General features: G+C 72.4%; 53 protein-coding genes (1 of these 53 cut by a window edge). 21 read left to right on the top strand and 32 right to left on the bottom strand.

The genetic code is table 11. The features are described 5' to 3' along the window. From C7C45_RS12135 to C7C45_RS12110, 6 genes are all read right to left on the bottom strand, one after another. A protein-coding gene (locus C7C45_RS12135) for an L-aspartate oxidase (RefSeq protein ID WP_110563726.1) crosses the window boundary here: on the bottom strand, positions 1–544 show its 5' portion. 1,154 nt of this gene lie to the left of the window's left edge; 544 of the gene's 1,698 nt are visible here — the first part of the coding sequence; the start codon lies at positions 542–544; the stop codon falls past the left edge of the window. A gap of 108 nt (positions 545–652) precedes the next feature. Further along, the gene (locus tag C7C45_RS12130; RefSeq protein ID WP_110563725.1) at positions 653–1,549 is read right to left on the bottom strand and encodes a septum formation family protein; all 897 of its coding nucleotides are present in this window, start codon (positions 1,547–1,549) and stop codon (positions 653–655) included. Between the two features lie 95 nt (positions 1,550–1,644). Beyond that, positions 1,645–2,073: an aspartate 1-decarboxylase gene (gene panD, locus C7C45_RS12125; protein ID WP_110563724.1), complete on the bottom strand. Its 429-nt coding sequence runs from the start codon at positions 2,071–2,073 to the stop codon at positions 1,645–1,647. A 44-nt stretch (positions 2,074–2,117) separates the two neighbouring features. Further along, positions 2,118–2,966, bottom strand: a complete 849-nt coding sequence (gene panC / locus C7C45_RS12120; protein WP_110563723.1) for a pantoate--beta-alanine ligase — start codon at positions 2,964–2,966, stop codon at positions 2,118–2,120. A 114-nt stretch (positions 2,967–3,080) separates the two neighbouring features. Beyond that, the gene (locus tag C7C45_RS12115; RefSeq protein ID WP_110563722.1) at positions 3,081–4,037 is read right to left on the bottom strand and encodes a Rossmann-like and DUF2520 domain-containing protein; all 957 of its coding nucleotides are present in this window, start codon (positions 4,035–4,037) and stop codon (positions 3,081–3,083) included. Positions 4,038–4,149: 112 nt separating this feature from the next. Beyond that, complete coding sequence (locus C7C45_RS12110; RefSeq protein WP_110563721.1) at positions 4,150–4,722, bottom strand: TetR family transcriptional regulator; 573 nt, start codon at positions 4,720–4,722, stop codon at positions 4,150–4,152. Between the two features lie 120 nt (positions 4,723–4,842). On the opposite strand from C7C45_RS12110, the gene C7C45_RS12105 reads away from it, so the two are divergent. From C7C45_RS12105 to C7C45_RS12095, 3 genes are all read left to right on the top strand, one after another. Beyond that, a complete protein-coding gene (locus tag C7C45_RS12105) occupies positions 4,843–5,751 on the top strand; it encodes an SDR family oxidoreductase (RefSeq protein WP_110563720.1) in 909 nt (302 codons plus the stop codon). A 155-nt stretch (positions 5,752–5,906) separates the two neighbouring features. Beyond that, on the top strand, positions 5,907–6,938 hold the full coding sequence (locus C7C45_RS12100; RefSeq protein WP_110563719.1) for an SAM-dependent methyltransferase: 1,032 nt from the start codon (positions 5,907–5,909) through the stop codon (positions 6,936–6,938). After that, entirely contained in the window at positions 6,935–8,122 is a 1,188-nt protein-coding gene (locus tag C7C45_RS12095) for an NADH-quinone oxidoreductase subunit D (protein WP_208641139.1), read from the top strand. Before C7C45_RS12100 ends, C7C45_RS12095 begins: the two co-directional genes overlap by 4 nt. Positions 8,123–8,140: 18 nt before the next feature. Here the strand turns inward: C7C45_RS12095 and C7C45_RS12090 are convergent, their stop codons facing one another. The 4 genes from C7C45_RS12090 to C7C45_RS12075 all read right to left on the bottom strand — a co-directional run bounded on the left by C7C45_RS12090 (position 8,141) and on the right by C7C45_RS12075 (position 12,565). Further along, on the bottom strand, positions 8,141–9,829 hold the full coding sequence (locus tag C7C45_RS12090) for a hypothetical protein (RefSeq protein WP_110563717.1): 1,689 nt from the start codon (positions 9,827–9,829) through the stop codon (positions 8,141–8,143). A 106-nt stretch (positions 9,830–9,935) separates the two neighbouring features. Beyond that, positions 9,936–10,940 carry a glycine betaine ABC transporter substrate-binding protein gene (locus C7C45_RS12085; protein WP_110563716.1) on the bottom strand — a complete coding sequence of 335 codons (1,005 nt, stop codon included), beginning with the start codon at positions 10,938–10,940 and terminating at the stop codon, positions 9,936–9,938. Between the two features lie 201 nt (positions 10,941–11,141). After that, positions 11,142–11,882: an ABC transporter permease gene (locus tag C7C45_RS12080; protein WP_110563715.1), complete on the bottom strand. Its 741-nt coding sequence runs from the start codon at positions 11,880–11,882 to the stop codon at positions 11,142–11,144. After that, positions 11,879–12,565, bottom strand: coding sequence for an ABC transporter permease (locus C7C45_RS12075; protein ID WP_110563714.1), 687 nt, complete (start codon positions 12,563–12,565; stop codon positions 11,879–11,881). The genes C7C45_RS12080 and C7C45_RS12075 overlap by 4 nt, the downstream gene beginning before the upstream one ends. Before the next feature lie 2 nt (positions 12,566–12,567). Here C7C45_RS12075 and C7C45_RS12070 point away from each other — a divergent pair, with 2 nt between their 5' ends. Then, positions 12,568–13,572 carry an ABC transporter ATP-binding protein gene (locus tag C7C45_RS12070; protein ID WP_110563713.1) on the top strand — a complete coding sequence of 335 codons (1,005 nt, stop codon included), beginning with the start codon at positions 12,568–12,570 and terminating at the stop codon, positions 13,570–13,572. A gap of 15 nt (positions 13,573–13,587) precedes the next feature. Here C7C45_RS12070 and C7C45_RS12065 read toward each other — a convergent pair whose 3' ends face one another. The 7 genes from C7C45_RS12065 to folP form a co-directional block, all read right to left on the bottom strand. Next, positions 13,588–14,079, bottom strand: a complete 492-nt coding sequence (locus C7C45_RS12065) for a hypothetical protein (protein ID WP_110563712.1) — start codon at positions 14,077–14,079, stop codon at positions 13,588–13,590. Positions 14,080–14,144: 65 nt separating this feature from the next. Beyond that, complete coding sequence (locus tag C7C45_RS12060) at positions 14,145–14,453, bottom strand: hypothetical protein (protein ID WP_110563840.1); 309 nt, start codon at positions 14,451–14,453, stop codon at positions 14,145–14,147. A gap of 53 nt (positions 14,454–14,506) precedes the next feature. After that, positions 14,507–15,721, bottom strand: a complete 1,215-nt coding sequence (locus C7C45_RS12055) for an ABC transporter permease (RefSeq protein ID WP_110563711.1) — start codon at positions 15,719–15,721, stop codon at positions 14,507–14,509. A gap of 119 nt (positions 15,722–15,840) precedes the next feature. Beyond that, a complete protein-coding gene (locus C7C45_RS12050) occupies positions 15,841–16,380 on the bottom strand; it encodes a DUF3180 domain-containing protein (protein ID WP_110563710.1) in 540 nt (179 codons plus the stop codon). Positions 16,381–16,399: 19 nt separating this feature from the next. After that, positions 16,400–16,927, bottom strand: coding sequence for a 2-amino-4-hydroxy-6-hydroxymethyldihydropteridine diphosphokinase (gene folK / locus C7C45_RS12045; RefSeq protein WP_110563709.1), 528 nt, complete (start codon positions 16,925–16,927; stop codon positions 16,400–16,402). After that, a complete protein-coding gene (gene folB / locus C7C45_RS12040) occupies positions 16,924–17,292 on the bottom strand; it encodes a dihydroneopterin aldolase (protein ID WP_110563708.1) in 369 nt (122 codons plus the stop codon). Before folB ends, folK begins: the two co-directional genes overlap by 4 nt. Next, positions 17,289–18,167: a dihydropteroate synthase gene (gene folP, locus C7C45_RS12035; protein ID WP_110563707.1), complete on the bottom strand. Its 879-nt coding sequence runs from the start codon at positions 18,165–18,167 to the stop codon at positions 17,289–17,291. The genes folB and folP overlap by 4 nt, the downstream gene beginning before the upstream one ends. A 356-nt stretch (positions 18,168–18,523) precedes the next feature. Between folP and C7C45_RS12030 the strand changes: the two genes are divergently transcribed. From C7C45_RS12030 to C7C45_RS12000, 7 genes are all read left to right on the top strand, one after another. Next, complete coding sequence (locus C7C45_RS12030; protein ID WP_074315118.1) at positions 18,524–18,838, top strand: hypothetical protein; 315 nt, start codon at positions 18,524–18,526, stop codon at positions 18,836–18,838. 13 nt (positions 18,839–18,851) lie between these two features. Continuing rightward, positions 18,852–19,214 carry a hypothetical protein gene (locus C7C45_RS12025; RefSeq protein ID WP_007466101.1) on the top strand — a complete coding sequence of 121 codons (363 nt, stop codon included), beginning with the start codon at positions 18,852–18,854 and terminating at the stop codon, positions 19,212–19,214. Between the two features lie 139 nt (positions 19,215–19,353). Then, positions 19,354–22,794 (top strand): ATP-binding protein, encoded by a 3,441-nt coding sequence (locus C7C45_RS12020; protein WP_110563706.1) that lies wholly within the window; start codon positions 19,354–19,356, stop codon positions 22,792–22,794. 1 nt (position 22,795) lies between these two features. Next, the gene (locus C7C45_RS12015; protein WP_244200338.1) at positions 22,796–24,832 is read left to right on the top strand and encodes an MFS transporter; all 2,037 of its coding nucleotides are present in this window, start codon (positions 22,796–22,798) and stop codon (positions 24,830–24,832) included. Further along, positions 24,829–25,386 (top strand): hypothetical protein, encoded by a 558-nt coding sequence (locus tag C7C45_RS12010; RefSeq protein WP_110563705.1) that lies wholly within the window; start codon positions 24,829–24,831, stop codon positions 25,384–25,386. Before C7C45_RS12015 ends, C7C45_RS12010 begins: the two co-directional genes overlap by 4 nt. After that, positions 25,383–26,558 (top strand): M23 family metallopeptidase, encoded by a 1,176-nt coding sequence (locus C7C45_RS12005; RefSeq protein ID WP_110563704.1) that lies wholly within the window; start codon positions 25,383–25,385, stop codon positions 26,556–26,558. The genes C7C45_RS12010 and C7C45_RS12005 overlap by 4 nt, the downstream gene beginning before the upstream one ends. 13 nt (positions 26,559–26,571) lie before the next feature. Further along, positions 26,572–27,171: a hypothetical protein gene (locus tag C7C45_RS12000; protein ID WP_110563703.1), complete on the top strand. Its 600-nt coding sequence runs from the start codon at positions 26,572–26,574 to the stop codon at positions 27,169–27,171. A gap of 3 nt (positions 27,172–27,174) precedes the next feature. On the opposite strand, the gene C7C45_RS11995 is transcribed toward C7C45_RS12000, so the two are convergent. Beyond that, complete coding sequence (locus C7C45_RS11995) at positions 27,175–27,732, bottom strand: hypothetical protein (protein ID WP_110563702.1); 558 nt, start codon at positions 27,730–27,732, stop codon at positions 27,175–27,177. Between the two features lie 194 nt (positions 27,733–27,926). On the opposite strand from C7C45_RS11995, the gene C7C45_RS11990 reads away from it, so the two are divergent. Both C7C45_RS11990 and C7C45_RS11985 read left to right on the top strand, forming a co-directional pair. After that, entirely contained in the window at positions 27,927–30,488 is a 2,562-nt protein-coding gene (locus C7C45_RS11990) for an FtsK/SpoIIIE domain-containing protein (protein ID WP_110563701.1), read from the top strand. A 28-nt stretch (positions 30,489–30,516) separates the two neighbouring features. Continuing rightward, positions 30,517–31,236 carry a hypothetical protein gene (locus C7C45_RS11985; RefSeq protein ID WP_110563838.1) on the top strand — a complete coding sequence of 240 codons (720 nt, stop codon included), beginning with the start codon at positions 30,517–30,519 and terminating at the stop codon, positions 31,234–31,236. Between the two features lie 80 nt (positions 31,237–31,316). On the opposite strand, the gene folE is transcribed toward C7C45_RS11985, so the two are convergent. From folE to C7C45_RS33605, 4 genes are all read right to left on the bottom strand, one after another. Further along, positions 31,317–31,982: a GTP cyclohydrolase I FolE gene (gene folE, locus C7C45_RS11980; protein ID WP_110563700.1), complete on the bottom strand. Its 666-nt coding sequence runs from the start codon at positions 31,980–31,982 to the stop codon at positions 31,317–31,319. A gap of 35 nt (positions 31,983–32,017) precedes the next feature. Beyond that, positions 32,018–34,033: an ATP-dependent zinc metalloprotease FtsH gene (gene ftsH, locus C7C45_RS11975; protein WP_110563699.1), complete on the bottom strand. Its 2,016-nt coding sequence runs from the start codon at positions 34,031–34,033 to the stop codon at positions 32,018–32,020. A gap of 530 nt (positions 34,034–34,563) precedes the next feature. Further along, on the bottom strand, positions 34,564–35,139 hold the full coding sequence (gene hpt / locus C7C45_RS11970) for a hypoxanthine phosphoribosyltransferase (protein WP_030328005.1): 576 nt from the start codon (positions 35,137–35,139) through the stop codon (positions 34,564–34,566). A gap of 100 nt (positions 35,140–35,239) precedes the next feature. Further along, positions 35,240–35,485, bottom strand: coding sequence for a hypothetical protein (locus C7C45_RS33605; RefSeq protein ID WP_146247311.1), 246 nt, complete (start codon positions 35,483–35,485; stop codon positions 35,240–35,242). Between the two features lie 42 nt (positions 35,486–35,527). On the opposite strand from C7C45_RS33605, the gene C7C45_RS11965 reads away from it, so the two are divergent. Then, positions 35,528–36,490 carry a GlxA family transcriptional regulator gene (locus C7C45_RS11965; RefSeq protein ID WP_110563698.1) on the top strand — a complete coding sequence of 321 codons (963 nt, stop codon included), beginning with the start codon at positions 35,528–35,530 and terminating at the stop codon, positions 36,488–36,490. A 5-nt stretch (positions 36,491–36,495) separates the two neighbouring features. Here C7C45_RS11965 and tilS read toward each other — a convergent pair whose 3' ends face one another. The 3 genes from tilS to dacB all read right to left on the bottom strand — a co-directional run bounded on the left by tilS (position 36,496) and on the right by dacB (position 40,167). Next, complete coding sequence (gene tilS, locus C7C45_RS11960; RefSeq protein WP_110563837.1) at positions 36,496–37,488, bottom strand: tRNA lysidine(34) synthetase TilS; 993 nt, start codon at positions 37,486–37,488, stop codon at positions 36,496–36,498. Between the two features lie 10 nt (positions 37,489–37,498). After that, a complete protein-coding gene (locus tag C7C45_RS11955) occupies positions 37,499–38,569 on the bottom strand; it encodes a zinc-dependent metalloprotease (RefSeq protein WP_110563836.1) in 1,071 nt (356 codons plus the stop codon). Positions 38,570–38,661: 92 nt separating this feature from the next. Continuing rightward, positions 38,662–40,167 carry a D-alanyl-D-alanine carboxypeptidase/D-alanyl-D-alanine endopeptidase gene (gene dacB, locus C7C45_RS11950; RefSeq protein ID WP_425271133.1) on the bottom strand — a complete coding sequence of 502 codons (1,506 nt, stop codon included), beginning with the start codon at positions 40,165–40,167 and terminating at the stop codon, positions 38,662–38,664. A gap of 546 nt (positions 40,168–40,713) precedes the next feature. Here dacB and C7C45_RS11945 point away from each other — a divergent pair. Then, the gene (locus C7C45_RS11945; protein ID WP_109816465.1) at positions 40,714–41,220 is read left to right on the top strand and encodes an inorganic diphosphatase; all 507 of its coding nucleotides are present in this window, start codon (positions 40,714–40,716) and stop codon (positions 41,218–41,220) included. A 32-nt stretch (positions 41,221–41,252) separates the two neighbouring features. Here C7C45_RS11945 and eccD read toward each other — a convergent pair whose 3' ends face one another. Beyond that, a complete protein-coding gene (gene eccD / locus C7C45_RS11940) occupies positions 41,253–42,656 on the bottom strand; it encodes a type VII secretion integral membrane protein EccD (RefSeq protein ID WP_110563696.1) in 1,404 nt (467 codons plus the stop codon). 101 nt (positions 42,657–42,757) lie between these two features. Between eccD and eccCa the strand changes: the two genes are divergently transcribed. The 4 genes from eccCa (at position 42,758) to C7C45_RS11920 (ending at position 49,735) form a co-directional block, all read left to right on the top strand. Further along, positions 42,758–46,741, top strand: coding sequence for a type VII secretion protein EccCa (eccCa, locus tag C7C45_RS11935; RefSeq protein ID WP_110563695.1), 3,984 nt, complete (start codon positions 42,758–42,760; stop codon positions 46,739–46,741). A 74-nt stretch (positions 46,742–46,815) separates the two neighbouring features. After that, positions 46,816–48,156 (top strand): type VII secretion-associated serine protease mycosin, encoded by a 1,341-nt coding sequence (gene mycP / locus C7C45_RS11930; RefSeq protein ID WP_208641138.1) that lies wholly within the window; start codon positions 46,816–46,818, stop codon positions 48,154–48,156. 52 nt (positions 48,157–48,208) lie between these two features. Continuing rightward, positions 48,209–49,000 (top strand): phosphatase PAP2 family protein, encoded by a 792-nt coding sequence (locus C7C45_RS11925; RefSeq protein ID WP_110563694.1) that lies wholly within the window; start codon positions 48,209–48,211, stop codon positions 48,998–49,000. 30 nt (positions 49,001–49,030) lie between these two features. Next, the gene (locus C7C45_RS11920) at positions 49,031–49,735 is read left to right on the top strand and encodes a phosphatase PAP2 family protein (protein ID WP_110563693.1); all 705 of its coding nucleotides are present in this window, start codon (positions 49,031–49,033) and stop codon (positions 49,733–49,735) included. Between the two features lie 12 nt (positions 49,736–49,747). Here C7C45_RS11920 and C7C45_RS11915 read toward each other — a convergent pair whose 3' ends face one another. The 6 genes from C7C45_RS11915 to C7C45_RS11890 form a co-directional block, all read right to left on the bottom strand. Beyond that, positions 49,748–50,926, bottom strand: a complete 1,179-nt coding sequence (locus C7C45_RS11915; protein WP_110563692.1) for a MarP family serine protease — start codon at positions 50,924–50,926, stop codon at positions 49,748–49,750. A 63-nt stretch (positions 50,927–50,989) separates the two neighbouring features. Then, the gene (locus C7C45_RS11910; RefSeq protein ID WP_110563691.1) at positions 50,990–51,682 is read right to left on the bottom strand and encodes an NUDIX hydrolase; all 693 of its coding nucleotides are present in this window, start codon (positions 51,680–51,682) and stop codon (positions 50,990–50,992) included. Then, positions 51,679–52,323 (bottom strand): TlpA family protein disulfide reductase, encoded by a 645-nt coding sequence (locus tag C7C45_RS11905; RefSeq protein ID WP_110563690.1) that lies wholly within the window; start codon positions 52,321–52,323, stop codon positions 51,679–51,681. Before C7C45_RS11905 ends, C7C45_RS11910 begins: the two co-directional genes overlap by 4 nt. Continuing rightward, positions 52,320–53,108, bottom strand: a complete 789-nt coding sequence (gene nth / locus C7C45_RS11900; RefSeq protein WP_341866489.1) for an endonuclease III — start codon at positions 53,106–53,108, stop codon at positions 52,320–52,322. The genes C7C45_RS11905 and nth overlap by 4 nt, the downstream gene beginning before the upstream one ends. A gap of 41 nt (positions 53,109–53,149) precedes the next feature. Next, positions 53,150–54,319, bottom strand: coding sequence for a CapA family protein (locus tag C7C45_RS11895; protein WP_110563688.1), 1,170 nt, complete (start codon positions 54,317–54,319; stop codon positions 53,150–53,152). Positions 54,320–54,375: 56 nt separating this feature from the next. After that, the gene (locus tag C7C45_RS11890) at positions 54,376–55,038 is read right to left on the bottom strand and encodes an adenosylcobinamide amidohydrolase (protein ID WP_110563687.1); all 663 of its coding nucleotides are present in this window, start codon (positions 55,036–55,038) and stop codon (positions 54,376–54,378) included. Between the two features lie 143 nt (positions 55,039–55,181). Here C7C45_RS11890 and C7C45_RS11885 point away from each other — a divergent pair, with 143 nt between their 5' ends. Next, positions 55,182–55,859, top strand: a complete 678-nt coding sequence (locus tag C7C45_RS11885) for a Crp/Fnr family transcriptional regulator (protein ID WP_110563686.1) — start codon at positions 55,182–55,184, stop codon at positions 55,857–55,859. A gap of 110 nt (positions 55,860–55,969) precedes the next feature. Next, positions 55,970–56,713 carry a metallophosphoesterase family protein gene (locus C7C45_RS11880; RefSeq protein ID WP_110563685.1) on the top strand — a complete coding sequence of 248 codons (744 nt, stop codon included), beginning with the start codon at positions 55,970–55,972 and terminating at the stop codon, positions 56,711–56,713. Positions 56,714–56,966: the final 253 nt, after the last annotated feature.

The following is a 56,966-nucleotide window of genomic DNA, read 5'->3' as shown; positions in this document are numbered from 1 at the left end:
GCAGCAGGTCGAGCACCAGGGCGTGCTCGACCAGTCGGATCCACGGGTCGCGCTGCACCGCGGCGTGCAGGGCCCGCTGCACCTCCGCGCCCGTGGCGTCCCCGCCCGCGTGCACGATCCGGTCCGCCCGGTGCCCACCCTCGCGGGTCAGCATCAGGGAGCCGTCCGGATGACGATCGAACTCCGCCCCGATACGCATCAGCTCCCGCAGCCGGGTCGGCCCCTCCTCGACCAGCACCCGGACCGCCGCCGGATCGCAGAGCCCGACCCCGGCGACCTCGGTGTCACGAGCATGCGCCGCCGGGGTGTCCGAGGGGTCGAGCACAGCGGCGATGCCGCCCTGCGCCCATCGGGTCGAACCATCATCGATGTTGACCTTGGTGACCACCGTGACGTGCAGACCCGCCTCACGCAGGTGCAGCGCCGCGGTCAACCCGGCCACCCCGGAACCCACCACGATCACGTCGGTGGTCTCCACCCAGCCGGGCGCGGGCGCGGCCAGCAACGCGGGCAGGGCCGGCAGGTCGACGGTGGGAAGGTCCATCCCCCCAGTCAACCCGAACCGTCCTCGCCTGGGGCGGCGGGGGCGGGACGAGTGTTTTCGGCGACCCTGTCCGGCGTCGCCCGCGCGGTGCCGACCGTCGGGCCGTGGTCACTTCGTCGGGACCGGTAGACCAGCCGGGCCCGCGCCCTTCAGCGAGACAGTCACCGTGCGGTCGCTGAGCCACAGGTAGCAGCGGACGCCCCGGTCACCGACCCGCCAGCGGCCCGCACCCGGCGGGCGGACCACCACACCGCTGCGAAAGCTCAGCCTGGCGTCGTCCGGCACGCCCACGAACCGGGCGATGGCGCTCCGACAGCCGGTGTAGAGCGGAGCCCAGTCGGAGTCGCGGCTCGGGTACGCCATCTCCGGTGCGCGCCACACCCCGACGAACTCGGCGTCGTGCTGCTGTGCGCACTCCACCGGGACCAGCGTCTGCACGGCCCGACCGGCCGCCCTCCGGGTCTGCTGACAGCCGAGCCGCAACCCGGCGGCCCCCTTCAACGCGTCCCGCAGGCTGCCCGATCGAACCACCACCGTGGCCCCAGCCTCGACGGTGCTCAGCTCGGTCAGATCGCATCGGAAGAAGCGGGAACCCGCCGCCCAGCCCGGCCCGGAGGGCAGCGCCACCGACAGCCGCAGCCGGCCGGCCCGCCAGTCGTCGCCCACGTAGCCGGTCGCCCGGGTGTCGCACTCGGCGAACGCGCCCCGCAACTCCGCCGAGCCACCCGCCGGTGCGCTCGCCCGCTCGGCCGGGAACGCCCCCACATGCACGGTCTCCACCCGGTGCGGGCCGGCGCAGTCCACCGGCTCGTAGCTGGCCAGGGTGAGCACATCGATGAAATCGGCGGCCTGGCACACACCGGCGGCCGGGGTGAACGCCGACGGCGGCGGCAGCGCCGCCCAGTCATCGGTCAGGTCACCGTCCAGGTCACCGGAGCCGGCGCAGGCCACCAACAGCGCTGCCGTCACGGCAGCGGCGAACAGGGTCGTCGTGGCACTGCGCATCGCGGCCTCCCCCAGCCACCGCCGGCTTCCACCAGCGCGCCAAGGGTAACCGGAAATGACCTTCCGGTAACAGACCGGAATCGCGTCGCGCGAGATCAGACTCCGGACACGGCCAGCGGGCTGGGCACCGGGCCACCGACCATGCCGGACGCCACCGCAGCCGGGTCGACGCCCAACTCGATCACCCGGTTGTCGGCGTTCACGTGAACCACCCGCGGCCGGTACGACCGGGCCTCGGCGTCGTCCATCTGCCCGTACGAGATCAGGATGACCAGATCACCGGGGTGCACCAGGTGCGCGGCGGCACCGTTGATGCCGATCACACCGCTGCCCCGCTCGCCCGGGATCACGTACGTCTCCAGCCGGGCACCGTTGGTGATGTCCACGATCGCGACCTGCTCGCCGGGGAGCAGGTCGGCGGCGTCGAGCAGGTCCTCGTCCACCGTCACCGAACCGACGTAGTGCAGGTCGGCCTGGGTCACCGTGGCCCGGTGGATCTTCGACTTGAGCATGGTGCGCAGCATTGGGGTGGCCTTTCGCGGGAGTGGTGGAGGGTGGTGCGGCCCGGTCAGGGGCGAGGGGCGAGGTGGACCGCCGCGTTGTCGATCAACCGGGTGGCGCCCACCCACGCGGCAATCACCAGCCGGCCCGGCCCGGACACCAGCCCCGGCTCCAACTCGGGATCGGTGAGCACCAGGTAGTCGAGGCGGGCACCGGGCGTACCGGCGCCGAACGCGGCGTGCGCGGCGGTCAGCACCGCCCCCGCGTCCAGCCCCTCGTCGGCGGCCTGCCCACCGGCCCGCAGCGCGGCGGACAGACTCAGCGCGGCGGCCCGCTCCGGCTCGCTCAGGTAGCGGTTGCGGCTGGACAGCGCCAACCCGTCCGGCTCCCGAACGGTCGGTACGCCGACCACCTCGACCGGCACGTCCAGATCCCGGGTCATCCGCCGGACCAGGGTGAGCTGCTGGTAGTCCTTCTCGCCGAAGAACGCCAGGTCCGGCTGGGTGAGTTGGAGCAACTTCAGCACCACGGTGAGCACACCGTGGAAGAAGCCGGGGCGGCTCGCGCCCTCCAACTCCGCGCCGAGCGGCCCCGGATCGAGGCGTACGCGGGGCTGGCCGTCCGGGTACATGTCGGCCACCGACGGGGCGAAGACAAGATCAGCGCCCGCCCGCCGGCACACCTCCAGGTCCGCGTCGAGGGTGCGCGGATAGCGGTCGAAGTCCTCGTTCGGCCCGAACTGCAGCGGATTCACGAAGATCGTCACCAGTACGTGGTCGGCCTGCTCCCGGGCCGCACGCAACAACGTCTCGTGCCCGGAGTGCAACGCACCCATGGTCATCACCACGCCGACCGTGCCCGTCAGCCCGGCCCGGGCCGCGGCCAACTCGGCACGCGTGTGCACAACCTGCGTCACAGCGCCACCTCGGTTCGCGACTGCGGGGCTCGCAAGATCGACTCACTCCTCACGCTCACAGCGCCACCTCGGTTCGCGACTGCGGGGCTCGCAAGATCGGCTCACTCCTCACGCTCACAGCGCCACCTCCCGATTGCTGTCGGCGAGCACGCCGAGCAGCGACTGTGCGTCGACCGGCCGCAGCCGGCCGGCGGCGATCGCCCGGTCGGCGGTGCGCCGGGCCAACGCACGGTACGCGGGCACGGACTCCGGAGCGGTGGCGGCCAGCCGGTCCAGGTGCCGCTGGACGGTGCCCGCGTCACCACGGGAGACCGGGCCGGTCAGCGCGTCGTCACCGAGGCGCAGCGCGTTCTCCAGGGCGGCCCGCAGCAGCGGGGCGAGCACCTTCTCCGGCCGGGCCACCCCGGCGTCACGCAGCCGGTCGGTCGCCTCGTTGACCAGGGTCACCAGGTGGTTCGCGCCGTGGGCCAGCGCGGCGTGGTACAGCGGGCGGTCCGACTCGGCCACCCACTCGGGCACGCCGCCCAGGTCGGCGACCAGCCGGGCGGCAAGCGGGCGCAACTCCGCCGGGGCGGTCACCCCGTACGAGATGCCGGCCAACCGGGCCAGGTCGTCCGGCGTACCGGTGAAGGTCATCGCGGGGTGCAGGGCGAGCGGCCGGGCACCGACCTCGGCGGCCGGTGCGAGCACGGCCAGACCATGCGCGCCTGAGGTGTGCGCGACCACCTGGCCGGGACGTAGCGCCCCGTGCGCGGCCAGGTCGGCCACCACACCGGCCAGGGCGTCGTCCGGCACCGCGATCAGCAGCAGGTCGGCGGCGGCGTGGGCCACGGCGGCGACCGGGCGGCGGGGCACCTCGGGCAGGAGCAGGGCGAGTCGGGCGCGGCTGGCCCCGGAGCCGCCGGCGACGGCGACCACCCGATGCCCGGCGGCGACGAGTGCGGCACCCAGGACCGCTCCGACCCGACCGGCGCCAACGACACCGACGGTGAGCAGACGGGAGGTGGCGGGGGTGCCGAGAACGGCGGGCCCGTGCGGGGCGGCCGGACGCGGGCGCAACGGTGCGCTCATGACGACGATCCAGTCCTCGAGAAGGGGTACCGGTCGATCGCAAGTATGCGCCCGGCCTGCCGAACCAGGACAAGCATGTGTGAAAACGTTCACCGCCGAAGGAAGGGCCTCGTCAACGCTCCCTCGGGGCCGACGTGACGGTGCGCAGCTCGGCGGCCACCTCGTCGATCAGGTCGGCGAGCGTGGCATCGCTGTCGGGCGCGATCCAGCGCGCGTACGCGACGCGGAAGACCGTGGCGCCGGACTCGGTGGCCAGGATGGCCGTGCTCTCGTCGAGACCATTGGCGCGCAGGGCGACGGTGACAGCAGCCGCCAGCGCGCCCGTCTTGCGCAGCTCGCGCTCCTGCAGCTCGGGGCTGCTCGCAATGATGGAGTGACGCATCCGGACCAGCTCAAGGCGGTCGGCGAAGAGGTCCTCCGCCACCCGGCGGAAGGCGGCGACGACCGCCTCGAAGGGGGCAGCGTCCGTCTCGGCCACCGCCTTGACCAGGATCTCCTCTAGGCGCCCACTGCCGCTGAAGAGCGCCTCGCGCTTGTCGCCGAAGAGCCGGTAGAAGGTGCGCTTGTCCAGGCCGGCTCGGGTGGCGATGTCGGCGACGGTGGTCTCCTCGAAGCCGCGCTCACGGAACAGCTCGAGGGCGGCCGCCTCCAGGCGGCCGCGCGCGTCCGGTTGCCAGCGGGCCATCCGGCCATGGTATCTGATGTCACACTGCGACATTCTTTTCGTCCGAGCCATGTCATCTTGCGACATCACGGGATACGGTCATGTCGCAAGGTGACATCACCCTCCCGCGAAGGAATGACCATGCGTGTATTCGTCACAGGTGCCTCCGGCCATCTCGGCTCCGCGGTCGTGCCGGCACTGCTCTCCGCCGGACACGACGTCGTCGGCCTGGCCCGCTCCGACACGTCCGCCGCCGCGATCGAGAAGCTCGGCGCCGAGGCACGCCGTGGCGACCTGTCCGACCTCGACGTGCTTTCTGCGGAAGCAGCTGCGTCCGACGGGATCATCCACCTGGCGTTCCGGCACGACCTCATGCTCAACGGCGACATGGCCGGTGCGGCCGAGGCTGACCTGGATGCCCTCAAGGCACTCGCCGCCGGCCTGGACGGCTCCGGCAAACCCCTGGTCGGCACGAGCGGGACGGCCATGCTCGCGATGGGCGGCATCGTCGGCCGCCCCGGCACCGAACACGATGCCTTCCCAGGCGGCTACCGGATCGACGCGGAGAACTTCGTAGTCGACCTCGCCTCGCGCGGTGTGCGCGGCTCGGTCGTCCGGCTCGCACCCACCGTGCACAGTTCGCTCGACCACTACGGCTTCATCACTCTCCTCGTCGCTGCCGCCCGGCAGCACGGGTACGCCGCATACGTCGGCGAGGGTGCCAACCGGTGGCCAGCAGTGCACACGCTCGACGCGGCTCAGCTCTACCGCCTCGCGCTGGAAAAGGCCCCGCCCGGTGCGCGCCTGCACGCGGCAGCCGACGAAGGAGTCCCCTTCCGGCAGATCGCCGCTACCATCGGCGGCAACCTCGACATCCCGGTCCGAAGCATCAGCGCCGACGAGGCGAACGACTACTTCGGCTTCCTCGGGGCGTTCGCCCAGCTGGATAACCTGACGTCGTCCGCGATCACACGCGAACTGCTGGGCTGGTCCCCCACCCACCCCGGCCTGATCGCCGACCTGAACGACGGTCACTACTTCCGGGCCTGAACAAGTTTCCGGGAACCCATCTTGATCAAATGATGAAAAGTAGGTGCTGGGAGCTTTCCTGACCTACTTTTCAGCAACTGATCACCGCGCGCCCCTCCGCTGTCGAGCGGGACGGTGCGGATGATCGTGACGTGGGCAGGAATCGGAGGGCGCGGATGTCGATCGCCTGGCGGGACGCCATGAGCAGAGCCCTCTACGGGCCGGATGGCTTCTTCGTCGCCGGCACCGGGCCCGCCGACCACTTCCGCACCAGCGTGCACGCCTCACCCGCGTTCACGAGCGCCCTGCTGCGCCTGCTCACCGACGTCGACTCGACCCTCGGCCACCCGGACCGGCTCGACGTGATCGACGTCGGAGCCGGGCGCGGAGAACTCCTGCGCGGCCTGCTGCGATCGATCGAGGGCTCCCCCGAGCTCGCGGAACGGGTACGTCTCACCGCCGTCGAGCTGGCGCCCCGCCCCGAACACCTGCCGGACCGGATCGAGTGGGTACCCGAGATCCCCGCGGGGATCAACGGGCTGTTGATCGCCACCGAATGGTTGGACAACGTCCCGCTGGACGTGGCGGTACACACGGCAGACGGCTGGCGATACGTACTTGTCGATCCCGAGATCGGCGCGGAGACGCTTGGGGAGCCGGTGAGTCCCGCTGATCTTGACTGGCTCAACACATGGTGGCCACACCCCGCGACCCCTCGCTCTGCGGAAACTTCCAGCGGTGACTACCTACGAGCCGAGATCGGCCGAAGCAGAGATGAGGCGTGGGCCAACGCGGTGCGGAGGATCGAGCGGGGCCTGGCGGTCGCTGTCGACTACGGACACCTGCGGGAAAGCAGGCCGGTGAACGGGACCTTGACGGGTTACCGGGCTGGGCGGCAGGTGCCTCCGGTGCCGGACGGGTCGAGCGACGTGACCGCGCACGTCGCCATGGACTCGGTCGCCTCCGCTGGTGCGGCGGTCGCCCGGTGTGCGTACTCCCTGGTCCTGCAGCGGGAGGCGCTGCGCGCGCTCGGGGCCGACGGCGGCCGACCGCCGCTGAGCATGGCCGGCACCGACCCGGCGGGGTACGTGCGGGCGCTGGCCGCCGCGTCGCAGGTGGCCGAGCTGACCGACCCGGCTGGGCTCGGTGGCCACTGGTGGCTGCGCCAACCGGTCGGCATCCCGCTCGACCCGGCCGTGGCACGATGACGGGCATGACCACCGACGCCGGGGACCTCCGTGAACTGACCGTCGGCACCGGGGCCGGCTTGGTCGCCGGCACCGGCGATCAGCAGCTCGGCACCGACATGGTGCTGAACATCGGCCCGCAGCACCCCTCCACGCACGGTGTGCTGCGGCTGAAGCTGGTGCTCGACGGCGAGCGGGTGGTCGCCTGCGAACCCATCGTCGGCTACATGCACCGCGGCGCGGAGAAGCTCTTCGAGGTACGCGACTACCGGCAGATCATCGTGCTGGCCAACCGGCACGACTGGCTCTCGGCGTTCTCCAACGAGCTGGGTGTGGTGCTCGCCGTGGAACGCCTGATGGGCATGGAGGTGCCGGAGCGCGCCACCTGGTTGCGGATGGCCCTCGCGGAACTGAACCGGGTGCTCAACCACCTGATGTTCCTCGGCTCGTACCCGCTGGAGATCGGGGCGATCACGCCGATCTTCTATGCCTTCCGGGAACGGGAGACCATCCAGGCGGTGATGGAGGAGGTCTCCGGCGGCCGGATCCACTACATGTTCAACCGGGTGGGTGGCCTCAAGGAGGAGGTGCCGTACGGGTGGACGGGCCGTGCCCGCGCGGCGATCGGCGAGGTACGCCGGCGGTTGCCCGACCTGGACCACCTGATCCGACGCAACGAGATCTTCCTGGCCCGGACCGTGGGCGTGGGTGTGCTCTCCGCCGCTGACGCCGCCGCGTTCGGCGCGTCCGGGCCGGTGGCCCGTGCCTCCGGGCTCGACCTGGACCTGCGCCGCGACGACCCCTACCTGGCGTACGACGAGCTGGACGTGCCGGTGGTCACGCGGACCGCCGGGGACTGCCACGCCCGCTTCGAGGTGCTGCTGGACCAGGTGTACGCGTCGCTGGACCTCGCCGAGCAGTGCCTGGACCGGGTGGACCAACTGACCGGCCCGATCAACACCCGTCTGCCGAAGGTGCTCAAGGCACCGGAGGGGCACACCTACGCCTGGACGGAGAACCCGCTCGGCATCAACGGCTACTACCTGGTGTCGCGGGGGGAGAAGACGCCGTGGCGGTTGAAGTTGCGCACCGCCTCGTACGCGAATGTGCAGGCGCTGGCGACCCTGCTCCCCGGCTGCCTGGTGCCGGATCTGATCGCGATCCTCGGCTCGATGTTCTTCGTGGTCGGCGACATCGACAAGTGACGTCGGCCGTCTGACCTCTCAGCGCCAGCGGTCACCGGGCGGAGTCCCGCCGGCGCGCGGTACGTCGTCCTGCGGCGGGTAGCCGTAGCGCTCGTCGACCCGGCGTCGGCCGGGCCGCTCGGGTGCGGGTTCCGCCTGGTGACCGCGCTGACGCGGTGGGCGCCACTCGTCCGGCACCGGGACGCCGCCCACCGGCAGCGCCGGCCGGCCCGCTGGCTCGGCCCGCCAGCCGCCGTCGCGAGCGGGCCGACGCGCCGGCTCGTCCCGGTGGTGGGACTCGTACTCCTCGTGACGGCGCGGCTCCTCGTGACGGCGCGGCTCCTCGTGACGGCGCGGCTCCTCGTGACGGCGCGGCTCCTCGTGACGGACGGCGGCCCAGCGGTCGGCCATCCGGTACTCGGTGCCGGCGGCGTCGGCGTGCAGCTCGGCTCGCCGCTCGCCGACCCGCAGCTCACGGCCGTTCTCGTCGTCGCGGACAGCGGCCCAGCGGTCACCGGCCCGCAACTGCGACCAGTACTCGCCCGTGTCGTCGGCTCGCAGGGGTGGTCCGGGCTGCGGAGCGGCGGCGCTCGCCCGATCGCGCTGCTCGGACCAGGCGCGATCGTCCGGGCTGTCCCAGGAGCCCGCGGCCGGCCTCTCCGGTGAACGGTGCGACCGGGCGGCCGGGGCAGGCTCGTCGGGCTGGGCGTACGCGTCGCGCGGATCGGTCCACTCAGGTTCGCCCCGGGCCGCGGCCGGCGCCCCCCAGGAGCGGTTGTCGCCGGGGCGGGCCCGGTCATCGCCGGAGCGCCGGTCGTCGCCGTACCCGGCTCGGGGGCGTTCCTCCGCGTCGCCGCTCCGGATCCACTCCTGTGCCGGCGAGGTCCACTGGCCGGCGTACCCGCCGCCGTAGCGCCCAGCCGGCTCGGCCGGCCCGCCGTCCACCACGGTGTGTCGGGTGGTGACGTGGACGGTTTCGGTGTGCCGGACCACGCCGACCGGCCGGTGTGCCGGCTCGGGGCGATCATGCTCGCGAGGGCGGGCCGAGCCGTACGCGGTGGCAGCCGGTCGCTCCGCGCCGTACGTGCCCGCGGTTGCCGGCGACTCGGCGGCCTCTCGTGGGTACGCCGGATCGCCGTCGTCCGCGTGCTCGGAGCGACCCCACCGGGCCGCGTCGTCCGGGCCGGGCACCCGGGCCCGGCCCGGCGGTGCGTCACCCGGCGCCGGAACCCGGCTACGGGCCACCGGCACGTTGTCCACCGGCGGCTCGACCGCTGGCACCCGTGCCCGGCCGGCACCCGCCGGCTCCCCGGCCGGCGCGGCGGCAGCGACGGGGGCGGCACCGGCGAGGGCGGCACCGGTGGCGTCGAGACGGCGGCGCACCGCGGCGAGCCCCTCCTGGGCCCGGTGCGCCTGGTCGAGTGCCTGGTTACCGCGCTGCGCGACAGCCACGATCTCGGCGCGCACCTCCCGGCGGAGCTCCTCGATCTCATCCAGCAGCTCGTCGGCTCGCCCCGACGCGTCCGCATCGTCGGACCGCAGCGCGATGGAGAGACCGATCAGCACCACCGCGAGGATGGCGAGCACCGCGGCGAAGCGCAACGGGCCGTTACCGTCGGCAACCAGCAGGATCAGGGCCGCCACCGGCGCGAGACCGACGCCCGCCCAGAAGAGCATGGTCAGCAGCGGTGGTTGACGCCGGGCGTCGGAGGTGGCCGGGGCTGGCATGGATGTGCAGCCTACCGAGGTTCTTTACCGGAGGGAACGGGGTCCCGGGACGCGCGGACGCCCCCGCCAGGCAGGGGCGGGGGCGTCCGCAGCACGCAGGAGAGGGTCAGCTGGTGGCGAAGGCGCCGTCCGAGGAGAAGATCAGGCCCACGCTGATCGAACCGTCGCGCAGCCCGCTCTTGGTCAGCGGTCCACCCTGGTCCAGCGAGGAGAACCTGCCGACCGACAACCCGTACGTCTTCTCCAGGCCCGGCTTGCAGAACGGACGCTGCTCGCACTCCGGCGGGCCACCCAGCACGGTCGCACTGCCGGAGCACTTCGCGGCGAACTCGGAGAGGGTCCGCACGCCGTACTTGTCGGCGAAGGCCTGGGTGACGGCGAAGGCGTTCTGGTCCTGTGCGGCGGCCGGAGCACCGAAGGTGATGCCGGCCTTGTCGCCCTCGGCCTTGAGCACGGTCACCGTCGTGTTGATGTCGGGCGAGGACACCGGCTGAGCATCCTTGCCGTTGGCCTTGGTGTTGAGGAACTCGGCCATCGTCGCCGCGTACTCCGGAACGACCTGGATCTCGCCCTTCTCCAGTGCCGGCTCGTAGAGCTCGCGGTTGCCGATCTGCTGCACCTTGACCTGGTAGCCGGCGGCGGTCAGCGCGATCCGGTACAGCTCGCCCAGGATCTGGCTCTCGGCGAAGTTGCCGGCACCTACCGTGATGTCGCCGCCCGAGCCCTTGGCGATGCCCGCGGTGAGGTTGTTGGCGGAGGCGAACTCCTCGGCCGCCACCTTGGCGGTCTTGCGGTCCTCGTTGACGGCCTTGTTGAGCTGGATCAGCTTCGGGGTGTCGAGCGCGGCGGAAACCTTGTCCAGAGCGGCGATCAGCTGCGGGTTGGCCGCCTTGCTGTTGACCGCGGGAATGACGTTGTCGGAGTTCTGCAGCTTCTTGTCGTCCTGCAGAGCGATGAGCTGCTGACCGGCGACCGGGGCGCACCCGGCGCCGGAGGCGCTCGTCTTGGGTGCGTCGGTGCCGGACGAACCGGCGTCACCGCACCCGGTGAGGAGCGCTGCCCCGGCGACGGCGCCGATGGCGCCGATCGCCAGACGTGTACGTGCGCGCATGTGCCCGCCTTCCGTGTCCCGGCGCGGCCCGTCCCGGGCCGGCCGCGTGTCCGACGGGCGATCCTGACTGTCGGTCGCCCGCGAATATCCACCCAACATGCTCCGCAACCGACCGACAACCTGGGATGGACTTCGTCACCGCATCGTCACCGATCGGCCCGCTGTTGGCCGCGGGCTCGACGGAAGCCTCACCCGGACGGGTCAGGCGCTCCCGGTGGCATCAGCGGGCCGGGGCCGGCCCGCGCGCTGCCGTCCACGCCGCAGCGGTCGGGGGGTGACCAGTCGTTCGACGCCGCCGAGGACCACCTCGGCCAGCAGCGCGAGCCCGGCCACCAGCACACCACCGGCGACGATCTGCCCACCGCCGGCCGCGATACCGATGCCGAACCCGGTGCGGATGATCTGGCCGAGGCCGCCGCCGTTGACGAACGAGGCCAGCGCGGCGGTCGCGATCACCTGGACCGCAGCGGTCCGGAACCCGGCCGCCAGGTAGGGCACCGCGAGCGGCAACTCCACGCGACGGAGCAACTGCCCGCCGGACAGGCCCATCCCCCGGGCGGCGTCAAGCGCCTCCGGGTCCACCTGCCGCACCCCGGTGTACGCGTTGGCCAGCAGTGGTGGGACGGCGAAGACGGCCAGCGCCACCACGACCGGCGTCCGCCCGAAGCCGCTGGCGAAGACCACCGGCAGGATGGTCAGCAGTGCCAGGGTGGGGATGGCCAGGGTGGCGTTGGACACCAGCACCACCAGACCGCCGCCCCGGCCGAGGTGCCCCAGCCAGAGACCCAGCGGCCAGGCCACCAGGCAGCCGAGCGCCACCGCCAGGGCCGAGATCGTCAGGTGCTCGCCGAGGCGGTCCAGCATGCCTCCGGGATTTGTCCAGTTCAGTGGGTCATTGATCCAGACGACCGCCTGGCCGATCGGGTTCGACGCGACGGTCACCGTGCCCTCCGGGTGGACCAGGGGGTCACCAGGCGGGCGACCAGGACGAGCAGGAGATCGAGCACGACCGCGAGCGCCACGCAGAGCAGAGCGGCGGTCATGATCTCGGCCTTGTAGAGGTTGTTCTGGAAGCCTGCGAAGATCAACTGCCCGAGGCCGCCGTGCCCGACCAGCACCCCGACCGTGACCAACGCCACCGTGGAGACGGTCGCCAACCGCACGCCGGTCACGATGCCCGGCACAGCCAGCGGCAGGTCGATCCGGAACAGCCGCCCCCAGCGGCCGTACCCCATGCCCTCGGCGGCCTCGCCGACCTCCGGAGGCACCTGGTTGAGCCCGGCCACCACGTTGCGCACGATCAGCAGCAGCGCGTAGAGGACCAGCCCGACCAGCACGGTGGTGGTCCCGGTGCCCAGGTAGGGCGCGATGAACGCGAAGAGCGCCAACGACGGAATGGTGTAGACGACCCCGCTGACGGCGAGGATCGGACCGGCGAGCGGCCGGAACCAGTACGCCAGCACGGACAACGGCAGAGCGATCAGCACCGCGATCAGCACCGCGCGTCCCGTGAGGGAGGCGTGTTCGCGCACGGCGGCGAGGATCGTGTCAGAGTTGTCCCGCACGTACTGCCAGGAGAACCAGGGGTTACCCGGGTCGGCCCGGTAGCTCAGGCGGAAGGACATACGTGGACGTTACCCCGGAGGCTGCCGACGTGACCGAATCCCCTCGCGCGGCGTCGATCTCCCTGCAGAGCATCCAGAAGCGCTACCCGGATGGCACCGAGGCCGTCCGGGACCTCAGCCTGGACGTCCGGGCCGGCGAGCTGGTGGTGCTCATCGGCCCGTCCGGCTGCGGCAAGTCGACGGTGCTGCGCATGATCAATCGCCTGATCGAACCGACCGGCGGCCGGATCACGCTCGGCGACGAGGACGTCACAGACGTCGACCCGGTGCGGCTGCGCCGCCGAATCGGGTACGTGATCCAGAACGTCGGCCTCTTTCCACACCAGACGGTTCGGGCCAACGTGGCCACCGTGCCCGGCCTGCTCCGGTGGCCCAAGAGTCAGACCCGGGCCCGGGTCGACGAGCTGCTCGACCTCGTCGGGCTCGACCCGGCCCAGTTCGGCGGCCGTTACCCACACGAGCTGTCGGGCGGCCAGCGGCAGCGGGTCGGGGTGGCCCGCGCGCTCGCCGCCGACCCGGTGGTGCTGCTGATGGACGAGCCGTTCTCGGCCGTCGACCCGATCGTCCGGGCCCGCCTCCAGGAGGAGTTCCTGCGCCTGCAGGCCGAGGTCCGCAAAACGATCGTCCTGGTCACCCACGACCTCGACGAGGCGGTCCGGCTCGGCGACCGGATCGCGGTGCTCTCCGAGGGCGGGCACCTGGAGCAGTACGACACGCCGGCCGCTCTGCTCGGCGCACCCGCCACCCCGTTCGTACGCGAGTTCGTCGGAGCCGACCGGGGCATCCGCCGGCTGGCGGTCACCCCACTCGACCGGGAGTCGCTGGAACCGGTGCCCGGGGACACCGCGGCGGACCTGCCCACCGTGGCGTTGGACGGCTCCGCGTACGACGCGCTGGCGGTGCTGCTCACCTCGGGACGGGACCAGCTCGTGGTGACCGACGCCGGCCGACCGGTGGGTGCGCTCAGCCGCCAGCGACTGCTCGACCTCGGCCGTCCGACGAACTGACCCGCCCCGGTCGGGTCAGGCGCGACCGCCGAGGCTGGCGGTGCCGATGATCCACCCGGTGAGGAAGCCGTAGCCGGCACCGGCGCTGGCGTCCTGCAGGGCACCCAGCAGCGACGGGGCCGGGCCGAGCAGTGCCGCCAGCACGGCGGCGAGCCCGCCGGCCAGCACGTACGCGGCCCAGCCGGAGAAGAACTGGCTGACCGAGCCGGGCACCCGGGCCACCTGCGCGGCGGGCAACAGGTAGAGCAGAGCCACCGCGAGGACCACCAGCAGCACGGCCCGCAGGTCGGCGGCGAACAGGCCGCCGGCCTGCCCGTCCGCGTCGAGCCGCCAGGCCGGCCACGCGAGCAGCCGCACGTAGAAGGCGCCCGCCGACTCCGGGTCGGTCTGCGTGGCGGCCCAACCGGTGTACGCCGGGCTGCCGCAGATGCCGACCAGCAACAGCACGGCGAGCGCGCCGGTGCCGGCGGCCGTACCGTAGCGGCCGACCGGGCCGGAGCGGTGCATGAGCGATGCGATCCGCCCAGGCCCCGAACGCGTTGCTCGGGCGGACCTGGGCTGCCCCGAGCGGTTCAGTGCTTCATCAGGTAGTCGATGAAGGCAGCCCGCAGCAACGGCGCGGACTCCTCGTAACCGTGACCGGTCAGCTCCCGCCACAACGCGTTGGCCTCATCGATGGTCGGGCCGATCGAGTTCGGTGCGCCGTCCAGCACCGTGGCCTCGTCCGCGTTCGGCAGGTGCCGCAGCACCGACCAGTAGAACCCCACGTCGCGGCGATCCCGGGCGAGGGCGAACGCCCGCTCCCGCAACTCCTCGGTGGGCAGCGCGTCAAGCTCCTCGAACGAGGTTCCGCCCGGGGTGGCGGCAGGTGTGTCGGTCATGCCGCCGAGCCTAACTGTCGAGATCAGCTCCGGCTCGGCGGACGCGACGCCGGTCACCGCTCGTCGGTGTCCCACCGGCGCGGGCTGTCCTCCCAACGCGGATCCCGCCACGGGTCGACGGGTTGGGGCGCCGTCGGCGTCGGCAACGTCGGGGGCCAGTTGTCGACCGACTGCGCCTGCGGCATGGTCCAACCCGTGCTGATCGTGCCGTCACCGACCGGCTCAGGCTTGTCGGTGCTGCCCGGTCGGGGTCGCCCGAACGTCTCGACCAGCCGGGTGACCAGCAGTCCGACGCCCAGCGCGGTGCCGCCGACCGCCCAGGTGCTGAACGTCCAACCGCGCTCCGGCGCGTACACCTGGAAGACGGTGACCAGGCTGACCGCCAGGAACGTGCCGAACACGCCGCCGCGGCGCCCGTACGCGCTGGTGCCGGCGAGCAGGGCCACCCCGAACGCCAGCACCGTCAGCTCCAGCCCCGAGGTGGGCACGACCGCCCCCGGGCCGTTGGCGGCGAACAGCACCCCGGCGAGGGCGGCCAGCACGGTCGAGCCGACCAGCGCGAGCGCGGTGACCACGGCGGCAACCGCGCCCCGCCGTTGGGCCGGGTCGGCGATCGGCCGGTACCGGCCGACCAGCCGGCGGATCGCCCGGATCGCGCCGAACAACCCGCCCAGGACGGCCACCGCGGCGAACCCGGCGAAGAGGTATCCGGCATTGCGCCCGGGGTCGTAGTCGCTCTGCACCAGCACGGCCGTCGAACGGCGTTCGATGAACACCACCACACCGGCCGCGCCGGCCAGGCTGGCAGCCCAGCCCGGCACGTGCAGCACCACCACGACCAGCGCCAGCGCGAGCCCGCCCAGCGCGGCGACCGCCACGGCCGGGCCGACCGACGCGGGTAGACCCCGATCGCCCTGCTCGGCGTAGTGCAGGGCGGTGGCGACCGCGACCGGCCCGACGGCCAGGTTTGGTGCGTTCGTTCGCAGGCTCGACCCGGCGGCCAGGGCGAGCAGCCCCAGCCCCACCGCGTCGACGAGCAACGTGCGCAGGTTGTCGGCACGCAGGGCGGCCGGATTTTCCTGCCAGAGCAGCCAGCCCAGGGTCGCCAGCCCAGCCAGCAGCACGAACTCCCAGCCCAGGTGCACGCCGACCCGGTCCCGGCCGGGCTCACCGTGGGTGGGGTCGTCGAAGACGTTCTCCAAGACGGCGGCGGGCACCCCGGACGAGGGCTCGGCCGTGCGGTCCCGCCCCGCTTCTTCGTACGCCATGACGCCGCCTCCCCAGTGGCCGGCCGTCCCCGGTCCGGCACGCGGACGATCGGTGGGCGGCCCTTGCTCCCCGATCGCAGGCACCGTACCCGCGCCCGGAGCCGGGCGTAACCCCATGCTCAGCGCTGGCCGGGGCGGCTCTCCCGCGGGTCGTCCTCGCGTTCGTCGTCCGGGCGTTTCGGCACCCGGCAGGAACGCTCCAGCCACAGTGCGGCGCCGACCAGGGCCAGCGAGGCGAGCAGACCCCCACCGGCAGCCGGTCGATCGTCCAACGCGGCGCGGGTGGTCTCCACGAAGAGCCAGCCGGTGAGCCCCGCGTAGAAGCCGGCGAAGATCGCCGCAGCCAGCGCCGACGCCTTGGCCAGCACCACGAAGCGGGCCACCAGCAGCGGGTCGACCGCGTCCCGGCCGGGTTTGCGCTCGATCCGGCCCCGGGTGTTGATCGCGGCGTACGCCTCAAGCGCCGCCAGCCCGGCCAGCGTCACCACCGGCAGCCAGGGCAGCCGGGGGATGCCGCTGTAGTAGAGGGTGCTGATCAGCAGCCAGGCCACCGCCGCCGCGGCCAGGGCGGCCACGACCAGGGTCGAGATCCGGGTGGGGCCCATCCGTGACCGCTCCGGGCCCGACCCGCCCGGTGGTGGGGACTTCGCCTGCGTCATGCCGGCCGGCTCCGCTCGGTCATGTCGTCGACTCTAACGCCAACTCCGGCCGGGGACGCAGTTCCAGCGCGTCGTCGGCCGCGGGGCCGGTGGTGAGCAGGTCGGTCAGCCAGCCGTGACCGGGCAGCCGCCCGTACGGCTGGATGTCGATCCACGGCCGCAGCACGAAGGCGCGCAGGTGCGCCCGGGGGTGCGGCAGCGTCAACTCCTCGTCGTCGCTGAGCACCGGTGTGTCGTCGTCCTCCCAGACCGCGATCACGTCCACGTCGAGGGTGCGCGGCCCGAACCGCCGCTGCGGATCACGGACCCGACCGGCCGCGCGCTCCGCGGCGCGAGCCCGCTCCAGCCAGTCGCGCGGGGTCGCGGTCTCGTCCTGGGCCAGCAACACCGCGTTGAGGTACGCGGGCTGGTCGGCGTCGCCCCACGGTGGAGTCTCGTACACCCCGGAGAGCACGAGTACGGCGTCGCCGAACGTGGCGACGGCCGTACGCAGGTGACTCAGCCGGTCACCCAGGTTGCTGCCGAGCGACAGCACGGCCCTGGTCACCGGGCACGCGTCCGGGTCATGGTGACGGCCACGTCGGTGAAGGTGTGCGGCACCGGGGCCTCCGGCTTGTGCACGGTGATCGTGGCGGCGCCGACCCGCTCGTCGGCCAGGCAGACCGCGAGGAGTCGGTCCGCGAGGGTCTCGATCAGGTTGACCGGCTCGCCGGTCACCACCGCGACGAGTCGTTCGGCCAACTCGCCGTAGTGGACGGTGTCGGTGACGTCGTCGCTGGCGGCGGCCGGGGCCAGGTCCAGTTCGAGGACGGCGTCGACCACGAAGTCCTGGCCCTGCGCCCGCTCGAAGTCGTACACCCCGTGCCGGCCGCGGGCCCGCAGGCCGGTCAGGTGGATCCGGTCGGTCGTCATCGCTGCACCTTCTGCTCGTGATCGTCTCTCGCGGCGGCGGCCAGGCGCGGGCTGCCGGTCGCCGCCCAGACGGCGAGCGCGTCGGCGGTGGCCTGTACGTCGTGCACGCGGACGCCCCAGGCGCCCGCGGCGACCGCCAGCACACTCGTGGCCACGGTGGCCGCCTCCCGCTGGGCGGTCGGCCGCGGGGTGCCGTCCGGGGCGGCGAGCAACCTGCCGAGGTACGACTTGCGGCTGGCCCCGAAGAGCAGCGGGTAGCCGAGGTCCAGCAGCTCCGGCAGGCGGGCGGTGAGCTCCCAGTTGTGCGCCGCGGTCTTGGCGAAGCCGAGTCCAGGGTCGACGATGAGGCGGTCGGCGGCCACCCCGGCGGCCAGCGCCGCGTCGATCCGCTGGGCCAACTCGGTCCGGACGTCGGCCACCACGTCGGTGTAGTTGGCCAGCTCACGCATCTCGCGGGAGTGACCACGCCAGTGCATCAACACCCACGGGCAGCGCGCGTCACGGACCACGCGGGCCATGTCCGGGTCGGCCAGCCCACCGGAGACGTCGTTGACCACCATCGCCCCGGCGGCCAGGGCGGCCTCCGCCACCCGTGCCCGGCTGGTGTCGATGCTGACCGCCACGCCGGCGGCGGTCAGCTCGCGGATGACCGGCAACACCCGGGACACCTCGGTCGCGGCGTCGATCCGCTCAGCGCCCGGACGGGTCGACTCACCGCCGATGTCGACCAGGTCCGCACCGGCCTCGCGGAGACGGACGCCATGTCCGACGGCCGAGTCGAGGTCGGCGTACCGTCCGCCGTCGGAGAAGGAGTCCGGTGTGACGTTGAGGACGCCCATCACCACCGGGCCCGAAGCCCGCACCAGATCGGTCACGACTAGACGGTACCGGTCGCGGCAGCGGCGCCCACCGACCCGGGTCGGCTCGCATCACCATCCCTGACGTGCTAGTTAGAACAGGTGTACGATCGGTCATCCGGGCAGCATCGGGCAGCCCCTTCGCGGCTTGTCGCAATCCGGGGCGGCCCGTACGCTTTGGAATTGGCCAGCATAGAGATGGCGAAGCTTGGAGGGAGGGCCGAAGCGGGGGAAAACCGCCCAAACCTCGCCACGCTCTGTGGTGAGTAACGAACACAGGGTCAAGATCGCTGCGCCCTGTGGAGCACTTTTCCCGCCAGGCTCGTCTATTGCACCGCCGCGGCACCGCCGGCCGCGCTATGGGGAGGTTTCCAGTGATCGCCTTCGAGCTCATGGAGACGGCGTCGTCCGGCGTCGCCCACGCGCTCTCCACCCTGGCGTCGACTCCGCTCGCCGAGCCGGCACCGAAGGGGATCGACACCAACAGTGTCGTCACCTTCTTCGCCAGCAAGATCGCGCCGATCCTGCTCGCCGTCCTGGGCGTCATCTTCATCGGCCGTGCCAGCCGGGGCGAGATCTCCAAGGTGCTGACCAGTTCCGCGATCGCCATCGTCGGGCTCGCGTTCATCGCGGGCGCGGCAACACTCTTCTTCGTCGGCGATTACCTGATCGACCTCATCTTCGAATAGGCGCGTTCACCAGATGCGGCTGCGCACCGACGACGACATCTACCGGGCCCGCCTGGTCTACCTCGGGCCGCCCGGTTACACCCTTCCAGTCCACCTGCCCTATGCCCAGTACGGGCTCTTCATGCTGCTGGTCCCCCTCTACATGTTCATCCACTGGCTGTTCACGTTGACGGTCGAGCTCTTCCCCGCCTGGGAGATCGCCCTCGCCATCGTGACCACGTCGTTCATCTTCCGGCACGTCGACCCCGATCGGCCGGCGCGGGTGGTCATCCGCACCGCGCTGACCGACTGGCGACGTACCCGGGAGCCGGCGATCGAGCAGCGCGACCCGCGCCTGGTCGGCAGCCGGATCAGGATCCGGGAGGAGCTGGCATGACCGGGCGTACGCCGATCGGTCCGTCGCACGACGCGGGTAAGAGCCTGCGGCCTGTCGCCAGGGCCTGTTTCATAAGGGCGGCCGTCCGGGCCCGCCGCAGGCCGGCCAGTTCTCATGAAACAGGTCCTAAGGCGGTCGCATGAGTCGCTCTTCCACGCCGGGTTCCCCGGCCGGCCACCCGGCCGTGCCGGCAGGTCACCGTGCGCAGTCATACGGCTACAACGGAGCCGAGGATGAGGACGAGGTGGCGCTCGATCCTGCGCTGGTGACATCGCCCGGTCACGGTGCGGTCGGCGTGTTCCAGGCACCCCGGCCGGTCCCCCGCCGGACGCCACCCGCCGAGCCCAGCGCAGTGTCGGCTGGCGAGAACGCCGACATCGACTCTCCCTTCCTGGACCTCTTCGGCGGGGCACGGCCCGGCGCGGCCCGAGCCTTGTCGGCCGGTCCGAGCACCCGGGAGCAGCCGGCGATCCCATCGCAGCCGCCACCCGCAGCCGGCCCGGCCCCAGTTCGGCCGATACCCGAGTTGGAACCACCGTGGACGCCCGACGACCAGCCCGGCGGCGGTCACCGGCCCGTCGAGCCGCGACGCGGGGGCGGCCACCCGGCCAACGAGTCCCGGGTGCCGCATCAGGCCGGTGACCGGCTGCCGATGCTCCGTCCACCGGCTGAGCCCGACCCGACCGCCGCCGCACCGCCCTCGGCGACCGCCGGTCCCGTCAGCCGCCCAGCCAGCACCGCTCCGGACACCGGCTCCGCGGCAGGCCGGCCGACGACCCAGGCAGGCCGGCCGACAGCTCAAGCGGCTCGGCCACCAGCGCCGACGGAGCAGGAGGCCAGCACCGCGCCGGCGGAGCGGCCGGCTCTGGAGCGCACCGCGCGCCGGACCACCAACACGGAACGGCCCAGGGGCGCCGACGCCCAGCCGGCCGGGCGGGAAGTCGCCGCACCCCGACAACGTCCCTTGAGCCGACCGGACCGACCCACCAAACCGACGCGGATCCGCGCCCCGAAGATCAAATTTGGGGATCGGGACCCATCGGTCGAGCTGGCCATCACCGAGATCGCCGGACACCTGACCTTCACTCCGAACACCGTCACGGCGTGGTATTGGCTGCCCGAGGTCCGCTGGGCATTCCGTCCGGACGCGGAGCGCGAAGCGCTGCTGTCCGCGATCTCCGAGCAGTACGCCGGCCTGGCCGGCTTCCGGCTGCACCTGCGCCGCACCACCCGGCCGTTCCCCGCCGACGAGTGGGCACGCACCATCGACGCACACACGTCCGCGCCGCTCGCCGACGTGCCCGGCACCACCGGGTGGGCCGATCACCTGGTCGCCGCCCAACGCCACCTGATGGCGGTCAACCACGCCGAGGGCCAGACCTACCTGGGCGTCACCTTCGCCCGCCGCTCCCTCGGCGACTCGCTCACCGAACGGTTGCTGCGCAGCTTCGGTCGGGGCACCGCCGAGGGCGAACGCCGCAAGCTGGGTCGCACCGTGGAGCAGTTCGACGAGGTCCTCGGCGCGTTCGGCATGCGAGGCCGCCGGGTCACCGCACAGGAGCTCGAGTGGCTGCTCTACCGCTCGGTGGCCCTCTGCATGGCACCACCGGGCGCACTCTCCCCGGTGACCGACGGGCGCTGGGAACGCGGCGACCTGCTCGCCCTGACCGAGCAGGTCGAGCGTTACCGCACCCCGTACGGCTCGACGGTGAAGCTGGTCAACCGGATGACCGGCGAGGAGCGGCACGTGGCCGTGCTCGCCGTCGGCCGGATGGAGCCGTTGGAGATCCCGGAACGGCACGAGCCGTGGTTGCACTTCCACGAGCGGCTGCCCTGGCCGATGGAGATCTCCACCCGCGTCGACATCCTCGGCTCCAACGACTCCTTCCGGAATCTCGAACACCGGCTGCGGATGATCCGCTCGCAACAGCTCGACTACGCCGAGCACGGCATCGACGCACCCCCCGAGCTGGAGCGACTGGCCAAGCGCGCGCTGGTGATCGGCGACGAGATGACCACCGGCCTGCCGGTCGACTCGGCCCGTGCACACGGCTGGCACCGCATCGCCGTCGGCGGCCGGACCAGGGAGGAATGCCTGGAGCGGGCCCGCCGGCTCATCCAGCTCTACTCCCGAGAGCTGCGCATCTCACTGCAACACCCGAAGAACCAGGACTGGTTGGCCCGCGAGTTCATCCCCGGCGAGCCGATCGCCAACACCGGTTACGTCCGCCGCATGCCGGTGCCGTTGCTCGCCGCCGCGCTCCCCCAGGCCGCATCGAACGTGGGTGACCGGCGGGGCGACCTGATCGGCCGGACCGCCGGCACCTGCCGCCGTCCCGTCTTCCTCGACCTGCACTTCCCGATGGAGGTTCGGGAGCGATCCGGGCTCGCGGTCTTCGTTGCCGAACCGGGCGGTGGTAAGTCGACCCTGCTCGGCGCGCTCGGCTACCTGGCGGCCCGCAGGGGCGTCCAGGTGACCCTGCTCGACCCGTCCGGGCCGCTGGCCCGACTCTGCGCGATGCCGGAGCTGCGACCGTACTCCCGGGTGTTGAACCTGACCGGCTCGGAGCACGGCACCCTGGCGCCCTACTCGCTCATTCCCACGCCACTGCGTACCGAATTCGCCGCCGGCGCGTCCGGTGACCGCGAGTTCGAGATCGCGGTCTCCAACGCCCGAGCCGAGCGGCGGATGCTGGTGCAGGACATCTGCATGATGCTCGTCCCGCCGCAGGTGGCCCGGGAGGCGTCGACCGCCACCCTGTTCCGGCACGCGGTCCGCCAGGTCCCCGCCGAGGAAACCTCCACGTTGGACGACGTGGTGAGCTGCCTCGGTCGGCTCGACGACGACGCCGGCAAGGAGCTCGCCAACCTCCTGCTGGACACCGCCGAGATGCCACTGGCGATGCTCTTCTTCGGGCGGCCACCGGAAGGGCTGCTCGGCGCCGACGCCGCACTCACCGTGATCACCATGGCCGGGCTACGGTTGCCCGACCTCAAGATCGAACGGGAGTACTGGTCGGCCGAGGAGGCACTGGCCCTGCCGATGCTGCACACCGCGCACCGGCTAGCCGTTCGCCGCTGCTACGGCGGCTCCATGTCGTCCCGCAAACTGGTCGGCCTGGACGAGGCGCACTTCATGGAGGGCTGGCGGTCCGGGCGCTCGTTCCTGGTCCGACTCGCCCGCGACTCCCGCAAATGGAACCTCGCCGCGCTGGTCGCCTCGCAGAACCCCCGCGACATCCTCGGCCTCGACGTGCAAAACCTGGTCTCCACCGTCTTCGTCGGCCGGATCGCCGAAGACGCCGAGATCGCCTCCGAAGCGCTACGGCTGCTGCGGGTGCCCGTCAACGACGGATACGAGGCCACACTCGCCTCGCTCTCCGCCGCCGACACCAACTCGGCCACCCGCCTCGGCTTCCGCGAATTCGTGATGCGCGACGTCGACGGCCGCGTGCAGAAGGTCCGAGTCGACGTCTCGTACGTCGAGGGACTGCTGGACCACCTCGACACGACGCCCGCCGCGATCGCCGCAGCGGCCGGAGTGCTGCCGAGCATCCCCCTGCCGGATCTGGAGGCGTGACATGGCTAGGGCCTGGGTCAGGGTCCTCGGTCGAGCCGAGGCGGAGTCCAGGCGGCGCAAGCCGGCCGAAGGCCGTGACCCAGGCCCAGGTGCCCGGGCAAGGATCACGTCGTTCCTGCTCGCCCTCGGCGTACTGGCCGTGGCCACCCTCAGCTGGCCACTGATCGGTGCAGAGGCCGCGGCCGCCGCACCTCCCGTCGCTCAGGCTCGCGCCGACCTCTGCACGACCGCCGAATGGCAGGCCGACTTCCGGGCCTGCGTGGACAAACTGCAAGCGGTCAGCGAGGACGAGGTCAAGTGCCGAAACGCGCCGACCCCGGGTACGCCCGACTCGGGCCTCGCCGGCTGGTTCGCGGCCGCACCGCCAGCAGAGGCAACCAACGGGGTAGCTGGCCGGTACAGCCTCTACGGCTACGGGGGCTACAGCTACAACACCTACGACATCGAGGGCGGCTGCGCATCGAGCGTGCTGCATCCGGACTATAAGTTCACCACCACCATCGCCAACGGCGAGTTCATGGCCGCTACGGCCATCATCGGTGCCTCGAATGCGCTCAGAGAACGTGCCTGGGATCCCGGTTCGATGTGGGGTTGGGCGGACCCGCTGGTCGAGCAGGCAACGAAGGCCGTGTACGAGAAGGTGTTCAGCGTTTTCGGGATTGTCACACTGTGCGTGGTGGGGCTTTACCTGCTCTGGCGATCCCGCCAGTCGGACATGAGCAACGCGATGACCACTGCGGGCTGGGCGCTGCTGGTGATGGTCGCGGTGACGGCTCTGGCCGCCTGGCCGGTCAAGTCGGCGAACGTCGCCGACGGTGTACTTGTCACCAGTCTCGGGGTGGTGCACGACGCCGTTGGGCCGCAGGCAAGGGAGTCCGCCCCCGGCCGATGCATCGATCCCGATCCCAACCGTTGCAAGGATCTGCGCACCCCTGCCGTGCGAGCCAGCGACACCGCTACCGAGACCATGCTCTACCGAAACTGGCTCCGTGGGGTGGTGGGCTCAGCGGATAGCGAGACCGCCCGCAAGTACGGCCCGGCGCTCTACGACGCCAAGGCGTTCTCCTGGGACGAGGCCGAGAAGTTGCGCGCCAACCCGGCCACCCGGGACGCGACGATCAAGGCAAAGCAGCAGCAGTGGGCGCGGGTGGCCCAGCAGATCCAGACCGAGGATCCGGAGGCGTACGAGTACCTCCAGGGAGTTCGGGACATGGACCGGGTCGGCGCGGGCTTCATCGCGGTGCTGGCCTCGGTGCTCTTCGCCATGTTCGACCTGACGGCGTCGTTGCTGGTCCTGCTGGGTTTCCTGATCTTCCGGTGGGCGGTGATCGCGGCACCCATCCTGGGTACGGTCGGTCTGCTCCGGCCGGCCAGCGCCGGGCTGCGGCGGTTGGCGAATGCCGTGGTCGCCGCGGTCTTCAACATCGCCATCTTCGGTACCGGGGCGGCCATCTACCTGTTCGCGGTCGACCTGATCATGAGCACCCCCACCCTGCCGGGCTGGCTCCAGGTGGTGCTGGTCTGGCTGTGCGGCGTGGTCGGCTGGCTGCTCCTACGGCCGTACCGGCGGATCACCCAGCTCGGCGGCAAGGACAGCAGCGAGGCGGTCAGCTCGGCCGGGTCCTGGCACCGCCGGTTCTTCCGCGACATGCGGACCGCCGCACGACTGGACGTGGCGGAGCCGGGCGGCACGGCGGAGCCGGTGGGCGGACGGCGCCGGTCGCCGGACGCGGAGCAGACCCGGCTGCGTCCAGAGGCGCGGAGAGAAGATCCGGTCTCGACGCCGACGGCCCCGGTCGAGGACCGCCGCACCGACGGCGGCCGGCCGGATGGCCGGGAACGCACCGATGAGACGCCGACAGAGAAGACCGGCGGCCGTGGTCGCCCGGTCCCGCCCCAGCCCCGTCGGCGACAGCCGGCGGCGTGGACCGAGCCGGACGTGCCGGCCGAGAACCCGTCGTTCGTGGTGTATCGACCAGGCTCCACCGAGCGTGCGCCGGACCGCACCGGACCACGGGTGCGCTCAGAGGCTCGGTGACGGCGATGCGACGGGCCCTGGAGTTTCTCTTCACCCGGGCGCTGCGGTCCCGGCTGGGAGTGGCGCTGGTGATCGCGGTGCTCATCTTCGGCGTGATCGGGGCGGCTCGGCTGGTCTCGGACCCGGCCGACCCAGCGGACGGATTGAGCGGCCGGCCGAACCGGCCGATCACCACCGTGGACCCGACCGCCGGTGATGATGGCGTGACCTCCACCGAGGCTCCGCCGTCGCCGGTCACCTCACCGGGTGCCCGCACACCCGAGCAGACGGCCGACCGGTTCACCGCGGCCTGGCTGGGCCGCCCCGGGATGACGGCCGCGCAGTGGCAGGCGGGTCTGCGGCCGTTGTCGACCCCGGCGCTGGCCGAGAAGCTGGCCGGCGCCGAGCCTGGCGGCGTGCCGGCCGAGGAGGTCAACGGTCCACCGTCCGTGCGATCGCGCACCGAGACGTTCGTCGAGGTGCTGCTGCCCCTCGACACCGGTCGGCTCCGGCTCGAGTTGGTCGCCGCGCAGGACGGCTGGCTGGTCGACGTGGTCGATTGGCAGCGGCAGTGACCACCGGTCGAGCATCCGCCGCAGTCCGCCGGCCAGTGCGGGTGGGCGTGATCGCCGCGATACTCACCGGCGTGCTGGTCCTGCTCTGCTGCACCGGCGGCACCGCCGCGTTCTTCCTCAGTGGGCTCAGTGGCGACCCGGAAAACGGGGACACCCTCGCCGGCTGGGGCTGCGGCCCGGTCCGTCCGGTGGACATCGCCGCCGAGCTGCCACGGTTCACCGAGTACGGCGACGCGCAGGTCCGCAACGCGGCGATCATCATCAAGGTCGGCCAGGACCTGGGGGTGCCCTCGCGCGGCTGGGTGATCGCGCTGGCCACCGCGATGCAGGAGTCCGCCCTGCGCAACCTGGCGAACAGCACGGTCACCGAGTCTCTGGCCCTGCCACACGAGGGCGTCGGCGCCGACCACGACTCGCTGGGCCTGTTCCAGCAGCGGCCGGGATGGGGTTCGGTCGCCGAGCGATTGACCCCCGCCTACGCGGCCCGGAAGTTCTACGAGAAGCTGGTCAAAGTGCCGAGCTGGCAGCATCGTCCGCTGAGCGTGGTGGCGCAGAAGGTGCAGATTAGCGCGTACCCGGATGCGTACGCTCAGCACGAGGAACTGGCGAGCAAGCTCGTGGACGCGCTGGCCGGCGGTGCGGCCCGCACCGTCGAGATCAACGGTAAGGCGGTGTGCAATGCGGCCGAGCGTGGTGAGATTGCCGCGTCCGGTTGGACCGCGCCGATCCCCGGCGACGTCGGCTCCGGATTCCGGACCGCTGACCGGCCCAGCCACAACGGGGTGGACATCGGCGCGGCCAAGGGCACCGAGATCCGTGCCGCGGCCGCCGGCCGGGTGCTGGTCGCCCGCTGCGACCCGGACGACCGCGGGCGGCGGGACTGCAACGTGGACGGGTTCCCCGGCAAGGGCGGCTGCGGCTGGTTCGTCGACCTGCTGCACGCCGGCGGCTACATCACCCGCTACTGCCACATGGTGGTCCAGCCCCGGGTGACACCCAATCAGATCGTGCCCGCCGGCGAGGTGATCGGGCAGGTCGGTAGCAGCGGCAACTCGTCCGGCCCGCACCTGCACTTCGAGGTGCACCTGCGCAACGACCGGTCCAGCCGGGGCGCAGTGGACCCGATTCCGTTCATGCGCGAGCGGGGCGCCCCGTTGCGCGCTGCGGAGTGAGACCGCCACCGACATGACCGGACCGATGCCGGACCCGTTCGCCGATCAACCCGACTGGGCACCTCGGCCACCCCGCCCGTTGGCTGTCGTTCCCGCCACCGAGCGGGTGGAGCTGCGCGGGCGCCGCGTACTGGTCGGTCTGCCCGGGCTGGGTTGGCGGGGCGACCTGCGCGCGGACGACCGGGTGGTGCAGGGCGCCCGGACCTATGTGCCGGTGATCCCCGAGCACGAGTGGTACCGGGCCGAGGCCGACCAGGTCGAGGTGTTCGCGCCGTTGGTGCCGGTGGAGCGGGTCTGGGTGGAGACGGTCGGCGACCGGCCAGGAGCGGAGGGCAACCGCGAAACCGGCATCCGGTTGGTCTCGCTGGACGGTCCGGCACACCGGACCCCCACACCCGTCTTCGAGGCGGACGCCGTCACCGGGCGCCGGGTGGTGCATGTCGAGGGCGGTCTGGAGCACCGCGACCTGCGAGCCGTCACCGAGACCTACTCGGGCGCCGAAGGCGACATCTGCGTGCGGATCACGCCCGAGGTGGAATGGTACCGCTGGGCCTGGCGCGGCCAGTCACCCACCACGTTGGAGGTCCCGGTCCACCTGTTGTGGATCGAGTAAAGATCAACCAATTTTGCTACCGCCGCAAACCCGCCAGCTATCCTGCTTCTCCACGTCGAACCGCCACGTGTCTGTCAGGCTTTGCTGGACTCCGTCTATCGTGGCACTGCGCCGAATGACCGTCACGACGGTGGTGGTATTGCCTTGATCTTTGACGTCCAGGCTGCCCCAGCTAACCAGGATAGTGACGCCAAGCTGTTGCTCACGCGCGAGCAGGTCGGTCCGCAGGGACCGTATCGCCTCTAACTGCGACCCGCGCTCACAGGTAAAGAGGTTCGCTCTCGCGTCGTTGCGATCGACCAGGAACGCACGCAGATAGTTGTCCACCACCACGTCGGGTGCGCTGCGATCCGGGGCTGCGGCGCGGGTGTACAGCACATAGCCGGCAATGAGCCCGCTGAGGCAGAGCACGGCGAGCACTCCGGCGACGACCGTGAGCACCGTCCGCATTCGGCGGCGTGGCGGCTGCGGCTCCGGTGTTACCGGGGCGGGTGGCAGCTGCTCGGACGGTGTCCGTTGGGCCGGTACGCGGGAGACCTGGGAACCGGCGGGGGGCTGCACTGATTCCACCTCCTGAAGTTATCGGCTGGACGCCTCGGAGCCAATGCCTCAGATCGAGCGGATCGTGACGGACCCCTCCCCACGGGTGAGATCCACGACATCACCGACGCACCGCCGTGGCACCTCCCGGAGGAGCAGCCTGGGCTGGGATACCGTTCTGCTCGGGGAAGGGTTGCCAACCTCGTGCAGAGGGGGTGGATGCGGTGGCCGGTCCGAAGGCACGCACGAACCGTGCCGCAGCCCTGCATCGCCGTGCGGCGGCTGTCGCGACGGCTGCCACCGGGATCCTGGACGAGACCCGGCCTGCGCCGGCCGACCAGCGCCGCCAGTACGAGCTGGCCGATCGCCTCCGGGCGGTCGCGGTACGACTGGCCCCGGGTTGGTCGGGTGCCGCGTTGGACTCGCTCACCGTGGACTCTCCGGCGGGTGACGGCCCGCCACCGTTCGTCCGGGTCGGTACGGCGGCACCGTTGGACGACGCCCGTTTTCCCGCGTTGGTGCCGCTGGTGGGCACCGGTCATCTGAGCGTGGACACCGACGCCCGGGAGCCACGGGTGGCGGGGTTGCTCCGGGCCGTACTCCTGCGGTTGCTGGGTGCGGCCCCGGCGGGTGCCCTGCTGATCCGCGCGGTGGATGCCACGGGTGCCGCGCTGACCCCGTTCGGGGTGCTCGCTGATGCTGGCCTGCTGCCGCCGCCGGCGGTGGACGTGGCGGGTCTGCGGGCGGTGTTGACCGAGGCGGAGCAGTGGGTCACGCCGGGGGCGAGTGGGCGACGCCGCCACGATCGCACGCTGTTGCTGGTGGTCGCCGCGCTGCCGGAGTCGACTGGCCCGACCGATCTGGCGCGGATCGAGGCGCTGGCCGAGCAGGGTCCGGCCGCTGGGTTGCACCTGGTGGTGGCCGGTTGGCCCCCGCCCGGCCCGTACTCGGCCCGGGCGCCGCTGCCGCACACGACGCCGCTGGCGTTGCGCAACGCGTACGCGTTGCTCGGTGATCCGCCGGGGGCGTCCTTCGCCAGCCCGGGCGCGGATGCACCGGGTGGGTTGAACTCACCGGTCTTCGTTGAGTCGGACCCGCCGGCCGAGCTGGTCGACGCGGTCTGCCGGCGGCTCGCCGAGCAGGTGGAGGCTGGCTCGCGGTTGGCGTTGGCGGCTCTGCTGCCGCCGACGGGTGAGCGGCTGTGGGAGTCGGATTCCGCGGATGGGTTGACCACCACGGTCGGTGCTGCCGGGGGCCGGTCGGTGCCGCTGGGCTTTACCGAGTTGACCCCGCACTGGCTGGTCAGTGGCCGGTCGGCGGGGGGTCGCGCGGCGTTCCTGACCACTGCGCTGCTCGGCCTGGCCGCCCGGTACGGCCCGGGCGACCTGGCGCTCTACCTGGTGGATCTGGGCGACGGCGAGTCGTTCGTGGAGTTCCTGCAGACCGAGCGGGATCGGTCGTGGATCCCGCAGGTGCGTGCGGCCGCGATGGCAGCCGACCGGGAGTACGTCCGGGACCTGCTCGACGAGTTGACCGCCGAGGTGCAGCGCCGGGCGGAGGCAGGAGCGCGGGCTGGCGGGCAACGCTTCGCGGAGTTGCGTCAGCACCAGCCGCTGCCTCGGATCGTCTGTGTGTTGGACAATGTGCCGCTGCTCTTCGCCGAGCGGGACCGGCTGGCCACTGAGGTGGCCGCCCAGTTGGACGGGCTGGCCCGGTCCGGGCGGGCGTACGGCGTGCACCTGGTGTTGGCGGGCGCGGGCGAGCTGGGGTTGAACGCCCGCGCGGATGCCGGTCATCGGGATTCGGTGCTGGGGCAGTTTCCGGTGCGGGTGGCGCTGCCGGGTGGCAGCCCGGTGCTGGAGCCGACGAACGACTCGGCTGCGGGCCTTCCGGTGGGCAGCGCGGTGGTGAACACCGCTGGCGGCCTCGGCGGCCCCCGGGGTGCGACCCGAGGTCACGAACGGCTGATCCGGTACCCCGACCCGCAGGACCACCCGACGGTGGTGGAGGAGTTGCGGCACGAGCTGTGGGCGGCCCGGCCGGCCGGGTCGGTGCCGCCGGTGGTTTTCGCCGGGTACGCCCGGCCTCTGCTGGGCAACGATCCGCGGCACCGGGCCGCGTTGGCGGGGCAGTCGCACGGGCCGGCGGCGCTGCTGGGTCGCGCGGTGGACGTGGCCCGGTCGACGGTCGCCGTACCGTTGGGGCCGGCGGCGGGCCGCAACCTGGCGGTGCTCGGATCGGGTGCTGCGGCGGGCGGGCTGCTGGCGACGGCAGCCCGGAGCACCGCGGTCCACCATCCGCCGGGCACCGCCCGCTTCCTGGTGGCGGCACCGGACCCGGGTGCCCGAGCGTTGGCGGAGGCGTTGACGGCCGAGTTGGCGACCCGGCATCCGGCCGAGATGGTGGATTTGCCGACGCTGCTCGCGGACACCACCGACGAACTGCCGACGTATCTGGTGGTCTTCGGGCTGGATCGGCCGGGTCCTCGGGAGCTGCCGGTGGACCGGCTGCGTGCGTTGCTGCGGGACGGACCACCGGCGGGCCGGCACCTGCTTGGTTGGTGGCGTGCGGTGCCGCCGTTCGCCGCGCTGCTGGAGCCGGAGGGCGAGGTCGACAAGTTGGCCGCCGTGGCCGTGCTGGACGTGCCGGTCGCGCAGCTCGCCGCGGTGTTCGGTCGGCCGATGGAGTGGCGGGCTCGCCCGGATCGGGCGGTGCTCTGGGACGGTCCGGACGAGCGGGGCACGGTCCTGGTGCCGTTCGCCGATGAGGCCGGGTGATCTGGTGACGCGGGCGGGGGGTGTCGAGATGGTTCCGAAGGCGACGGTGACCGGGCCGGGTCGGCAGCGGGTCGCCGCGGCGAGCGGGGACGCCACGCCAGCGGCGGTCGAGCCCAGCACGGTTTGGGCGGAGTACCTGGCCGCCGCGCGCCAGCTCGACGGGGTGCGCCGCAGCGCGGCTGCCGCCGCCGGTGAGCAGGCTCGGTCTGCCGAGGCCGCCCGGGAGGAGCTGACGGTGGTCCGTACCGGGCTGGCGAGCCAGCAGGAACGGCTGCGTGAGTTGGGCGTACCGGCGATTTCCCTGATGCCGTCGCCGCCGGAGGTGACCGAGGCGTCCCGGTCGATGGCGGGCGGCCCGGCGGCCGTCCTGGCGGCGCTGCGGGCCGCGCGGGGCCGGGCCGAGGCGGCGGACGCGGCCCTGGCCGCGCGCCGCCGGTTCCGGCCCGGGTCGTGGCCCGCGCGGCCGCGCAACCTTCTGGTGTACGGGCCGTTGGCGCTGCTGGTGCCGCTGATCCAGGTCGTGGTGTACGCGGCGACGGGGGTGGGGCCGGCCAGTGTGGCCGCGCTGATCTGTGGGCTGCCGATGCCGGCGGTCGCGTTCGTCGCCGGCTGGGTGGGTGTCGGGCGGTTGTTCCGCGTCAGCCCGGTTGAGCGGCTGGACCGTACAGTGCGTTTCGGCGCCCTGGTGTGCCTGGTGCCGGCGGTGTTGGTCACGGCGGGTCTGCTGCTGGCCCTGCTCGCCGGCTGACCCACCCGGCTGTTCGCGGGCTGGAACGGGACGGCCGGCCGTCCCTCGAGGGAGTCGGCCGGCCGTGGTGCAGCGGGGTGTCAGCGGGGGATGATCAGCGCCATCGCCTCGGAGCGGGACTTGGAGTCCGTCTGGAGGATGCCGCGTACCGCCGACGTGATGGTCTTGGCGCCGGATTTCTGGATGCCACGCATGGCCATGCACATGTGTTCGCACTCCAGCACGACGACGACGCCGCGTGGGGCGAGTTTGCTCATCAGCAGGTCGGCGACCTGCGAGGTGAGCCGCTCCTGCACCTGGGGCCGGCGCGCGAAGACCTCGACCAGTCGGGCCAGCTTGGACAGGCCGGTGATCCGTCCGTCCGGGCCGGGGATGTAGCCGATGTGCGCACTGCCGCGGAACGGCAGCAGGTGGTGCTCACAGAGGCTCATCACGTCGATGTCCCGGACGATCACCAACTCTTCGTGGTTGGCCTCGAAGGTGGTGCTGAGCACCTGTGCCGGGTCGACCCGCAGGCCGGCGAACAGCTCGGCGTACGCGCGGGCGACCCGGGCCGGGGTCTGTTGGAGCCCGTCGCGGTCCGGGTCCTCGCCGACCGCGATCAGGATCTCGCGGACGGCCTTCTCGATCCGGCCCAGGTCGACCGCGTCCTCGACCGGGCGGCCGGTCAGCTTGCCGCTGATCAGCCGGGCGGCCACATAGTCCAGCTCGTCGTCGCCGTCGGGCTCGGTCGCGGAGACGGCCAGCTCCCGGTGCGGGGAGCTGGCCGTCGGGTCGTTGCTCAGTGTGTGCCGTCCGAGTTGTTGGACGGCGCCCCGCCGACCGACGCCTGCGCGCCGTCAGCCTGGGCCTGCGCCTTGAGCTTGTCCTTCTCCGCAGGGGTGAGCACGGGCGGCTCGGTGGAGGGCTGCCGCTTGCCGAAGCCGTTGTACGGTGCCAGCGGCGGGCGCTTGACCACCCGGGAGCAGATCCGCGCCATGTCGGCCGTGGAGAGGGTCTCCTTCTCCATCAGCTCGAGCACGATGTTGTCCAGGACGTCCCGGTATTCCACCAGGATCTCCCAGGCCTCGTCGTGCGCCAGCTCGACAAGTGCCCGCATCTCGCCGTCGATCTCGGCGGCGACCGAGTCGGAGTAGTCCCGCTCGTGGCCCATGTTGCGGCCGAGGAACGGCTCGTCCCCGCTGGTGCCGTACTTGATCGCGCCGAGCTTGGAGCTCATGCCGTACTGGGTGATCATCGCGCGGGCCAGTTGCGTGGCCTTCTCGATGTCGTTGCCGGCACCGGTGGTGGGCTCGTGGAAGACCAGTTCCTCGGCGGCCCGACCACCCAGCGCGTACGCCAGGGTGTCGATCATCTCGGCGCGGGTCTGGGTGTACTTGTCTTCGGTCGGGAGCACCAGGGTGTGGCCCAGTGAGCGGCCACGGGACAGGATCGTCACCTTGTGCACCGGCGCGGCGTGCGGCAGCGCCCAGGCGACCAGCGCGTGCCCACCCTCGTGGTACGCGGTGATCTTCTTTTCCTGGTCGCCCATCACGCGGGTCCGTCGCTGCGGACCTGCGATCACCCGGTCGATCGACTCTTCCAGCGAGTCGTTGCTGATCGCCCGCTGGTCCTTACGAGCGGTGAGCAGGGCCGACTCGTTGATCACGTTGGCCAGGTCGGCACCGCTGAAGCCCGGGGTACGCCGTGCCACCGCGTCGAGGTCGACGTCGGGGGTGAACGGCTTGCCCTTGGCGTGCACCCGCAGGACGGCCTTGCGGCCCTCCATGTCGGGGGCGTCCACCGGGATCTGCCGGTCGAACCGGCCCGGGCGCAGCAGCGCCGGGTCGAGGATGTCCGGCCGGTTGGTGGCGGCGATCAGGATGACCCCGCCCTTGGTGTCGAAGCCGTCCATCTCGACGAGCAACTGGTTGAGCGTCTGCTCGCGTTCGTCGTGACCGCCGCCCATGCCGGCGCCGCGGTGGCGACCGACGGCGTCGATCTCGTCGACGAAGACGATCGCCGGGGCGTTCGTCTTGGCCTGCTCGAAGAGGTCGCGGACCCGGCTGGCGCCGACACCGACGAACATCTCCACGAAGTCGGAGCCGGAGATGGAGTAGAACGGCACCCCGGCCTCGCCGGCGACCGCGCGGGCCAGCAGCGTCTTGCCGGTGCCGGGCGGGCCGAACAGCAGCACGCCCTTCGGGATCTTGGCGCCCAGGGCCTGGTACTTCGCGGGGTTCTGCAGGAAGTCCTTGATCTCGTGCAGTTCCTCGACGGCCTCATCGGCACCCGCGACGTCCTCGAAGGTCGTCTTCGGAGTGTCCTTGGTGATCATCTTCGCCTTGGACTTGCCGAAGTTGAGCACCCGGGAGCCGCCACCCTGCATCTGCGACATGAAGAACAGCAGCAGGAGGACGAGCAACGCGATCGGCAGCAGGTTGACCAGCAGGCTCACCCAGATGCTGTCCGACGAGACCTTGGCGTCGGCCGGGCCGGTGACCCGGTTGGCCGCCTTGGCGTCCAGCACCTCGTTCCAGATCTGGTCGCCGACCTGGTACGGGAACTGAGCCTCGATCTTGTTGGTTTCGGTCTTGCCGAACTTGGTCTTCTGCGCCAGGTCCAGCTGGAGCGTCTGCTCCTTGTCCTGGAAGACCACCTTGTTGATCTTGGCGGTGTGGAGCTGATCGAGCGCAACGGAAGTGTCCACGCGGTGGTAGCTGGGACCAGCGGTGAACAGCTGACTGAGCACAACGGCGCCGAGGATGACCAGGATGATCCAGACCACCGGTCGGCGGAAGAAACGCGTACGTTCCATACTGTTGTCGAGCGCCGGAGCGCCCGCATCCTCCTGATCGACGTCCTGACCGTCTGATGGTGTTGCCGCGTGAGCGGCGGCCGGAGCCGCCGTGCGGGCCGGCCTCGACCCCGAAGCGCGAAAACTGCCGCGCCGCGGTCATTCGACGGTACACCGTGTACGCGAGGAGTGAGCTTGCGAGCCCCGCAGTCGTGCACCATCAAAAGCCCCGTGCACGTGAAGTGCGAGCTCGTGGGCCCCACACCCGGCACACCCGTCGAGATCGACGGCACGCACCGTGGGCAGGCCCACCAGCCCCGCAACGAACGTACGGCGGGTCCGGGCAGAAACCGGCGTGGCGGAGAGTCCGGCCCGGCCACCTGAACGCCCGGTCACGCGATCGAGGGGGTCGGGCACGGAGTTACCTCCACGCCACCGGGGTCCACGGTAACCGCAACACCTGAGAGCGCGCTGAACGTCGGCTTGATGGATGCCGATGCGAGTCGACCTCACACCGCCCGTCGGGCCACCCCGACCGAGCAGGTCCGGCGTCAGGAGCGGGCGTAGACCTCGGGCTTGAGCACCCCGACGTAGGGCAGTTCCCGGTAACGCTCGCCGAAGTCCAGGCCGTAGCCGACCACGAACTCGGTGGGGATGTCGAAGCCGACGTACTTCACCGGAACGGGCACCTTGACCGCGTCCGGCTTGCGGAACAGCGCGACGACCTCGACGCTCGCCGCCGAACGCGACTCGAGGTAGCGCAGCAGCCAGGAGAGAGTCAGCCCGGAGTCGACGATGTCCTCGACGACGACCACGTGCCGACCGGCGATGTCCCGATCCAGGTCCTTGAGGATGCGGACCACCCCGGAGGAGGTGGTGCCCTGGCCGTAGGACGAGATGGCCATGAAGTCGAGCTCGGCCGGCGGGCCGTTGCGGCCCAGCGCCCGGGCGAAGTCCGCCATGAACATCACCGCACCCTTGAGTACGCACACCAGCAGCAGTCCGTCGCCCACGTGGGCGTAGTCGGCGGAGACCTGCTTGGCCAGTTCCGCCGTCTTCTCGCGGATCTGCGCCTCGGAGATGATCACGTGGTCGATGTCGGCGTCGTACCAGGAGCCGTCAGCCATGACTCCTAGCCTGCCGTACGTCGGATGGCCTCCGTCGGCGGGGCCGCACCTTTAGGCGCGGTCCCGCCAGGGATTTTTCCGGCAAATAATACTAATCGCATCAGTTGGTGCGGGACCGCCAGCGGCGGCCATCGTCGCTGGGCTTCCAGTCGGCCGAATCGTGACTGTCCGCGGTGAGGCCGGCCGCCGAGGCGGCGACGAGAAGGACGAGGAACAGGAGGAAGAACAGGAACTCCATGGCGGCGCTCGCTTTCGCATGATTGCTGTCGGTTTCGCCGCCGGTGCGCACCGGACTGAAACCAGTTTGCGGCCTCTCACGCCGGCCGGACAGTGGCAGGAATGCCATTGGCCATCGATTTACTGCCACCTGTCGGGTTACCCTCGTCACATGCTCCGGTCCGTCGCCGTCCTCGCCCTCGACCAGGTCGCCCCCTTCGAGCTCGGCGTGCTCGCCGAGGTGTTCGGCACCGACCGGACCGCCGACGGCTTCCCCGGCTACCGCTTCCAGGTGTGCAGCCCGGACGGCGCTCCCGTGCGCACCTCGTCCGGCTTCCACCTCACCCCGAACGCCGACCTCGGCCCGGTCGACGAGGCCGACCTGGTGGCCATCCCCGCGCACAGCCAGGGCACCACCGTTCCCGGCCCGGTGCTCGACGCGCTGCGCCGGGCCGACGCGCGCGGCGCGTACCTGTTCAGCGTCTGCTCCGGCGCCTTCCTGCTCGGCGAGGCCGGGCTGCTCGACGACCGGGAATGCACGACCCACTGGCGGTACGTGGACGAGTTGCAACGCCGTCACCCGCGTGCCCGGGTGCGCTGCAACTCGCTCTACGTCCAGGACGGGCGGCTGCTCACCAGCGCCGGCACGGCGGCCGGCATCGACGCCTGCCTGCACCTGATCCGCCAGGAGCACGGCTCGGCCACGGCGACCAGACTGGCCCGGCGGATGGTGGTCCCGCCGCACCGCGACGGCGGCCAGTCCCAGTACGTCGAGGCGCCCATCCCGAAGGCGCCCGAGGCGCCCACCCTGGAGCCGGTGCTGGAGTGGCTGATGGGTCACCTGGACCGGACGATCACCGTGGAGGAGTTGGCCGCCCGCGCCGGCATGGCACCACGTACGTTCGCCCGTCGGTTCCGGGCCGAGACCGGCACCACCCCGCACGACTGGCTCACCAACCAGCGGGTGCTGCTCGCCCGGCGACTGCTCGAGGAGACCCCGTTGAGCGTGGAGGCGGTCGCCGACCAGGCCGGCTTCGGCGACGCCGCGGCGCTACGCCACCACTTCAGCCGCCGAGTCGGCGCCACCCCACACAGTTACCGGACCACGTTCCGGGACCGGGCGCACAGCAGCTGAGCTGGTCAGGTGGGCTCCACCGGCGTCAGCCGGTCGGCGCGGCGAAGCACCCGGACACCCCCGGGCAGGTCGGTCGGGCCCTGACCCCGCCAATCGGTGATCAGGGCGTCCAGGGCAGTGACGTGCCGGTGCGACAGCGCACCCGCGGCAGCGCCCAACTCGCGCGCCCAACTGTGCAGCACCCGGCCGCGCACCGCGGGAACCAGGCCCACCAGCCCCGGCACGGAGAGCCCGCCGCCGGGACACCGAGCCGCCGCAAGCGCCGTCGCCGCCAACTCGTCGAGCGCGGCGTTGTCGGCCGCCACCAGCCGGGCGGTACGCGCGAGGTTGTCCACCACGCCGGGCCCGAGCGCCCGCACCAGCGCCGGCAGCAGGTCGGCTCGTACCCGGGAGCGGGCATACGACGGGTCGGTGTTGTGCGGGTCCTGCCACGGGCTCAGCCCGAGCGCGGCACACGCGGCGCGCGTCTGCGCCCGACCGATCTCCAGCAGTGGACGCAGCAGCGGCACCCCGGCCAGGTCCCGGCGGGCCGGCATCCCGGCCAGACCGCGGGGGCCGGCACCCCGGGCAAGCGCGAGCAGCACCGTCTCCGCCTGGTCGTCGCGGGTGTGCCCGGTGAGCACCGCGACCGCGTTCTGCTGCCGGGCCGCCTCGGTCAACGCCTCGTAGCGGGCCTCCCGGGCGGCCGCCTCCGGGCCTCCCGGACGCCCGGCCACCTCCACCCGCACCACGGTCGCCGACGGGAACCCGGCCCCACGGGCCCAGTTGGCCACCGCCTCGGCGCGCTCCGCGGAACCGTCCTGCAGGCCGTGGTCGACGGTGACGAACGCCGCGGCGCGGCCCAGCCGAGGCGCCACGAACACGGTGGCCGCCGCGAGGGCGAGCGAATCGGCGCCACCGGAGCAGGCGACCAGCACCGGCCCGCCGGACGGCAGACCGGTCAGCGCGCGGCGGACCGCGACCCGGATCGCGGCCACCGGCGGGGCGAGCGCGGCCACCGGCGCGTGGTCAGCCAGCGGCCGGGATGGTGCCGGCCGGGCCGTGCACCCGGGCCACCCAGGCATCCGGATCGCCCAGCTCCGACAGCCGGGGCAGGGTGAGCGGCGAGTTGAAGATCGAGTTGAAGCCCTCCATGCCGACCCGCTCGACCACGCCGTGCACGAACTTGCGGCCCTCGGCGTACTGGCGCATCTTGACGTCCACCCCGAGCAGCCGGCGGATCGCCTTCTCCAGCGGGTTGCCCGCCTCCCGGCGACGGTTGAACGACGCCCGGATCCGCTCCACGCTCGGAATCACCTGCGGGCCGACGCCGTCCATGACGAACTCGGCGTGCCCCTCCAGCAGGGTCATCAACGCGGTGAGCCGATCGAGCACGGCCCGCTGTGCCGGGGTCTGCACGATGTCCAGGACGCTGGTGCGGCTCTCCGGGTCACGGACCGCGTCGGAGAGCGTCGCCACCCCGCGCCGCAGCCGCTCGACCAGGTGCTCGCTGCCGCTGGACGAGGCGTCGACGAAGGCCTGCACCTCGCTGAGGAAGTACGCCCGCATCCACGGGACGGCGGTGAACTGGGTCCGGTGGGTGACCTCGTGCAGGCACACCCAGAGCCGGAAGTCCCGCGGGTCGGCGCCGAGCTTGCGCTCCACCTCGACGATGTTCGGTGCGACCAGCAGCAGTTGACCCGGGTCAGCCGAGAAGACCTCGTACTGGCCGAGCACCCGGCCGGAGAGGTAGGCCAGCACGGTCCCGGCCTGCACCCCGGTCAGCCGAGACCCGATCGCCTCGGTCAACGCGCCCGGCTGCTTGTCGCCGGAGAGCCGGCTCACCAGCGGAGTGATCACCTCGCGGAGACCGGCGATGTTGGTCGCCGCCCAGTCGCGCCGATCGACCACCCGGACCGGCGGATGCGCCACCTGCGCCCGCAACCCCGTGTAGTCGGCCACGTGCCCGGCCGCCTCGTCGGTCAGCCGGCGCAGGTCGCCGACCACGTCGGTGGCCTCGGCGTACGACACCCGGGGGCCCGACTTGCTCAACGCCCCCGCGGTGGCGGCGGCCAGATCCCAGTCCACGAACTGCGCCATGGACCCACCGTACCCGCGCCGCGACACCCCGGCCGGGGCTCGCACCGTCGATCGACGCCGATGGCGGCGCAGGCGGGGGCCGGAAGCCCTCGTCAGCGGCAGCCGCAGCCGGCCAACCTGGCGGCGATCCGGTCCAGTGCGGGCTGGGCTGTCTCCTTCCCGCCCGGCACCTGGTCGGTGAGCACCGCGAAGGTGAGCAGCCGACCATCAGCGGTGGTGACCAGGCCCGCAATGGAGTGCACGGCGGTCAGTGTGCCGGTCTTGGCCCGGACGCTACCCGCACCGGCGGCGGTGCCGGGGGCGTTGCGGTAACGCTCGTCCAGGGTGCCGGACCAGGCACCCACGGGCAGGCCACCGAAGACGCCGGCCAACTCCGGATGGTCCGGGCTGGCCGCCAGTCGGATCAGGTCGGTCAGCAACGACGGGCTGATCCGGTTACGGCGGGACAGCCCGCTGCCGTCGGAGAGGGTGATCTCGTCGGCGGGCAGGCCCAGCTCGGCCACCTCGGCGTCCATCGCGGCGGCACCCCCGTCGAACGAGGCCGGCTGGTTGCGGGCCAGCGCGACCTGACGGGCCAGCGCCTCGGCCACCAGGTTGTCACTCTCGCTGATCATGATGTCGACCAGCCGGATCATCGGCGGAGACTGCACCACGCCCAGTTCGGTCCCCGGTGCCGGGGCGCCACCGGCTGCGGCCGGCGCCGGGGCCGTGCCCCGCTTCACCGCGTCGGCCGACACGCCGAGCAGCCGGGCGAACGCCTTACCGGCCGCCAGGTCCGGTTCAGCGAACCGAGCGGCGGCCCCGTGCTCGACACCCGGGTCCCTGCGCGCGCCGTCGGTCATCAACGCGGTCACCGCGCCGCCAGATCCTCCGGTGGGGATGTCGGGGTCCCAGCCCGGGCCGTAGACCGGGCCGGAGTAGACCGAGCCGTCGACGGTGACGCTGGTCGGGGCGGTGCCGCCGAGCGCGGTACGCACCTGGGCGGCCAGATCGTCGAGACGCGCCGCCCCCGGGTAGTAGCCCTTCTTGTCGATCGCGAGGGTGGGATCGCCGCCCCCGATGATCACCACCTCGCCGGCCTTCGCGCCGGCCACCGCGCGAGTCGGGATCCGGTAGCCAGGTCCACGGGCTGCCAGCGCGGTCACCGCGGTCGCCAACTTGGTCACCGAGGCGGGCACGGTGCCGTCGTCAGCGCCCTTGTCGAACAACGTCTGGCCGGTGATGACATCGGCTACCGAGACGTTCACCCGGTCGCCGAGGGCGGAGACTCCGACCAGCGGGTCCAGCACGGCACTAACCCTGTCCGGGGTGGGCACCGGAGCGTTCGGGTCGGGGCCGGGCAGCACGTCCGCCGGGTCGGGCTCCGGGGTCACGCCGAGGGCACTCGGCCCGGAGGTGTCGTCGCCCAGCCATCCGGCGACCGGACCGGGCCGGGTGATGACGACTCCAACGCCGGCGAGCACCAGCAGCAGCACGACGGCCAACACCACCGGCAGCCGCCGCCGACGGCGCGGTGCGACGGGCGCGGGTGCCGGCGCGGCTCCGGCGGGAGCGGGCAGCGCGGAGATCGGGGAACCCAGCGGCGGGACGCCGTTCAGATTCGGGGTGGTCGGCCCGCGGCCGGACGACGGGGTGGTCGGGGCCGGGCTGACCGGAACCGAGGCGCTGCCGCGCGGCGGGCCGCCCCGGGTCGGGTTGGTCGGGGCGGAGCTGACCGGGACCGCGGCGTTCCCGCGCGGCGGGCCGCTCGCCGGCCACTCACCGCCGGCTGCCGGGAAGCGGCCGTTGTTCGGGCCGGCCGGGGCCGACCCGCCCGGCGGGCGCCAGGGCAGCGGTGGGGGCCTCTCGGGTGCCGGCGTCGCGGGCTCGGGAGCCCGTGGAAGGTGGGCCTCCGGCACCGGCACCCGCCCCGTCGCACCACCGGAGCCAGATCGTCCGGTACCGTGCGCGGAGCCCCCGTCCGGGCGGTAGTGTGAATCTTCCCTCCCCACGACCCCCTCCTCCCCCAGCGAAAATCGGCTTGGGTGACACTACTTCGGTCCGAAGACTATGCGGCGGCCGGAGTCGGCGGGTGGGCATTCACCTGTCCGGAGGGGCCGCCAGTGGTTCCGTTAGCCAGCGTGGGCAGACGAGGGAGCGTGCACATGGATTTCGACGTGACGGTTGAGATCCCCAAGGGTCACCGGAACAAGTACGAGGTGGACCACAAGACCGGCCGGATCCGGCTGGATCGCACCCTCTTCACCTCCACCCAGTACCCGGCCGACTACGGGTTCATCGAGGGCACCCTGGGCGAGGACGGCGACCCGCTGGACGCGCTGGTGCTGGTCCCCGAGCCGACCTTCCCCGGCTGCCTGATCCGCTGCCGCACCATCGGCATGTTCCGGATGACCGACGAGAAGGGCGGGGACGACAAGGTCCTCTGCGTGCCCTACGAGGACCCGCGCCAGGAGCACCTGCGCGACATCCACCACCTGGGTGAGTTCGACCGGCTGGAGATCCAGCACTTCTTCGAGGTGTACAAGGACCTGGAGCCCGGCAAGTCGGTGGAGGGCGCCACCTGGGTCGGCCGCACCGAGGCCGAGGCCGAGATCCACGCCTCGTACCAGCGGGCCAGGGACGCCGAGGCGCGCGGCGAATCCGCCCACTGACAACCGACTGACGCACCGGGCCCGGGGGCCGCTCAACCGAGCAGCCCCCGGGCCCGGTCGTACAGGTCGAGCACCGCGCAGGCGATCGGTACCACGGCGACCACCAGGGCCGTGTCGGTGAGGTCCGCGACCCTCCCGAGGTACGGCGAGACCGGCCGGCGGGCGTACCCGGTGCCGCTGGCCGCAGCCACCAGGGCCAGCGCCGCACCGCCCAGGACCAGCGCCAGTCGCCCCGCGTCGTCGGCCCGGCCGACCAGCACCGCACCCAGCACCGCGTAGCCGGCCAGCCCGGCGAGCACCGTCGGCACCCGGTGCCGCAGCGCCACGAACAACCGCGACCGCAGCAGCAGCACCGCCGAGGTGACCGCGACCAGCACCCGACCGGCCGTTCCACCAGCAATCCCGAGTACGACCGCCGAGGCCACCACCAGCAGGGCGTGGCCGATCAACATCCCGGTGAGCATCTCCTCGGTGCGGGTCACCGCGGCGTGTACCCGGCTTCGGTCCGGCAGATCCCGGGCCCGCTCCGGCTCCTCCGCCGACGTCGAGGGCGGCAGGGTGATGGGCGGCAAGGGCAACTTGCCCAGCCGGATGGCCAGCAGCGGGATCACGCCGACCGCGAAGACCAGTGCGCTGAGCAGCACCGCGGCCGTGCCGGCCGACGTCAGCAGCAGCCCACCGAGCGCGGCCCCGGCGCTGATCAGGCCGACCGTGACACCAGCCACGAAGACCCGGAGCCGGCTGGCCACCCCCAGCAGGCCGATCAACGCCACCAGCAGCAGCGCCACCGAGCCGGCCAGCAGCTCGGGCGCACCCACCCAGCGGGCCGGCCCGAACGGCCCGACCGGGTCGCCGGAGCCGACCGCGAGGGCACCGGCCGTGAACGCGTACGGCAACGCGTAACCGCCGAGCGTCGCCCCGGCGGCGCCATCGCCGTTCGCGCGGGACGCCACCGTTCCGGCCACGGTGAGCACCAGCGCCACCACAGCGGCCGCCACCCAGCCAACCCGGTGCGTCGGGCCGCCGGCGAGCAGAGCGAGCAGCCCGACGAAGAGCGGCACGGCCGCGCCGGCCAGACCGGCGGCCCGGGTGGCGGTGGGCGACCAGGCGCCGCCGCGGCGACGGGCACCGTCGGCGATCGCCTCGATCACGTCGTCGTACTCCAGCTCGGGCCAGTGCGCGCGGGCCGGCACGAGATGCAGCACCTCACCGTCGCGGACCCCCTGCGGCAGCAGCGCCTGAGCGGTCACCAGCAGCACGCCGTCGGTACGGCGGAGAACCCAACCGCCGTGCTGCTCACCGTCGTCGGCCAGCCCGACGCCGGCGTGCCGGAGCACGTCGGGCAGCAACTCGGCCAGGGGCACCTGCTCCGGCAGGGCGACATCCACCCGTCGTTGCGGCGCGCTGATGGTGACGCGGGCCAGCCCGGTTGTCATCGACTGGTCTCCATATCGAAGGGGATCGGAGGCTGCGCGGACGACAGGACTTTACCTACCATGAGCCAGGCTCGGGTTACCCAGCGCTGTCAGGAGGCCGAGTGTCCACCGTCGTCATCAAACGCCCGCCACGTCGACCGGCACCGGAGATCCCCTCCGGCGAGCTGCCGGTCGAGGCCCCGCCGGAGATCCCCGTGGTCACCGGCGGGCGGTGGCAGCAGATGCTCATGCTGCTGCCGATGCTCGGCGGCACGGTGGCGATGGCGATGATGTTCGGCCGGGGCGGCGGCGCCTACTCGTACGTGGTGGGCGGAATGTTCGGGCTCTCCTCGTTGGCGATGCTGGTGACGTCGTGGGGCAGCGCCTCGGGCACCCCGAAGAAGTCCGAGATGATGGCCGCCCGCCGGGAGTACCTGCGCCACCTGGCCACGCTGCGGCGCAGGGTCCGGCGCACCGCAGGGCAGCAGCGGGCCGGGCTCTACTACCGGCACCCGGACCCGGGCGGGCTCTGGTCGACCGTGGACAGCCACCGGGTCTGGGAGCGGCGACCCGCCGACCCCGACTTCGCGGTGGTGCGGGTCGCCGTCGGGCCACAGACCCTGGCCACCCCGCTCGTCCCACCGGTCACCCGGCCGCTGGAGGAGTTGGAGCCGATGACCGCCGGGGCGCTGCGCCGCTTCCTGGACGCGTACTCCGTGGTGCCGGACCTGCCGGTGGCGCTGTCGCTGCGCAGCTTCGCCCGCGTGCACGTGCGGCCGGCCGGCCGCACCGGGAGCGGTACCCCGACCACCGCCGGGCCACCCACCGGCGACCCGGCGGCGCAGGCGCTGGCCCGGGCGGTGCTGACCCAGCTGGCGGTCTTCCACGCCCCCGACGAGCTGCTCGTCGCGGTCTGCGCCGGCCCGGAACGCCGCACCTGCTGGGAGTGGGTGAAGTGGCTCCCACACGCCCACCATCCCAGCCGCACCGACGCGCTCGGCCCGGTACGCCTGGTGACCAGCTCCGCCGCCGAGTTGGAACGGCTGCTGGCCGACGTGCTGGCCAGCCGGTCCCGGTTCAGCCCGGCCGGCCCGGCGACCGACGGCCCGCACGTGGTGGTGGTCCTCGACGGTGGCGACCTGACCGGTGCCAGTGACCTGACCGGTGACGGCGGTATCGACGCGGTCACCGTGCTGGACCTGGACACCCCGGCACCACGGCTGCTCGACCGGTACGCGCTGCTGCTCGAGCTGCACGGCCGGCGGCTGCACTCGTGGTCGTCCGACGGGCACGCCGAGGTGGGCACCGCCGACCAGCTCGACCTCGCCGACGCCGAGGCGATCGCCCGACGGTTGGCGCCGCTGCGGCTCGCCGGCGCGGCCCGCGGACCCGACGCCCCACTCCAGGCCGACCTGGGCCTGCCCGAGCTACTGGGTCTCGGCGACCCGGAGAGCTTCACGGCCGAGCAGGGCTGGCTCCCGCGCTCGGCACGCGACCGGCTGCGGGTGCCGATCGGGGTGGGCGCGGACGGCGGCGCCATCGAGCTGGACCTCAAGGAGTCCGCCCAGGACGGGATGGGCCCGCACGGCCTGCTCATCGGGGCGACCGGTTCCGGCAAGTCCGAGCTGCTGCGCACGCTGGTGCTGGGGCTGGCCGTCACGCACAGCTCCGAGCAGCTCAACTTCGTGCTCGTGGACTTCAAAGGTGGCGCCACCTTCGCCTCGTTCGACCGACTGCCGCACACCGCGGCCGTGATCACCAACCTGGCCGATGCGTTGCCGCTGGTCGACCGGATGGTCGACGCGATCAACGGGGAGCTCGTCCGCCGGCAGGAGCTGCTGCGCCGCGCCGGCAACTTCGCCAGCGTGCGCGACTACGAACGGGCCCGGGCGGCCGGCAGTCCACTGGCCCCGCTGCCGTCGCTGCTGCTGATCTGCGACGAATTCTCCGAACTGCTCTCCGCCAAGCCCGACTTCATCGACCTGTTCGTGCAGATCGGCCGGCTGGGCCGGTCGCTCGGCGTGCACCTGCTGCTCGCCAGCCAACGGCTGGAGGAGGGACGACTCCGTGGGCTGGACACCCACCTGTCGTACCGGATCGGTCTGCGCACCTTCTCCGCGCTGGAGTCCCGCACCGTGCTCGGGGTGGCGGACGCGCACGAGCTGCCCCGCTCGCCGGGCCACGGCTACCTGCGCGCCGGCACCGACCCGCTGGCCCGGTTCAAGGCCGCGTACGTCTCGGGTGCCGTCCGGCGTCGGGCCGCGACGGCCGGCGTGAGCGCCGAGGGGGGCGCGCGACTGCTCACCTTCACCACCCACGTCGTGCCGGTGCCCGAGCCGGCGATCCCGGTCGCGCCCGTCGTGACGGAGGAGGAGGGCAGAGAGACACTGCTCGACCTGCTGGTGGACCGGCTCGTCGGGCAGGGCCCGCCGGCGCACCAGGTCTGGCTCCCGCCGCTCGGTCAGCCACCGGCCCTGGACGAGTTGCTCGGCCCGGTGGAGGTGGACCCGAAGCGCGGGCTCACCGTGGGCAACCCGGAGCTGCACGGCGCGCTCGGAGTGCCGCTCGCCATCGTGGACAAGCCGTTGGAGCAGCGCCGCGACCTGCTCTGGCTGGCGCTGGACGGCGCGGCCGGGCACGTCGCGGTGGTCGGTGCGCCACAGAGCGGCAAGTCCACCGCGCTGCGTACGCTGATCTGCGCGCTGGCGCTCACCCACACCCCGGCCGAGGTGCAGGTCTACTGCCTCGACTTCGGTGGCGGCGGGCTGGCCGCACTGCGCGACCTCCCACACGTCGGTGGGGTGACCGGCCGGGCCGACCCGACCGCCGTACGGCGCACCGTCGGCGAGATGACCACCCTGCTGGCCGACCGGGAACGCCGCTTCACGGAGCTGGGCGTGGAGTCGATGGCCGCGTACCGGCAGCGACGGAACGTCTCGGCAACGACCAGCCAGCCGGGCCACGATCCGTTCGGTGACGTGTTCCTGGTGATCGACGGTTGGAGCACGGTCCGCGGCGAGTACGACGACCTGGAACCGCTGGTGACCGACCTGGCCACCCGAGGGCTGTCGTACGGGCTGCACGTGGTCGCCACGGCGCTGCGCTGGCTGGACTTCCGGCCGGCGATCCGGGACCTGTTCGGCTCGCGGTTGGAGTTGCGCCTCGGCGACCCGTCCGACTCGCTGGTGGCCCGTCGTGCGGCCGCGAACGTGCCGGAGCGCTCCGGCCGAGGGGTGACCGCGGAGGGCCTGCACTTCCTCACCGCGCTGCCCCAGCTCGCCGCCGCCAGCGGGGACACTGCTGACCTGGTCAAACGAGCCGCCGACGGGTGGGCGGGCCAGCCGGCGCCCCGGGTCCGGCTGCTCCCGCCGGTGCTGCCGTACGCCGATCTGGACCTCGCCGCGACGACCGGCCTGCGGTTGCCGATCGGGATCGCGGAGGCGGACCTGCGTCCGGTGCTGCTCGACTTCGCCACCGAGCCACATTTCGTGGTCTTCGGGGACTCGGAGTGCGGCAAGTCCTCGTTCCTGCGCGCGCTGGCCACGTCGATCATCACCCGGTTCACCCCGGAGCAGGCCCGGGTGATCCTGGTCGACTACCGGCGCAGTCTGCTCGGTGCCATCGAGACGCCACACCTGATCGGGTACGGCACCGCCGCGGCGCACACCGCCGACCTGGTCGAGTCTGCCGCCGGTTACCTGGAGCGGCGGGCACCCGGCCCGGAGGTCACCCCGCAACAGTTGCGGGAGCGGTCCTGGTGGACCGGGCCGGAGCTGTTCGTACTGGTGGACGACTACGACCTGGTGGCGGCCGGGCCGGCGAACCCGTTGCGCGCGCTGGAGGAGCACCTGCCACACGCTCGGGACGTCGGGCTGCACCTCGTGCTGGCCCGGCGGTCCGGTGGCGCGGGACGCGCCCAGTACGAGCCGATCGTGCAGCGGCTGCGGGAGCTGTCCACCTCCGGTCTGGTGATGGCGGGCAGCCCGGAGGAGGGCGCACTCGTCGGGCCGGTGCGGCCCGGGCCGCTGCCGCCGGGACGCGGTCGGCTGGTCACCAGACGCGAGGGCGTACGCCTCGTCCAGCTCGCACAACTGCCGCCACAGTGACCTGACTCGCCGGTTCTTCCCGTGACGGGTGGGGAAACCGGTAATCTCCGATCGTCATGGTTCCGTCGCGATGAATGGCTGGGGATGTGACAGGGGTACGGCACAGCGGTCCGTCGGGGGACGGACGGGCGACCGTCCGGGCGCTGCTCGGTGTGGCCGCGGCGCTCGCCGTCGTGGCGCCGACCGCCGCCGCCGTGCCCGTTGTCGCGCCCACCCACGGCGGGCAGCTCGCTGGCGCGCCGATGGCGTTCGCCCCCGGCGACACGGTCGCCCGCACCGACCAGGTCCGCGACGAGCAGTGGCAGCTCGACGAGTTGCAGGCCGCGACGGCCTGGCGCAGTTCGACCGGCCGGGGTGTGACCGTCGCGGTGGTCGACTCCGGAGTGGACGGCACCCATCCCGACCTGGTCGGTCAGGTGCTGCCCGGTCAGGATCTGGTCGGCCCCGCCGGGGGTGCGGGCCCGGATCCGGTGGGGCACGGCACCACGGTCGCCGGCCTGATCGCCGGGCGCAGCGACGACAAACGGGGCGCGGTCGGTCTCGCGCCGGACGCTCGGATCCTTCCGGTCCGGGTGCTCGACGAGGACAATCGCTACGACGACGCGCTGATCGTCGCCCAGGGGGTCCGCTGGGCGGTCGACCACGGCGCCCGGGTGATCAACCTGTCGCTGGGCGGCAGCGGCGACAGCCCCGCCCTCGCCGCGGCCCTGGACTACGCGTTCGTCCGGGACGTGGTCGTGGTCGCCTGCACCGGCAACCTGGCCACCTCCACCAGCAGCAAGGTGTGGTACCCGGCCCGCGAACCGGGCGTGATCGCGGTCGCCGGTCTGGAGCGCAGCAGCGACAACCTGTGGTCCGGGTCGATCACCGGCCGGGCGACGGTGCTCACCGCCCCCGCCACCGGGCTGGTCGGCGCCAAATCCCCCGACGGGTACTGGCGGGTGCAGGGCACCAGCTTCGCCGCGCCGCTGGTGGCGGCTACCGCCGCGTTGGTCCGGTCCCGCTATCCGCAGATGCCCGCGGGCGAGGTGGTCAACCGGTTGCTGGCCACCGCCCGTGATCTTGGCCCGACCGGGCGGGACGACCGCTTCGGGTACGGGATGGTCGACCCGGTGGCCGCGCTGACCGCTCAGGTGCCGCCAGTGGCCGCCAACCCGTTGGACGATCACACGTCGCCGGGCGTGACTGGTTTCGGCCCGGCTCCCGGCTCGGCGGATGACGAGCCGGTGGCCGGTGCGGGCAGCGATCCGCTCGGTTTCGCCGCGCCTCGTCGACAGACCCAGTGGACGGCGCGTGCCGCGGGCGGCGCGGACACCTCGGCACCGGAGCAGCTGTGGACCGGGGTCGTGCTGCTCGTCGTCCTGGTCGGCGGTGCCGCCCTGTTGGTGCGCCGGCTCCGTAAGCGGGTCCCTTGATCGCGGTCGACGGGCAGGCCTGACCAGCCGCCCGGTCGGGTAGAACCGACCCATGAGTACGCATCGGCCGCCCACCCTCGCCCCCTCCGGCCAGCCGTCCTGGCGGCGCCGCCGACTCGACCCGGACCATTCGCTGGGTCTGCGGCTGACCCTCGCCGCGACGGCGGCGTTCCTGGTGCTGGTGCCTTTTGCACTGCTCGCGCTGCTGGTGCTCGGCGCCTGGGCGCCTCTGCACCGGCTGGACACGGCGGTCACCCACGCACTGCACGGCTACGCGGTCGACCACCCGGCCTGGGTCGTGCTGATGCGCATCTGGAGTGACGTGTTCGCGCCGATGCCACTGCGGGCCGTCGCCCTGCTACTGGTGATCCTGCTGCTGCGCCGGGGAGCCCGCCGGCTGGCCCTCTGGGCGACCACCACCATGGTGGTCGGTGGGTTGATCGGTCCGCTGCTCAAGTTGCTCGTCGGCCGGGACCGGCCGGAGCTGCTGGACCCGGTGGCGCGGGCCGCCGGCTATTCGTTCCCCTCCGGGCACGCGCTGAACGCCACCCTGGCCGCCGGGGTGCTGCTGCTGGTGCTCCTGCCGTACGTCGGGCGGGGGGTGGCGCGGGTCGCGCTCTGGGTCGCCGCGGTGCTGCTCACCACGGTGACCGGGCTGAGCAGGGTGGCGCTCGGTGTGCACTTCACCAGCGACGTGCTGGGCGGCTGGCTGCTCGGTCTGGCGGTGGTTGCGGCGACCACCGCCGCGTTCACCAGTTGGCGCGCACACGCCGGCCTTCGGCCGGTCCAGCCCGCCCGCGACGGCGTCTCCCCCGAAGTCGAGCGACACCCCGAGGAGGCGTGACGTCGAGGCCGACCGGGTACTGGCCCACCCATGTCCGAAACCGTGCTCCTGATCGTCCGGCGGGTGCTGCTGCCGGTGTCCCTCCTGCTGGGCGTCATGGTGCTGCTCGGGGTGCTGATCACCCGGGTGTTCGCCCGGACCTGGCCGTTCACCGTCGAGGACGCGGTGAACCGGGAACTCGCCGGCGACCGCACCGACGGCTGGAACGGCGTCTCGCTGGTGTTCAGCACGCTGGCCAGCACCCACCTGATCGTCGTGGTCACCGTGGTGGTGGCGCTGGCGCTGCGACTCTGGCTGAAGCGCTGGCGGGAGCCGCTGTTCCTGTGCGCGGCGGTGACCGCCCAGGCGCTGGTGTTCCTGCTGACCACGATGGCGATCGACCGGCAACGGCCGGCGGTGGAGCACATGGACGTGTCACCACCCACGTCGAGCTTCCCGTCCGGGCACACCTCCGCGGCAGTGGCGCTCTATGTCGGTATTGCCGTGCTGATGGCGCTGCGGGTGCGGAGCACCGGGGCGAAGGTCGCCTGGTGGACGCTGCTACTGATGGTGCCGCTGGGTGTGGCGGTGACCCGGATGTACCGGGGGATGCACCACCCGAGCGACGTGCTGGCGTCCTTCCTCAACGGCGGCACCTGCGTCGCGATCATGGCCCGTGCCGTGCTGGACCGCGGGCTGCGGTGGGGGCGGGCGAAGTTGCCGACCAGGCGACCCGCGGTGGCGGTCCGGAGCTGACCTCGCGCCGGCTCAGGTGCACTCGCCGGTGGCGACCTGCCGGTTGCGTTCGGCACCGGCCAACGCCACCGGGCGGGCCTCGGCCGCGGTCACCGCGAAGCCGGTGTTCGGGTCGTCGGCCGCCGCCGCGAAGATCACGCCGAGCACCAGGCCGTTGGCGGAGAGCAGCGGCCCGCCGGAGTTGCCGCTACGGACCAATGCTCGGATCGTGTAGATCTCCCGGGTGACGTCGCCCGCGGAGTAGATGTCCGGCCCCTTGATCCGGTCGACGTCGCGGACCCGCGCCGACTGCGCGTTGTAGGGGCCGTCGAGCGGGAAGCCGAGCACGATGGCGTCGGAGCCGCTGCCCGCGTTGCCGGCGGCGAACCGCAGGGACGGACCGGGCAACCCGGGCACGAGCAGCACCGCCAGGTCCCGGTCCGGGTCGTAGACCACCACCTTGCCGTCGTACCGTTCGCCGCCCAACTCCACCGCGACCGACCGGGTCCCGGCGACGACGTGCGCGTTCGTCATCACCCGGTCATCGGCGTACACGAAACCGGAACCCTCGATCCGGCGTGAGCAACTCGGTGCGGAACCGAGAACCTTGACCACCGACCGCTGACCACTGACCACGATCTGTGAGCCAGCCAGCGCGGGGTCGGGTGGCTCGACCTGCCGGGCCCGGGTGGGTGCGAGACCACCGAAGACGTCCGGGAACCCGTCGGTGTCGACGGTGTCCTCCAGTGCGGTGGACAGCTGGTGAGCCTGCTCCGGCAGGACCCGGTTGACCACCGTGATCAGCGCGCTGTTGCGTACCGAAGCGGCGAGCCAGGGCACCGAGGACGAACCGAGCGGCACGGCGACCAGCCAGGCGAGCAGGAGCACCGCGAAGAGCGAGACGAACGCCCCGCCGACGTCGTCGATCCGTTTGCCCACGTCGCTGGTGATCGTCTTACGTAGGTGCGAGCCGAGCCAGCCGGCGAGCGCCTGCCCGATCACGGCCAGCCCGAAGATCGCCACCAACGAGATCAACACCCGGGTGCCGGCGTCCACGAACTGCCGGGCGAACAGCGGCCCGAGCTGTAGGCCCAGCAACAGACCCAGGAAGAAGCCGGTCAGCGACGTGATGCCGATGACGAAGCCCTGGCGGTATCCGCTGATCGCGAACACGAGCATGAGCAACAGGAGGGCGAGATCCACGACGGACACGGGTCAAGCGTACGGGCAGCACGCCCGGCAGATGACCATCGCTTGCGGAAGGTGACCGTGCGGTCAGCGCACTGCGGTCTCGTCGACCTCGTCGGTGCCGGCCGACGGTGCCGGAGTCATCCCGGATGGCGGCAGCTCGACCACCCGGTCGTGCCGCCACGGGCCGGCCCAGCCGCCCATCTCCAGCAGGGTGGCCAGCACGCCGGCGGTGAAGCCCCAGACGAGCATCCCGCGCGCCGAGAACGCCGGCCCGATCCAGCCGCTGGGGTGGCGGACCCGCAGCCGGTTGGCCGGGTCGACCAGCTCGCTGATCGGCAGCCGGGCGACGTGCGCCACCTCGGCCGGCTCCCGGGGGTGCACCGGGTGCGGGTCGTGCCACCAGGCCAGCACCGGCGTGACCACGAAGTCGCTGACCGGGATCCACAGTTTCGGCAGCTCGGCGAGCACGGTCACGCTGGCCGGGTCGAGGCCGACCTCCTCGTTCGCCTCGCGCAGGGCGGTGGCGCGCACGTCGGCGTCCTCCGGGTCGGCCGCGCCGCCGGGAAACGCCGGCTGGCCGGCGTGGTTGCGCAGGGTGGCGGCGCGTTGCAGGACCAGCACGTCGGGGCCGACGCCGGGCTGCTCCCCGAGCAGCACCAGCACGGCGCTCTCCCGGCCACCCTCGGCCGGGGTGGTCAGCCGGGTGAAGTCCTCGGCGCGGGCGGTGCCCAGCCGGGTCAACAAGGGCTCGATCCAGTCCGGCGGTCGACGGGTCACGCCGGCACCGCCAGGCCGAGGTGCTGGCGGACCAGCTTGGCAAGTTGGGCATCGTCGAGCGCACCGGTGGCGTCGATGTGCTGGATCCGACCGTCGGCGTCGACGAAGAGGGTGAGCGGGATGGCGTTGCGCTTCAGCTCACGCTGCAGCGCCTCGCCCTGGTCGACCAGGATCGGGAACCGGACGCCGAAGTCCTCACCGATGGACTGGGCGCCGCCCCGGCTGTCCCGGCTGTTGACCCCGATCACCTGGAGCTGACCGGCGGCCCGCACGCTGAGTCGTTGGAAGGCGGGCAACTCCTTGCGGCACGGCGGGCACCAGGAGGCCCATACGTTGATCACGGCCGGCCCGGCCACGTCGCGCAGAGCGATGGGGGATCCGCCGGTGAAGCAGGCCAGGGTCAGCTCCGGCAACTCCTGCCCGCCGGTTTTCGGTGTCGCCGTTGCCGAGCCGGGCGACGCCGTGGTGCCCGCATCCGGCGTGGCGGCCGTGGGTGCCGTGCTCAGGCCGGCGCAGTCCCGGAATGGCGACGGTCGCTCGGCGACGGCCGGTCGGGGAGCGGGGTCGTCGGCCGTGCCGCTGGTGCAGCCGGCGACGGCCAACAGCAGCGGCAGGACGAGCAGGGCGAGTCGCCGGTTCACGGCACCTCCGCAGCGATGGCCTGCGCGGGCACCAACTCCGGGTCGACCCCGGCAGCCACCGCGAGATCGCGCGCCCGGGGGCCCTTGAGCAGCTTGGCGGCAGCGGCGGGCTCAGTCGGGCCGGTGCCGTACGAGGGGCAGAGCTTCGCGAGTGTGCATGCTCCACAGGCCGGCTTGCGGGCGTGGCAGACCCGTCGCCCGTGGAAGATGATCCGGTGCGACAGCATGGTCCAGTCACGCTTCGGGTAGAGAGCGCCGACCGCGTGCTCGATCTTGACCGGGTCGGTCTCGGTGGTCAGCCGCCACCTGTGCACCAGCCGCTGGAAGTGCGTGTCGACGGTGATGCCCGGGACGTCGAAGGCGTTGCCGAGGATCACGTTGGCGGTCTTGCGGCCGATGCCGGGCAGCGTCACCAGATCGGCGAGCCGGCCGGGGACGTTGCCGTCGTACCGGTCGAGAAGAGCCTGGCCGAGCTTGAGCAGCGAGTCGGTCTTGTTGCGGTAGAAGCCGGTGGGCCGGATCAGCTCCTCCATCTCGCCGCGGTCGGCCCCGGCGTACGCGGCGGCGCTCGGGTAGCGGGCGAAGAGCTTCGGGGTGACCTCGTTGACCTTCTTGTCCGTGCATTGCGCGGAGAGGATGGTGGCGACGGCCAACTCCAGGGCGTTGGAGTGGTCCAGCTCACAATGCGAGTCGGGGTGCGTTTCGGTCAGCACCCGACCGATCTTGCGGGCACGACGGGTGCGCCCGAGGTCGGTCTCGCTGGCGCCGGGAGGACTATCGGTCACGACGGCCAGCCTACGTCGCGCCCCGGACGTTCCCGGTCGGGTCAACCACCGGTCGGCGACGAGATCTTGCCCTGCCCGTCGAGCCGGGCACCGCTGGTCGGGAAGTCGCTGCGGCTCAACTCCGTGACCAGACCCAGGCCCCGGTCGTCCCGGTCCATGGTCGGCTTTCCGGCGTCGTTCATGTACGTCGAGGTGAAGGAGCCGCCGGCCCAGGCGCCGTCCGGCTTGAGTGACACCTTCAGCACCCCGCCCCAGCCGAGGCGGCCGTCGTTGTTCAGCGAGTTGCCGCCGCCAGCGAAGTTACCCAGGCTGTAGGCGATCAGCCGGCCCTTGTAGAACTCCATGCCGCGCAGCACGTGCGGCCCGTGCCCGACGATCAGATCCGCGCCGGCGTCGATCATGGCGTGCGAGAACTTGATCGGGTCGCCCCGGTTTTCACCGAGGAACATCTCCGTGCCCGGCTTGACCCGGGTCTGGGCGACGCCCTCGCCACCCATGTGCACCTGCACCACGACCACGTCGGCCATGGTGGCGGCCTTGGCGACCACCGTCTTCGCCTTGTCGATGTCGACCAGGCTGTTGGACCAGACGTACGACGAGAAGCCAGCCACCGCGACCTTGACACCCTTGACGTCGACCACGGTGATCTGGTCCGGCGCGCCGGTGTGCTCCAGGTCGTACTTCTCCAGCGCCTTCTGGGTGTTCTGGTAACCCTTCGGCCCGTAGTCGTAGCCGTGGTTGTTGGCCTGGTTGAGCACGTCGAAGCCGGCGTCGCGCAGGTGCGCGGCGTACTCCGGTGGAGCCCGGAACTGGTAGCAGCGGGTGGAGTTGGCCCCGCACTTGCCGGTGCCGGTGTCCACGGTCAGCGGCTCCTCCAGGTTGCCCATCACCAGGTCGGCCTTGAGCGCCTCGGTGACCGCGGTGAAGAAGCCCTTACCGCCGGCGGCGGGCAGTCGGCTCGGCGCGTTGCCCATGATGATGTCGCCGGTGGCGGAGAGCGAGATCGCGCCGCCCTCCTCGGAGGTCGCCGGCCCGGTTGCCTGCGGGCCGGCCGTGGCCACCGGTGCGCCGGTGCCACCGCCGCCGGCGCCGGGCTGCCAGACGGGGGCGTCGCCGCCGGAGTCGGAACAGCCGGCGACGAGCAGGATGGTCAGCAGCGCGGCGAGGCCAAGAGCCAGGCGGCGACGCGGGCGGGACGCGAGAGAATACATCGTTCGCGACCCTACCGGGCCGTCAACGCGCCGACGACAGCCGATCGGTTGGATATTCAGCCGGTGACCTGCTCTGACCAGGGCACGACCACCCGGGCGCCCCCGGCGAGCACCGCGGCGTGCACCGCTCGGGCGAGCGGGGCGCCCCAGGTGGAGCGAGGCCCGCCGTACACGGCCTCCGGCCCGTCGACCGGGCAGAGCACGGTGACCGCGTCGGTCGGGGTGCCGGTCCCCGGCAACCCCAACTCGGTGATCGCCTGGGTCTTCGCCTCGGTCGCCGTCGCCACGGCGTTGACGAGTGCCGAGTCGGCGAGCCGGGCCGGCACGTACACCACGATGTTGACCGTGCCGACGCGCTGGGCGAGCGCGGCCGGAGCGTGCGCGGCCGCGAGCATCGGCGTGCCGAGCCCGACCGTCGCCCAGGCCCGCACGCCGGTGTCGGTCCGTGCCACCACCTCGGTCACATCGACGCCGGTCAGCAGGCCAACCCCGGGCCCGCCCAGGGCGAGGTCGGCGGCGAGCGCCGCCAGGTGCGCGGCGGGGTCGTCCCGGTCGTACGACATGGGTACGGTCGCGTTCAACACCCAGCGGCGGGCTCCGATACCACCGCCCAGCGGGCCACTGCTGACCGCCCGCAGGGGCACGTCCGCGCGCCAGACGAGCAGCGGTATGCGCCGCCCATCCTCGGCGCGGCTGGTCAGAATCGGCTCGCTCAGCACGTCGGGCAGGTTACGCCCACCGATCAAGATTCCAGGGGCGACCTCTGATTCATGCTCACGTGCGCCTAGACTTGGCGGCGCGCGAGGGGATCAGCGGACGGCGGACCCGGCCGACGGACGGCACGCGTAAGCGGAGGTGCGCGATGGACGAGGTACTGGCCCGCAGCGGGATCTTCCAGGGTGTCGACCCGGAAGCTGCCGAGGCGCTTGCCAAGGAGATGGAGACGATCGAGGTCCGTAAGGGCGAGATCGTTTTCAATGAGGGCGAGCCCGGTGACAGTCTCTATATCCTGCTGTCCGGGAAGATCAAGGTTGGTCGCCGCGCCGCGGACGGCCGGCAGAACCTGATCGCGGTGATGGGGCCGTCGGACATGGTTGGTGAGCTGTCGCTCTTCGACCCCGGCCCGCGTACGGCGACCGCCACCGCGGTGACGGACACTCGGCTCGTTCGTCTGCGCAAGCAGGCGCTGCGGCCGTGGCTGGCCAACCGCCCGGAGATCGCCGAGCAGTTGCTCCGGGTGCTCGCCCGGCGGCTGCGCCGGACCAACGACTCGCTCGCCGACCTGATCTTCACGGACGTGCCGGGCCGGGTCGCCAAGAACCTGCTCCAGATGGCTGGTCGGTTCGGCACCCGCGACGGCGGCGTCCTGCGGGTGACCCACGATCTCACCCAGGAGGAGATCGCCCAGCTCGTCGGCGCCTCCCGGGAGACGGTCAACAAGGCCCTGGCCGACTTCGCCTCGCGCGGCTGGCTGCGGCTGGACGGCAAGAGCATCATCATCCTGGACCCGGAGCGTCTCGCTCGTCGCGCCCGCGTCTGACTGGCACGTCCCGTCCCCGCCTCCCGTCACCGACGGTAGGCGGGGACGTTTTTATCTGCCTCGCGCAGAACCGCTGGCCTCGCGGTGAGGTCAGCGGTGAGGGTGGGGCCATGGTGAACCGTGTTGCGGTGCTCTCCGACATCCATGGCGTCCTGCCGGCGCTGGAGGCCGTGCTGGCCGAACCGGACGTCGCCGCCGCCGATCTGATCGTCCTGACCGGCGACATCGCGGCCGGTCCGCAGCCGGTCGAGGTGCTGGATGTGCTCGCCGGCCTCGGTGACCGGGTCTGCTGGGTGGGCGGCAACTGCGAACGGGAGCTGGTCGAGGCGCGGGCCGGCAAGCCGGCGTCGATCGAGGTGTCGAACTGGGCCGCCGGGCAGCTCCGCGACGACCAGGTGGCTCAGCTCGCCGCGCTGCCGGCGACCGTGACGCTGGATATCGACGGCCTGGGGCCGACGCTGTTCTGCCACGCGACCCCCCGCGACGACGAGGAGGTCGTGCTCGTCGACTCCCGGATGGAGCGTTGGGTCGAGGTGTTCGCCGGCCTCCCGCCCGAGGTCTCGACGGTGGTCTGCGGACACACCCACATGCCTTTCACCCGCCTGGTCGATCGCCGTCTGGTGGTCAACCCGGGCAGCATCGGCATGCCGTACGGCGGCGCCGGCGCCTGGTGGGCACTGCTCGGGCCAGGCGTCCAACTGCGGCGCACGCACTTCGACGTGGACGCGGCCTGCGCCCGGGTGACCGCCGAGTCGGCTTACCCCGACGCCGCCGCCTGGGCCGACGAGTACCTGCGCTCCCAGCACAGCGACGCCGACGCGCTGGCGGTCTTCGGCCCCCGCGACGGCCGCTGAGCGAGGGCTGCCGGGTCGCCCGCTCGGCCGCCGTCGGCCGCGCCCGGGCGGGGCCGGGGCACGCGCAGCGGGCGCTGGTCGAGCAGGGTGAAGGTCCCTACTCGCTGCCTGTAGAGCTGCCCCAGATCTGGGGCGATCCCGGTCGCGCCACCCGGCCCGACCACCCCGGCCAGGGCACCCCAGGTCCAACCACCCCGGTCCGGCGACCCGGCCCGACCACCCCGGCCAGGGCACCCCAGGTCCGACCACCCCG

It is taken from the genome of Micromonospora arborensis (assembly GCF_003205615.1).
GTDB lineage: Bacteria > Actinomycetota > Actinomycetes > Mycobacteriales > Micromonosporaceae > Micromonospora > Micromonospora arborensis.
Note: the sequence above shows the minus strand (reverse complement) of the source record. Positions and strands in the feature narration are given on the sequence as shown.

Coding starts and splice junctions, on each gene's coding strand:
- C7C45_RS11885 (WP_110563686.1), top strand. CDS start 55,182: ATGGACGAGGTACTGGCCCGCAGCGGGATCTTCCAGGGTGTCGACCCG.
- C7C45_RS12075 (WP_110563714.1), bottom strand. CDS start 12,565: ATGTCCTTCCGCCTGAGCTACCGGGCCGACCCGGGTAACCCCTGGTTC.
- C7C45_RS12100 (WP_110563719.1), top strand. CDS start 5,907: ATGTCGATCGCCTGGCGGGACGCCATGAGCAGAGCCCTCTACGGGCCG.
- C7C45_RS12115 (WP_110563722.1), bottom strand. CDS start 4,037: ATGAGCGCACCGTTGCGCCCGCGTCCGGCCGCCCCGCACGGGCCCGCC.
- ftsH (WP_110563699.1), bottom strand. CDS start 34,033: ATGGAACGTACGCGTTTCTTCCGCCGACCGGTGGTCTGGATCATCCTG.
- C7C45_RS11920 (WP_110563693.1), top strand. CDS start 49,031: ATGTCCGAAACCGTGCTCCTGATCGTCCGGCGGGTGCTGCTGCCGGTG.
- C7C45_RS12065 (WP_110563712.1), bottom strand. CDS start 14,079: ATGCACCGCTCCGGCCCGGTCGGCCGCTACGGTACGGCCGCCGGCACC.
- C7C45_RS12110 (WP_110563721.1), bottom strand. CDS start 4,722: ATGGCCCGCTGGCAACCGGACGCGCGCGGCCGCCTGGAGGCGGCCGCC.
- mycP (WP_208641138.1), top strand. CDS start 46,816: ATGGCTGGGGATGTGACAGGGGTACGGCACAGCGGTCCGTCGGGGGAC.
- hpt (WP_030328005.1), bottom strand. CDS start 35,139: ATGGCTGACGGCTCCTGGTACGACGCCGACATCGACCACGTGATCATC.
- C7C45_RS12130 (WP_110563725.1), bottom strand. CDS start 1,549: ATGCGCAGTGCCACGACGACCCTGTTCGCCGCTGCCGTGACGGCAGCG.
- C7C45_RS12090 (WP_110563717.1), bottom strand. CDS start 9,829: ATGCCAGCCCCGGCCACCTCCGACGCCCGGCGTCAACCACCGCTGCTG.
- C7C45_RS12000 (WP_110563703.1), top strand. CDS start 26,572: ATGACCGGACCGATGCCGGACCCGTTCGCCGATCAACCCGACTGGGCA.
- C7C45_RS12105 (WP_110563720.1), top strand. CDS start 4,843: ATGCGTGTATTCGTCACAGGTGCCTCCGGCCATCTCGGCTCCGCGGTC.
- C7C45_RS11880 (WP_110563685.1), top strand. CDS start 55,970: ATGGTGAACCGTGTTGCGGTGCTCTCCGACATCCATGGCGTCCTGCCG.
- C7C45_RS12025 (WP_007466101.1), top strand. CDS start 18,852: ATGCGGCTGCGCACCGACGACGACATCTACCGGGCCCGCCTGGTCTAC.
- folB (WP_110563708.1), bottom strand. CDS start 17,292: ATGACGACCGACCGGATCCACCTGACCGGCCTGCGGGCCCGCGGCCGG.
- C7C45_RS12095 (WP_208641139.1), top strand. CDS start 6,935: ATGACGGGCATGACCACCGACGCCGGGGACCTCCGTGAACTGACCGTC.
- C7C45_RS11985 (WP_110563838.1), top strand. CDS start 30,517: ATGGTTCCGAAGGCGACGGTGACCGGGCCGGGTCGGCAGCGGGTCGCC.
- C7C45_RS12085 (WP_110563716.1), bottom strand. CDS start 10,940: ATGCGCGCACGTACACGTCTGGCGATCGGCGCCATCGGCGCCGTCGCC.
- C7C45_RS11945 (WP_109816465.1), top strand. CDS start 40,714: ATGGATTTCGACGTGACGGTTGAGATCCCCAAGGGTCACCGGAACAAG.
- C7C45_RS11965 (WP_110563698.1), top strand. CDS start 35,528: ATGCTCCGGTCCGTCGCCGTCCTCGCCCTCGACCAGGTCGCCCCCTTC.
- panD (WP_110563724.1), bottom strand. CDS start 2,073: ATGCTGCGCACCATGCTCAAGTCGAAGATCCACCGGGCCACGGTGACC.
- C7C45_RS12055 (WP_110563711.1), bottom strand. CDS start 15,721: ATGGCGTACGAAGAAGCGGGGCGGGACCGCACGGCCGAGCCCTCGTCC.
- C7C45_RS12015 (WP_244200338.1), top strand. CDS start 22,796: ATGGCTAGGGCCTGGGTCAGGGTCCTCGGTCGAGCCGAGGCGGAGTCC.
- eccD (WP_110563696.1), bottom strand. CDS start 42,656: ATGACAACCGGGCTGGCCCGCGTCACCATCAGCGCGCCGCAACGACGG.
- C7C45_RS12060 (WP_110563840.1), bottom strand. CDS start 14,453: ATGACCGACACACCTGCCGCCACCCCGGGCGGAACCTCGTTCGAGGAG.
- C7C45_RS11925 (WP_110563694.1), top strand. CDS start 48,209: ATGAGTACGCATCGGCCGCCCACCCTCGCCCCCTCCGGCCAGCCGTCC.
- C7C45_RS33605 (WP_146247311.1), bottom strand. CDS start 35,485: ATGGCATTCCTGCCACTGTCCGGCCGGCGTGAGAGGCCGCAAACTGGT.
- C7C45_RS11895 (WP_110563688.1), bottom strand. CDS start 54,319: ATGTATTCTCTCGCGTCCCGCCCGCGTCGCCGCCTGGCTCTTGGCCTC.
- C7C45_RS11955 (WP_110563836.1), bottom strand. CDS start 38,569: ATGGCGCAGTTCGTGGACTGGGATCTGGCCGCCGCCACCGCGGGGGCG.
- C7C45_RS12020 (WP_110563706.1), top strand. CDS start 19,354: ATGAGTCGCTCTTCCACGCCGGGTTCCCCGGCCGGCCACCCGGCCGTG.
- C7C45_RS12050 (WP_110563710.1), bottom strand. CDS start 16,380: ATGACGCAGGCGAAGTCCCCACCACCGGGCGGGTCGGGCCCGGAGCGG.